The organism is Flagellimonas okinawensis (assembly GCF_029194005.1).
GTDB lineage: Bacteria > Bacteroidota > Bacteroidia > Flavobacteriales > Flavobacteriaceae > Flagellimonas > Flagellimonas okinawensis.
The window spans coordinates 403,701-460,923 of sequence record NZ_JARFVA010000001.1; the positions used below are offsets into that span (position 1 = coordinate 403,701).

Consider the following 57,223-nt stretch of genomic DNA (forward strand, 5'->3'; position numbering starts at 1 on the left):
AACTTAAAGAAAATGTTGGCCAAGCAAAATATTACTCTCGATGCCACACAAGAGGCCATTGCTTACTTGGCTGCAAAAGGATTCGACCCTCAATATGGAGCGCGACCCGTAAAAAGATTGATTCAGAAAGAGGTCTTGAACAACCTTTCCAAAGAATTGTTGTCTGGAAAAATAACTTCGGACAGTATAGTTCTCTTGGATGCTTTCGATGATCAATTAGTGTTCAGAAACCAAAGTGAATTGGTGAATTAACGCCAAATCACATGTAAAATAAGCCCTTACTGTGTTAAAGTAAGGGCTTTTACTTTAAAAAATACCATACAGTATGTGATTTTTTATATCTTAGTTTCCACCATCACCAACCCTTACTACAATGACCAAAAAAGCTGAAAGAACCACTGCTTATATCATTGAGACCGTTGCACCCTTATTTAATAAGCACGGCTACATCGGAACCAGTATGAGCGACCTTACGGAAGCAACCGGGCTTACCAAAGGTGCCATATATGGAAATTTCGAAAACAAGGAGGCATTGGCGCTTTCCGCATTCGAATATAACCGCAATTTACTTTTAAAAACTGTTGACAATAAATTAGAAATTGGCGTAAATGCCATGGATAAACTATCCTCGCTTCTAAGTTTTTACAAGCAATACGATGTGTTCACCCTTCCAATTGGTGGATGCCCCCTGTTAAATGTTGGTGTAGATGCCCAAGGAAACAACAAATTGTTGGCCGCCGCGGTAAAAGAAACCATCAAGGAAATCGAGGGTAAAATTGCTTTGGTTTTGGAAAATGGAGCCAAAAAACAAGAAATAAAACTTCCAGTGCCCCCGTTACAGTTTGCAAAACAATTGTTCACCATGATTCAAGGTGCTGTAGCCATGAGCACCATGACACAAGACCGAAAATATTTGATCAACACCATCACTTATATGGAGTATTTGGTGAAGCAAGAACTTAACAAGTAAGGCCAACCTTCCTTTTTTCTTCCTATAAATCGAGGTTATACGGAGAAGTTCACATAATCAAATTTGCCACAAGATTTCTTCTTTTGTTTGAAATGATATAACTCGGTAAACTCAATTAGCCTTTACACGGAAGATCCAAGTCTTGTCGTCGTATTTGCCAAAAAACTTGCTATCCCTAGCTTTCCTGGCTTCATCCATAGTATTGTAGCGCTCCAAATACACATAATTATATTTATTGAAGCTCCTGTAGAATGATTTTGGCTCAAGTCCTTTTTCCTGAAGTGTCTTCATAAAGTTTTCGAAGTACTTTTTGGTTCCGTATACATTGGCAATCAAATAGAAACCGGGTTCCAGTCCATCTTCACTTTCTACCTCCTCGTAGCGTTCGTTGGGCAAAACCTCTACTTTTTGATTCTGCACACGAGCAATACTATCGCTTTTTCGTTGCAGTTCCAACTGTTCCTTAATACGCTGTACTTCTGCCAAGGAATCCCTTTCGCGTTCTGCACGCCTTCTTGCCTCGAGCTCTCTTTGTTCCTGCTCTATTCTTTGCTGTTCAATTTCTTCTTCTAAAGCTTCGTCTTCTTCAGGCTCCACTTTTTGCTTTTGCTTCGTTTTACCAAAATGATAGGATGCAACAATTTCAATAGTGGAATCTGTTTCACTTAACGAGCTGTCCGTTCCAAACTCCATTAAACCACCTATTGAAAATACATTCGAAATTGTGACCCCCAGTCCACCGGAAGGACCATAAAAACTATTATATCCCCCTTGTACCCAAAATTTAGAAGTGGACAGCAAACCGTTCAATCCAAATTGAGTGTCACCATTAGGAACAGTTTTAACATAGGCCACGGGACGAACAAATGAGTTGCCAAAGTTTTTTGAAATGGAAACCGGAAAATCGTTGCTTACTGTCCCTGTTATACTTTGAAAACTGTCCATACTATCACCATTGCCCGAAATATTAAACCCAACGGCATTTTCAAAAGCCAATCCCGCACTAAATTCGTTGACCAATAATCGCAATCCTGGTGAAAATTGGACCTTGAAACCTTCAAAATCTTCCAAAATTATAGGATCGGGAGCATCTCCTTGGATAAATTGCTCGTCGGCCACCGTTTGTTGATAAACAAAAGTATTTATGCCCGCCATCAAGCGCACACCCTTATCTAGCTCAAAGGTCTGGGCAAAGGTCAAATTACCTCCTGTATAAAGAAATATACCCGTATTATGTTGCAGAAATCCGGCTGAAGCGACCGCTGTAGAATTAATTTGATGGGTATAGTTGGCAAAAATGGTCGTTGGATCGCCATCAATGGTTTGCCATTGCCAACGGGTCCAAACAGAAAGTGAATTGGGATTATTCCAATCCATTGCATATGTTGGATTCCATAAACTGGAATTGAATTGAGTCAATGAATGCTGTCTAAAATCTGAAGGCAAAACAGGTTCTTGTCCCCTACCTGCAAAACAAAATGCCAATACAAACAAATAAATCAAAAACTTGGGCATACGAGAAAATGAAAATTAAACGTTACTTTTAAGCTAAATAACAAAAAAACACACGGGAACTTTAAATAGTACTATGCGAACTATCAAACCTCTAATTGCCCTTGCAATTATACTCGTTGGAAGTATCGGCTGCAAAAAAGATACGAAAATTGCAGAAGACCCTGTTATCTCCACCTTTTATTTTATCAGACATGCGGAAAAAGACAGGACCGACCCTGAAAACCCAGATCCAGAACTCAACCAGGACGGACTGGACAGGGCTATTCGATGGGCAGAGGTATTCGACCCAATCCCTTTGGATATGGTTTATTCTACCAACTATGAGCGGACGTCAATGACTGCAGCACCAACATCCATCAAAAAAGACATTGATATTAAATACTATGATCCTCGAAATTTAGATGTAGAGTCCTTTAAATTGGAAAATGAAGGTAAAAATGTACTTGTTGTAGGTCACAGCAACACTACACCAATGCTCGTGAACAAAGTTATTGGCATGGAAAAATACGAGCAAATGGACGATACCGACAACAGCAGCCTTTTCATTGTTCAAATAATTGATGGGGTTCCCACCGATATTAGATTAAAAATGGACTAATTCTCTGTTACGGTAATATTTTCAAGCTCAATTTTGCTTAATAGTTCTAGTTCCCCTTTATCAAATAGCTGTCCTATTTCCAGAATGTCCAAACCATCCGTTTTAGGTTTATAATTCTCATAATCTACAAACCGGATACCGTTGATATAGCGTTCGTTGTAAGCCTTTCTAAACCGTTGACCACCCCCGTTTACATGAAAGTCATACGCTAGATAATCAGGTTTAAATGATTCTATATCAAACCAATACAAATAGGTATCCTCAAAATCGTCACCTCCGCCCTGTTGGTCAAACGTTACCTTTACTTTGTAATATTCTTTGTTCTTGATGGTTTCTTTGCCTAGAAGTTCCTTGTTCACTGCGGCATCGTTTAAACCATAGGGCAAGCGTACAAAATAATGCACCGAGTTTATGGAATTGGCATATTTGACCGCCATGGTATCATGCACCATTACCAAGGAATCGTTCATATAACGTTCAAAGTCATCAGCTCGCTTAACATCAACAATCTGGGTAGAGTCCAAATCGGAAATTCGTTTAAAAACACGCTGCCCCTCGACATTTTCAGATGTGTAAGATTTGTCCCGAAAATCAAAAGTCACTTTGTAATCGTTAAACATTTTTCCTCCGCTATCGGCTATGGAATTATCCACGATTTCTTGCACGGTCAGTTCTTTTTTCGGTTCCTGCTTACAGCCAATGGCAAAAACAAGCATTAGGGGGATAAAAATTCTTTTCATGTGGTTGTTTTGGTACTTATTCGTAAAATCTACTATAACATTACAATTTTCTTGGCAAAGAGTTTATATTTTTGTGCCCAATGCAGCAAAATATCAACATAAAAAATAAAAGAGCTCGATTTGATTACGAAATTTTGGACACCTATACCGCAGGTATTGTTCTGGGGGGTACCGAAATAAAATCACTTCGACAGGGTAAAGCTTCCATTTCCCAAAGCTTTTGTGAATTTAATGACAAAGGTGAACTGTTCGTCGTCAACATGCAGATTGATGAATACAGCCACGCAAGTCATTTTAACCATGCCCCCAAGGCCGTTCGTAAATTGTTGCTCAATAAACGGGAATTAAAGAAACTTCAAAAGGAAGTTGCAACTACTGGGCTCACTATTGTCCCGCTCAAAGTTTTTATCAACGATAGAGGTTTAGCCAAAATGAATATCGGTTTAGCAAAGGGTAAAAAGCTCTATGATAAACGGGAAACCATAAAGGATAGGGATAATAAGCGCAATCTATCCCGAATCAAAAAGAGTTTCAACAACTAGTTTTTATCCTCCAACAAGGGAACAAATCGGAACGAACCGAACTCTTTTTTCTCAAACTCCTTTTCGGATTTACGAACGAACAAGGTCATAATTTGTTCATCCACACCAACGGGAATTACCAGCCTACCCCCTACTTTCAACTGGGATAAAAGTGGTCGTGGTACCTCAGGCGCACCAGCAGTCACGATAATTCCATCAAAAGGAGCTTCTTCGGGCAATCCTTTATAGCCATCACCAAAAATCATTTTCTTGGGACGGTAATGCATTTTATTAAAGAACAAGCGCGTTGTCTTGAACAACTCCAACTGGCGCTCAATAGTGTAAACTTTGGCGCGTAGATGCAATAAAACCGCTGTTTGGTACCCACTACCAGTCCCTATTTCCAATATTTTGGCATTGGGCTTCACCTCCAACAATTGCGTTTGAAAAGCCACGGTATAAGGCTGTGAAATCGTCTGGTCCGCACCAATTGGAAACGCCTTGTCCTGGTATGCATGGTCTTCAAAGCTGCTATCCAAAAACAGGTGTCTTGGAACAGTTTTAATGGCTTCGAGTACTTTTTTATCCGTAATACCCTTGGCCTCAACAATTTCGGCCAAGTTCTTGCGCATTCCCCTATGTTTGAGCGTATCCTTCATGGTGTATGGTCTGGTGGCACGAATTTAAAAAGTTCCCCAAAATTATCCCCTTAGTTCCTTTCAAAAATTTATGGAAAATGGCATCATATCCGTATTTTTGACGAAAACAGGTAATATGCTTAAAGTTGGTGTCCTGGGTGCAGGACATTTAGGAAAAATACACCTAAGGCTCTTAAACCAATCGGACAAATATGAACTGATCGGATTTTATGACCCAGATGAGATCAATGCCAAAAAAGTAGCCGCCGAATTTGGTTATACCCATTACGACAACATCAATAATTTGATAGATGCCGTGGATGTTGTGGACATTGTAACCCCTACCTTATCCCATTTTGATTGCGCCAAAAAAGCCATTGAAAAAGGTAGGCATATTTTTATTGAAAAGCCTATTACCAATACGCTTGAAGAAGCCGAAGAATTGTTGGAGCTATCCAAAAAGCACGGTGTAAAAGGGCAAGTTGGACATGTGGAGCGTTTTAATCCTGCGTTTATAGCGGTAAAAGGCAAAATCGAGAACCCCATGTTCATCGAAACCCATCGGCTGGCGGAATTTAACCCACGCGGAACCGATGTGCCCGTGGTGCTGGATTTAATGATACACGACATTGATGCCATTTTGAGCGTTGTTCCGTCCGAAGTGGAAAAAATAAATGCCAGTGGTGTTTCTGTGATAAGTCAATCTCCAGACATTGCCAATGCGCGTATACAATTCAAGAACGGCTGTGTAGCCAACCTTACTTCTAGCCGAATCTCTTTGAAAAATATGCGCAAGTCACGCTTCTTTCAGCGCGACGCATATATTTCCGTAGACTTCTTGGAGAAGAAAGTGGAAGTGGTAAAAATGAAGGACGCTCCAGAAAACCCAGGGGATTTTGATATGATTCTTCAAAATGCGGAAGGTGACAAAAAACAAATCTATTTTGAAAACCCCGAAATAGACGTCAACAATGCCATTTTGGACGAGTTGGAAACATTTGCCGATGCCATTAATAACGACACTACCCCAATCGTTAGTTTGGAACAAGGGACCAATGCACTAAAAGTGGCCCTTCAAATAATTGAGTCTTTTGAAAATTAATCGTCGTCAATCTCGGCTTTGCCCGAACTGACAACAATTTAAACAATATACTATGCAACAAATCGCAGTAATAGGTGCTGGAACCATGGGTAACGGAATTGCCCATGTTTTTGCCCAAAACGGATATAAAGTCAACTTGGTGGATATTTCCCAAGCCTCTTTGGACAAAGGAATGGCTACCATTACCAAGAATTTGGACAGAATGATTGCCAAAGAAGTAATCGACGAAGCCAAAAAAGAGGCTACACTCAACAACATCACTACCTATACCAACCTAAAAGATGGTGTTTCTGATATGGACTTAGTGGTTGAAGCTGCCACAGAGAATTTGGATATCAAACTCAAGATTTTCAAGGACTTGGATGAAATCTGCAAAGCAGAGACCATTTTGGCTACCAACACCTCCTCTATTTCCATTACGCAAATTGGTGCTGCCACCAATCGTCCAGAGAAAGTAATCGGGATGCACTTTATGAACCCCGTGCCAATCATGAAGTTGGTAGAAATCATTCGTGGATACAGCACCTCTGATGAAATCACGGAAACCATCATGGATTTATCCAAAAAATTGGGCAAAATCCCGACCGAGGTAAACGATTACCCAGGGTTTGTGGCCAATCGCATTTTGATGCCCATGATCAACGAATCCATTGAAACCTTGTATAATGGCGTGGCTGGCGTTCAAGAAATCGATACCGTAATGAAATTGGGCATGGCGCACCCCATGGGTCCTCTTCAATTGGCGGATTTTATTGGTTTGGATGTATGCCTTTCCATTTTAAATGTGATGTACGATGGATTCAAAAATCCAAAATACGCTCCTTGCCCCCTGCTCGTCAACATGGTAATGGCCGGTAAATTGGGCGTGAAATCGGGTGAAGGTTTTTACGATTACTCCGAATCCAGAAAAGCAGAAAACGTTTCCGCACAATTCAAATAGGATTCAAAGAACTTAGTTGTCATTCCGACAGAGCAATGCAACGAGGAATCTCTTAACTTTTAACCTATAAAGAGATTTCTCACTATGTTCGAAATGACAAAGAGCACTGGGTATTTTTAAAATAAAGTAGCGATAATTAATCATAAGGGGAGTCCCTTTAAATAGAAAACGAATTTCATGGCCATTGTAAAACCTTTTAAGGCCATCCGCCCTACAAAGGACAAAGCTTTTTTTGTTGCATCCCGCTCCTACGAAGAATATTCCAAAGAGGAACTGAAAGCGGTATTGCAGTACAACCCTTTTTCGTTTTTGCATATCATCAACCCAGGGTTCAAGTTCGAAAAGAACATCAAGGGAAAAGAAAGGTTTGGGTTGGTTCACAATCGGTATTTGGAGTTTTTGGAGGAGAACATCTTTCAAAAAGATGAGGAGCCCAGCTTTTACCTGTATCAAATTGAAAAAGATGATTTTAAGAGCTTGGGATTCTTTTGTGCCTGTAGTGTGGATGACTACAGGAGCAACGTCATAAAAAAACACGAGGATACCATTCAGGACCGCGAAGAGCTTTTTGCCGATTACCTTCATACGGTAGGTTTTAATGCAGAACCGGTTTTAATGACCTATGAGGATAATGAGCTGGTCGATGAAATCTTTCAACGTAAAATTGAACGAAAGCCCAAATACGACTTCACAACAACAGACAGGGTAAACCATAAACTTTGGAAAATCTCGTATCCCGAAGGGATTGAGAAACTGGAAAAGGCTTTTGGAGACCTCAATGCACTCTATATTGCGGATGGACACCACCGTAGTGCCTCTTCTAGCCTATTAGCAGATGTAAAAAAATCGGAAAACGAGAATCATACAGGAGAAGAAGCCTACAATTATTTTATGGCTTACTTGATTCCAGAGTCCCAAATGAGAATCTCCGAGTTCAACCGAATGATCAAAGATTTGAACGGGTATTCGAAAAAAGAGTTTCTGATTCAGTTAGACGAGCATTTCAGAATAGAGAAAAGGGAAGATGGGCTTTGCAAACCATCCAAAAAACATGAGTTCAGCATGTATTTGGAAGGAGAATTCTACACACTGCATTTCAGAAAAACCAATCATGAGTTTACCGATGCCTTGAGCAAACTGGACACCCAAATCCTGTACAAGACTATTTTAGAGCCCATTTTAGGCATCACAGACCTGAGGAATGATAAGCGGATTTGCTATGGTTATGGCAAAAACAACCTTATCCAAATGAAGGATATGGTGGATTCGGGCAGCTATGCGGTGGGTTTTAGCCTAGTACCCACAACTGTTGAAGAAATCAAGGCAATTGCCGATGCTGGTTTGGTAATGCCACCAAAAAGCACGTATATTGAGCCTAAGCTCCGTAGCGGGCTGGCTATTTATGAATTATAGAAAACCATGTCCATAAAAGATAATCTCAATTCAATAAAATCCGACCTCCCCAAGGGAGTTACTTTGGTCGCTGTTTCCAAAACCAAGCCCAACGATGACATTCTGGAGGCGTATGAAGCTGGGCAACGCGTGTTTGGGGAAAACAAAGTGCAGGAGATGGTCCAAAAATGGCAAGACTTGCCCAAGGACATCGAATGGCATATGATAGGCCATGTACAGCGAAACAAGGTCAAATACATGGCTGAATTTGTCTCCTTGATTCATGGAGTGGACAGTCCTCGCTTGTTGAAGGAAATCAACAAGCAGGCAAAAAAGCACGACCGTGTGATTCCGTGCTTGCTACAAATCCATATTGCCGAAGAAGATACCAAATTTGGTCTGGACAAAACAGAGCTAAACGAGCTTATCAATTCTGATGCATTCAAGGCCATGGAGCATATCAAGATTGTTGGTTTGATGGGCATGGCGACTTTTACAGACGACAAAAAACAGGTACGTAGGGAGTTTGCCCAACTTAAATCCATGTTCGATGACCTTACGACAAAATTGAAGGATAACACCATCCTTTCCATGGGCATGAGTGGTGATTACCAGATTGCCATTGAGGAAGGTAGCACCATGGTACGGATAGGAAGCAGTATATTTGGGTCTAGAAACTATTCATAACCATTAATTTTCCATGTACGCAATACTCGACATTGAAAGCACGGGAGGAAAATACAATGAGGAAGGCATTACCGAAATTGCCATCCACAGGTTTGATGGGCATCAGGTAGTGGACAAATTCATTTGTTTGATCAACCCAGAAAAGGAAATACAACCTTTTGTGGTTAAACTTACCGGAATAAACAACAAAATGTTGCGTTCGGCCCCTAAGTTTCATGAAGTGGCCAAACGCATCGTAGAGATTACAGAAGGAGCTGTTTTGGTGGCACACAATGCCCAATTCGACTATCGAATCCTAAGGACCGAGTTTAGACGTTTGGGCTATGATTTTCAACGCAAGACACTTTGTACCGTTGACCTTTCCAAACAACTCATACCCGAAGCGGAGTCGCACAGCTTGGGGAAATTGGCGCGTTCGTTGGGTATTCCCATGAGCGATAGGCACCGAGCCAATGGAGATGCACTGGCTACCTTAAAACTCTTTAAGTTGTTGCTGGACAAAGACTCTGACAAAAGAATCATCACGGAGGTTATCCGAGAAGAAACGCATGGGGAACTTTCCCCCAATCAACTGGACATGGTGTACAACTTACCATCGGAAACCGGTGTTTATTATATGCACGACAAGGATGGGGACATTATCTTTCTGGGTAAGACAAAGGATATAAAAAAGCGTGTAAACCAACACTTTACCAATGTGGGGAAAATTGCCCGCAAACTTCAAAAAGAAACAAAAAGGGTTACTTTCGAAACCACTGGAAGTGAACTCATTGCCATTTTAAAGGCATATGAAGAGCAAAAGAAAAACAGACCTCGATATAATCATGTCTCCAAGAAAAAGCTGTTTACCCACACTATAGATTTCAACAAAAATGGTACCGAGCATATAATTTTGGAAGTGGAAAAAAATCGAATCTTGGAGCAGAAAAAAATGGCCTTCAACGGAACGCAGGCAGCCAAAAGTTTTTTGGAAAAATTATCTGAAGAATTTGAACTTTGCCCATCCTCATTTGGAATTGAAAACACCTGTGTTCACGATCAGGCCGAACTCATAACATCCGACTGCAACGAAAAAGTGCTTTCTGCCTTTGAAAAATATAGTATTCAAGACAAGAACATTGCCTTGACAGATCGCGGCAGGGCAACGGGCGAACGTAGTTTTATTTTAATAAAAAATGGTAGGCTCCAAGGGTTTGGCTATGTGGAACTCAACCATCAAATCAATAATATTCATATCTTAGAATCCATAATGACCCCGATGCGCAGTGATGAAAACACTACGTTTATTTTGGAAACCTATTTGAGAAAAAACAACAGGCTAAAAAAAATACCGTTAACTTCCTGATCATTGAAAGAACACAAACCACAACCCAAATGGAAGAATAAACTTCATGAAGTGATTTATGAAGCGGACACACCATCAGGTAAACTATTTGACATTGTTCTTTTTATTCTGATCATATTTAGTGTGGTTCTGGTAATGCTCGAGAGCATTGATGATTTCGACCAACACTATCACGGAATATTACTTACGCTTGAATGGATTGTTACCATATTTTTCACCTTGGAGTATATTGCCCGACTGGTCAGCATCAAGAAACCATTAAAGTATGTTTTTAGTTTTTACGGAGTCATAGATTTCTTATCGACCATCCCGCTTTATTTATCCTATATTTTAGCAGGGTCCCAGGTTTTATTGGCGGTTAGGGCATTCCGATTATTAAGAATTTTCAGAATATTAAAACTTGTAAAATTTATTGGTGAGGCATCGCAATTACAATCTGCACTAAAAGCCAGTCGTGCGAAAATTGCGGTTTTTATCTATGTTGTTTTGATATTATCCGTGATACTTGGCACCATCATGTACATTGTTGAAGGGGATGATTCAGGATTTACCAGTATTCCACGCAGTATTTATTGGACCATAGTTACCCTTACCACCGTAGGCTATGGGGACATTGCCCCACAGACCAACCTCGGACAATTTATTGCTACGGTCATTATGATCTTGGGTTACGGTATCATCGCAGTACCCACCGGAATTGTCACCGCAGAATTTGCAAAAAACAAAAGCAATGGTTCCGAAGATGGTGATGAGGAGTATTTGGTTCACGTAAATACCCAGGCGTGCCCCAGTTGTGGAATAGAAGGTCATAGAGACGATGCAACACATTGTTTTAATTGCGGACACCCTTTATGAGCACAAAAGTATTGCTGGCCGTAGTTGGCCCCACAGCCATTGGCAAAACCTCACTGGGCATACAATTGGCCAAACACTTTGATACAGAGATAATATCTGCCGACTCCCGACAGTTTTTTAAGGAAATGGAAATAGGTACTGCTGTGCCATCAGAAGAAGAATTGCAGCAGGCCACCCACCATTTTATTCAGCACAAAAGTATAAACGACCGGTATTCTGTCGGAGATTTTGAGAAAGATGCCATTTCCTTGTTGAGCGAACTGTTCCAAAATAAAGATATCGTTGTAATGGTCGGTGGTAGCGGACTTTACGTAGATGCTGTAATATCCGGACTTGATGAGTTTCCCGAAGTTAACCCAAAAATTAGGGAGGAACTCAATAATCAGCTAGATAGAGAAGGTATAAAAAATCTGCAAGATGAATTAATGCTCCTAGATCCCGAATATTATAACACGGTAGACCTTGAAAACCCCCACAGATTAATTCGAGCATTGGAAGTATGTAGGACTTCTGGAAAACCCTATACATCTTTCTTGAACCAACCTAAACCAAAAAGACCTTTTAAGTCACTTTACATTGGTATAGATGCCCCGAGGGAAGTTATTTATGATCGAATTAATGCCCGTGTAGACTTAATGATGGAAACCGGTCTTTTGGAAGAAGCGGAACAACTTTATGCCTATAGACACCTCAATGCTTTACAAACAGTTGGTTACAAAGAACTTTTTGAATATATTGGAGGGCATTGCTCGCTAGATTTCGCTGTTTCTGAAATTAAAAAAAATACGCGGCGCTTTGCCAAAAGGCAACTAACATGGTTGCGAAAAAACAATGACATTTTGTGGGTGCCTTTTGGCGCAAAGTCCGAAGATATACTGCAAATAGTCATGGACAGACTAAAAACCGACCTTTATGCCTAACGGTAAAACTGTGATTGTGGTAATGGGAGTCAGTGGCTCCGGTAAAACAGAAATTGGAAAATTACTTTCAGAAAAACTATCTCGCCCTTTCTACGATGGCGATGATTTTCATCCTGAGGCCAATATTCAAAAAATGAGCTCGGGCACTCCATTAAACGACGAAGACCGGAAAGAATGGTTGATTTCGTTAAACAAACTGGCATTGGAACATAGGCAAAAAGGAGCCATAATCGCTTGTTCGGCACTTAAAAAAAATTATCGCAGCCTTTTAAGGGCCGGAATGGGCAATTGTATTGCTTTTGTTTACCTGGATGGTTCTTTTGACCTTATAAAATCGAGATTGGAAAAAAGAAAAGGACACTTTATGCCCGTACACCTTTTACAATCCCAGTTTGATGCCTTGGAGCCTCCCTCAAAATCAATCTCTGTTTCCATTGATGAAACTCCCGCCAAAATCGTAAAGGAAATTCTAAAACAACTCTAACCATCCATGGAGGTCAATCTATTCCTAGCTGTTGCAATCGGAATCGCTATCCTTTTGTTTCTGATATTAAAACTGCGCATACACGCCTTTATAGCATTGCTTATTGGTAGTATTGCCGTGGGTCTTTTGGCAGGAATGGACGCGGCCCAAATCATTGGTACAATCCAAAAAGGAATGGGCGGCACCCTAGGGTTTGTGGCAACCGTTGTTGGTTTGGGGGCGATTTTCGGGGGAATTCTGGAAGCTTCGGGCGGAGCCAAGACCATAGCTAATTTTATGATATCCAAATTTGGACTTGACAGGGCTCCACTGGCCATGGTCATTTCTGGATTCTTAATTGCCATTCCCGTTTTCTTTGATGTGGCTTTCATTATTCTGGTTCCCATGATCTATGCTCTCCAGCGAAGAACTGGCAAATCCCTATTGTTGTACGCCATTCCACTTTTAGCGGGATTGGCCATAACCCACGCTTTTATCCCTCCTACTCCCGGTCCCATTGCCGTTGCTGATATTATAGGGGTTGACTTGGGCTGGGTAATACTCATGGGGTTCGTTGCGGGTGTTCCTACTGCTTTGATTGCAGGCCTTTGGTTCGGTAGGCGAATTGCAAAGAAGATTTTAGTATCCGCCCCTGAGGAGATTGAAGATGAAAACCACCCAGAGCTCCCTCCCATTGGACAAACACTTCTTATCATTGGATTACCTATCGTTTTGATTTTATTGAATACCATCGTTGCCGCAGGCACATTTGGTATTTCAAATCCTGCCCTATTAAATATCATTGCTTTGATAGGACATCCTTTTTCCGCACTTATATTGGCCAATCTATTGGCCTGGTATTTTTTTGGACTCAAAAAAGGGTTTACCAAAGATCAACTCTTGAAGATTTCCACTAAATCTTTGGCACCTGCAGGTACCATTATCCTCCTTACCGGTGCCGGTGGAGTGTTTAAACAGGTGCTAACGGATACGGGAGCCGGTGAATTATTGGCTACCTCGTTGAGCAATGTCGGTATTCCTGTTTTGGCCTTCGCTTTTATTAGTGCCGCTATTGTAAGAATCGTACAAGGATCCTCCACTGTTGCTATGATCACTGCAGCCGGACTTGTGTCCCCTTTATTGGCAAATACATCTCTTAGCCCAATCCAACTGGCCTGTATGGTAATTGCCATAGCTTCCGGTGCAAGTATTTTTTCACATGTGAACGATAGTGGTTTTTGGCTGGTAGGTCAATATTTAGGGATTACAGAGAAACAGACCTTTAGATCTTGGACGGTAATGACCACTATTTTGGCTTTTGTTGGTGTTATTACGGTATCAATCGTATATATGTTCGTATAAAAAAAGCCACCTTAACGGTGGCTTTGAAATTCTATATCTAATTGGATTATTGTTCGTTCTCGGCTTTTACCACAAGTCTGAACCCTTCTCCATGGATGTTCAATATCTCTACCAAATCATCCTTTTTCAGGTACTTTCTGAGTTTGGCAATGTAAACATCCATACTCCTTGAGGTAAAATAATTGTCGTCTCTCCAGATTTTGGTCAAAGCCAATTCACGCGGCATCAAGTCATTTTCATGCAATGCCAACAAGCGCAACAATTCGTTCTCTTTAGGAGATAGTTTAATTGGTTCTTCTTCTTTGTACTTAAGAAAACGAAGTTTTGAGTTTAAATGGAAGTTTCCAATCTGGAACTCGAATTGTTTGCTGTCCGCCAAGGAGCTTGATGCTTTTCTTTGAAGAATGGCCTTCAATTTCATCAACAGTACTTCTGAATCAAAAGGCTTGTTCAAATAGTCGTCTGCACCGGCTTTATATCCCTTTAAAACATCCTCCTTCATGGTTTTGGCAGTCAAGAAAATGATCGGAACGTTTTCATTTTTTTCACGGATTTCCTTAGCCAAGGTAAAACCATCTTTGTAAGGCATCATCACATCCAAAATACAGACATCATAGTTGTCCTTTTTGAATTTTTCAAAACCTTCCATTCCGTTTTTGGCCAGAACAACATCAAAGTCGTTCATATTTAAGTAATCCTTAAGGACAATCCCAAAATTGGGGTCATCCTCTACTAATAGTATCTTCTTTTTTTCTGTTTCCATAGTTCGTTTTTAAATTAAAGGGAGTTTTATAAAGAAAGTGCTTCCTTTTCCTTTTTCACTTTCCGCATAAACTTCACCCTGATGATCGTCTATAATTCGTTTTACGTAGGCCAAGCCTAATCCATGGCCTTTAACGTTATGTATGTCGCCGGTATGTTCCCGGTAAAATTTTTCAAATACTTTTTTGAGCACTACTTTGCTCATTCCCGCACCTTGATCTTGCACTTTAATAATGATGCTGTTTTTGACCACCTCGGTGAAAACATCAATTTTTGGTGTTTCGGGAGAATACTTCACGGCATTGTCCAAAATATTGACTATCACATTGGTCATGTGCATATCGTTGGCTAGGACATCGGAGCGTTCTGCATCCAAATGTGCGTTAACATAACCTCCCCTATCTTGCACTATCAGTTCAATGTGCGCAATGGCGTCGGTTATTATGTCATGCATATTCACCCTATCCTTACTAATGTCCAATTGGTTTTTCTCCAATTTGGATATCCGTAGCACATTCTCAACTTGTGCATGCATACGCTTATTCTCGTCTCGAATCATTCCCAAGTAGCGCAGAACCTTTTCCTTGTCCTCTATGGACTTTGGATTACGGATAGCTTCCACAGCTAAATTGATGGTTGCAATCGGAGTCTTGAACTCGTGCGTCATATTATTGATGAAATCCGATTTAATCTCGGAAATACGTTTTTGCTTGATCAATTGATAAATGGCACTGGAATAAGCCAGCATAATTACCAATGTAAAAACCAATGATAAAATGGCCATTCCCATCACAGAACTAAAAATGTACCGTTTCATGCTTGGGAATGTCAGCAATAAAGAAAAGTTGGATTGACCCTCACTGTCTTTAAAAATTGGTGCCTTATACATTTTGGAACCAGAGAACTTAAATTTTCTGGAACGAACTTTTGTGGGATAACCTTGACTGTACACCCCGTACTCATAATCAATATCGATGTTCCTGTTACTCAATTCCTGACTAAGGAGCAATTCCAATTCTTGCTTGGAAACCCTTTTATGGATGGGTTGCGTTTTGGAGTACTCCATAAACACATCCTCCCAGGCAGCTCTCTCAATCTTATCGAGCTTACCGATATTGGTCACCTTTTCTATTGGGGTCAAACTGTAACTTTTACCATCGAGCCCAAACTCTTCCTTAAAAACACTTTTTGTTCTAAGGCTGGTAAAATTTTTGAGCGTGGTGGTATCCGAACCGCCTAATTTATTATCAAAGAACGCCGAGGTTATATTGTAATCTTCTTCAAGAATTCCATGAGAATAAAAAAGGATTTCGTCGGAATTGAGATCCCTTTCCATAAACATAAACTTCTTATACTGGGCACCTTTAGGTTCGCCAATACTATCTGCAAGAGAAGCCAACTGGTCCGAGTATTCCTTCATCTCGCGCTTCTCCACCCTACTCGCAACTTTATCCAGTATGTCGGTAACTGTTCTCGAAAATTGTTCTTCCTTATCGTTTATGGATGTCTTGATCCAGTAAACCTGCACGAAAATTATCCCCAAAAGGGATAAGCTCATAAGAACAACCAGAAGAACGAATAGCTTCTTGTTCATTGGTGTAAAATTAAAAATTTAACATTTAGTAGTTTGGTCGTTTAACCAAAACTTAACATAAATGTTAAAATTTAGACGCTAATGCTAATAGTTTGAGGTGTAGCTCTTTAACCTTGTTCTTGGTTTTGTCCAAGTCCAAATTTTCCAGCAAATAATCTGCCATACCGAGTTTTTCTTCGTCTTTCAGCTGGTTTTCCAGACGATCAACAACGGCCTCTTTGTCCACACTGTCCCGCTCCACTACTCTTTGTATTCGAGTAGCAACAGGGGCAGTCACCAAAATTGTTCGATCGTATTTGTCCTGGGATCCATTTTCAAAAATCAAGGCGGATTCTTGAATTACATATGGTGTTTTCTGTTCTTTGGCCCATTGTATAAAATGATTTCCTACAGCGGGATGCACAATACCATTTAGTTTTTGTAGCAATTCTGGGTCTTTAAAAACCTTATTAGCAATGTAAGATCTGTTTAAATATCCATTTTCATAGGCTTCATTACCGAGCAGAGCAATTATAGCGGCAATCACCTCTTTGGAACTGGACATGAGTTTTTTGGCCTCTATATCCGAATCATAGACGGGAACGCCAAGCTCTCTGAACATTTTGGCCACAGTGCTTTTACCGCTTCCAATACCTCCTGTTAATCCTACCACCATCATTGCTGCTCCAATACAAAGTTTACCGTATTCTCTTCCAACCTTACATCATATACCTTTTGCGGGCTCTCCGTAACCTCCAAAAACAATGTGCGGCTATCGGAGCCTTGTAATTGACCATAATCGGCCACAATTTCAAAATCCGAAGCTGAAATCTCTTTTAACCGGTCAATAGTTGCCTTACACAGTATTGTAACTGCATTTGGAAAAGTTCGAACATGATAACCTTCCGGTATATTAATGACCTGTATCGGTACTTCGAACACTTTTTCGGAAAATTTGGAAACCTTGCCGGCTACAGTTGCTCTACTATTGGAAAATATGCTATTATCCAATCCCTTGGGGAATACCAAAGTAACCTCATTAGAAAAATCTGAATTTACATTGGCCAATTGTAGGGGTGCTGTTTTAATAGATTCCAGTGTGTCAATTTCATTTTTTGGTCCCTTCACCTCCACGGAATCCGGCGATATTTGGAGTTTTCCGTCCAAAATATAATTTTGCTGAAGCTGAAGGTCCAAAACCGCCTTTACCGGTATTTTTTTGGAATCCACTTGATAGAGGTCCACAACGTAAGTGTTCGAGTCCAATTCCAATAAAGATATATTCTGCGATAATTGTTGATCCATCTGCCTTTTAAAGGAGTCTTCGCTTAAAAAATACCTCCCACTATTAAATTCGACCTGTGATACATCAATATCTATTCGGCTCCTAAATATTTTATAGTACAAAAACTGAAAACCACTGGCTCTCAATTTGGCCTCGATTTGATTGTTCGCATTTTTTCCGAGCAACAAGGAGTCGGGCAGATTTCGGTAATTGACTGTAAAATATGCCCTAGACTCGTAGGTATCGGATAAATTACTGATGAACCATGCCAAAAAAGAGCAAAGCAAGAAAAGTGAAAATACTTTTACCTTTTTTTTGTTGAGGCCGTGCAATACCTTTTTAACCACCTTTACTTTTCTTAAAAAATAGTTTTGGAAACAGTTCTTCTGGCTCCTTTTTACTAAAGTTAAGCAACATTGTGGACTTGAAAAAACCAATTCCATATCCTGTAAACTGTACCAGGGCAGCATAAATGGCCAAGAAGGCGACCAACAGGTTCCTATTCTTGATAAATGCATCCAAAAACAGTACGGCAAAATAGAACACGTATAACACCAACGGAAGCCAAAGCCCGAAGATGGCAAAAACAACTGCAACACATAACCCGAACATGAACCAGGTAGGAAACCAATAGGTGGGCTTTGCGGTTCCAGGGTGCCATTTGTTGAGTATAGGGCGCACCATCCCAAATTTGTTTACTTGAATGTAGAATTTATTCCAATCGATACGGCGTTTGTGGTAAACATAAGCTTCAGGAAACAACCTTGTTTCAAAACCAGCTTTCCATATGCGAAAAGTCAAATCCGGATCTTCTCCCGGATGAATTCTACCAAAACCGCCCGCTCTTTCAAATGCTTGTTTGGAAATACCCATATTAAAGCTTCGTGGTTGAAACTTTCCAACTGCTTTTTTACCCCCACGTATTCCACCTGTGGTAAAAAAAGAGGTCATCACGTAGTTAATTGCCTTTTGTACGATGGTGAAAGATGCATCGGCGGCATCTGGTCCACCAAAACAATGGACAAAATCCTTTTCCAGTTCCTTGTTAACTTCGGACAAGTATTGTTTTGGCAGTATACAATCTGAATCCAAAATGATATAGTAATTCCCTTTGGCATTTTGCATTCCAAAATTTCTGGAATCGCCGGGTCCCGAGTTTTCCTTAAAATAATAGGATATGTTTAGCTTGTCCCGGAATTTCTCCACAATACCCTCCGAAGATTCCGAAGAACCATCTTCTACGATAACCACTTCAAAATCTTTCTGGAAATCCTGTCTTTCAAGACTTTCCAAGAGCTCCCGAACCTCTTCCGGCCTGTTGTAAACCGGAACTATTATGGATAAAACAGTATTCATATCAAATAGAAAAGCCATCCCAAAAAAGGATGGCTTCCCTCAATTTTTTTTAGGGTTTATTCCGAAAATTCATCGATTACCTCTTGGCTTACCCCGGTATTGGAGAAACCACCGTCGTGGAACAGATTCTGCATGGTAACCTTTTTGGTCAAATCAGAGAATAAGGACACCGTATAATTAGCACAGTCGTCTGCGGTGGCATTACCCAACGGAGACATTTTTTCTGCATAATTGATAAAACCATCAAAACCTTTCACACCTTGTCCAGCCGTGGTTGGGGTTGGTGATTGTGAAATAGTATTAACCCTTACTTTATGCTCTTTTCCAAAGAAGTAGCCAAAACTCCTGGCAACTGACTCCAAATAAGCCTTGTTGTCAGCCATATCGTTATAGTCTGGGAATGTTCTCTGGGCCGCCATATAGGTCAAGGCAACAATACTTCCCCATTCGTTCATGGCCTCTGCCTTGTAAAGCGACTGCATTACTTTATGGAAAGAAAGTGCGGACACATCCCATCCTTTTTCGGTAAAGCTATAATTCTCGTCTGTATAATGTCTTCCTTTTCTAACGTTAACGGACATTCCTATGGAATGTAGCACAAAATCCAACTTACCACCTAAAATCTCCATGGATTTCTCCACCAAGTTTTTCAAGTCCTCTTCGTTAGTGGCATCTGCAGGAATTATTTGTGAATTGGTTTTTTCCGCTAGTTCATTGATTTGCCCCATTCGCATAGCGATAGGTGCGTTGGTCAAAACAAACTCACCACCTTCTTCGTGAACACGTTCAGCGGTTTTCCAAGCAATGGAGTTAGGGTCCAATGCGCCAAAAATGATTCCTTTTTTACCTTTTAAAAGATTGTATGCCATAGTTTCTTGCAATTGTTGATTGTGTGACAAAGATATTTAAACTAATTGAAGTTTGGGAAGCAGCTCGATTGTTTTATTGCAACAACTCCTTGGCGTGCGCCAAAGCGGATTCCGACAACGTTTTACCTCCTAACATTTCAGCTAGCTCCCGCACACGTTCATCTGTGCTTAACTGCTTAATGTGTGTACTTGTACCTTCTGCCCCTTCTTCCTTGTATACCTTGAATTGGTAGCGTCCTTTTGATGCGACCTGAGGCAAGTGTGTAATGGAAAACACCTGCATGGTATTGCTCATTTGCTGCATAATCTCTCCCATTCGGTTTGATATTTCACCGGAAACCCCTGTATCTATTTCATCAAACATCATAGTGGGCAGGTTTTCATACTCGGCCAATATTGATTTTATGGTGAGCATAATACGCGATAGTTCACCGCCCGATGCAACCTTTTTCAATTCACCATAACTGGAGCCCTTGTTTGCTGAAAACAAGAACACTAAATCATCTTTTCCGTTGGTTTTGAATGTTTTGGACAGGTTTACCTCAATTTTAAAAGTAGCCGATGGCATACCTAAGGATGATAGGTTTTTTTGAAGCCTTTCGTTTAATGTAGGGATTACGGCCTGTCTGCCCTCACTTATTTTCTTGGCCCAAGTATCTACTTTTTTAGTGATGGTCTCAACTTCTTCCTGTTTTTCCTTGATTTTTGATTCGATATTGGCTACTTCATCCACTTTTTGTGACAACCCTTCACGAATATCGATTAATTCTTTCACCGAATCGGTTTGGTGCTTTTTCTGAAGATCGTACAGTTGTTGTAATTGGCCATTGACCACTTCCAAACGTTCTGGATTGGCTTCAACACCTTCCTCCAATTGCTCCAATTCGGAAGCGATGTCATCAGTTTCAATCAAAACCGATTGAATCCTTTCATATAAAGACTTGTATTCAGCTCCAAAATCCGATAAACCTTGCAATGCACGTTTTAAATCTGTCAGTCTGCCCACAATACCCAATTGCTCATCATTCAACAATTGGTGCCCTGCGGACAATTGTCCCATAATCTGCTCCACATTGCTCAACTGCTCATACTCTTCCTCCAGCTCCTCCTGCATGCCTTCTTTTAGCTTGGCATCTTCCAATTCCTTCAATAAAAAACTATTGTAGTCGTGCTCCTTATCCGCATTGGACTGAAAATCTTCCAACTTTTGCAGCTCTTTAGAGGCTATCCTTAACTTTTGGAGTTCGTGCGCGTACCCCGAAAGGTTCCCTGAGTTATCTGCCAAAGCATCGAGCACTTTCATCTGGAAATCATTGTCGGTAAGCTGCATGGTCTGGTGCTGTGAGTGCACATCCACCAATTGATCGCCCAAAGCACGCATTACATCCAAAGTAACCGGAGAGTCATTTACAAACGCCCTGGATTTGCCGCTGGGCAAAATTTCCCTTCGAAGAATCGTGGTTTTCTCGTAATCCAAGTCGTTTTCCTCAAAAAATGGCTTGAGTTGGTATTTGGATACATCAAATTCAGCTTCGATCACACATTTTTGCTCCTTGTTCTTGAGGGACGATAAATCGGCACGCTTTCCCAAAACAAGGGAAAGACCTCCCAATAGTATGGATTTTCCTGCACCGGTTTCTCCTGTTATGGTGGTGAAGCCGTTGGAAAAAGACACACTTACATCATCAATGAGTGCATAATTTTGGATGGATAGATTAACTAGCAATATCGAAGAATTTACCCGTAAAGATAAATTTCTTTATAGAACTGCACTAACCCATTTTGGATTTTGAAAAAATTCGTCATTTCGAGTGGATTTCACGACAATATGAGTGAAATTTGTATCGAGAAAAAGAATTTTTATCCACAAAAGTTCTCGATACGATTTTTCGTCCCTTAAAATCACTCGAACTGACGCTTAAAACTGCGCTAGTAATTTATTTCATTCCATGTGCCGGAATAAAATGGAGCAACTTTGTTAAGGGTTTCCTTTAGCTTTACGATGTCTATCTTGGGACCATCGGAGAAGATATTCTGAATTTCCTCGGATTTGGCATCAAAAAAGGTCTGAATCAAGAAAGCATTGGGCCTACGACTGATAAGCGTTTCGAACAATCGAAGGCTTCCCGCAATAATTTGCTTGCCCGTACTGTTATTGTCCGCCAATATATCGAGTCCCTTTCTGTGGTAATTGTACATGGCAATCCTGTATTCCCTAAACGAATTACTCAAAAGATTGTCCACCAGTTCAAAACGGCTACGATCGCCAGTTTCCTGACTCCAACCGCTGTAACTTGAGCTTTGCGCTTGGGTTACTATATTTTGGGCCCTACGATAAAAGTCATTCCCTCCTTCCAAGGAAAAAGTATCGGCATCCAATCCTAAAATCACATAAACGTAGTACGATATCACCCCTACTAAATTTGAATCGAAGTTATTTGGATTAAAAACCAATGGTTGAAATTCCTGATATTGAAAATTAAAGGCGTTATCCTTATAGTTGAATACCGGACTTTCGTAGGTAGTACTAAAAACGGGCCTAGTGGACTGAATTTGAATATTGGCCTCGAAACGGTCCGATTCGTATTGGGTTACGGTGATGAACATCCGCGCATTGACCCGTTCATTTTCTCGGTATGTCCTGTTCGTCCATTTGGTCTTATTCACAAAATCGTTGAGCGAACGCTCCAAAGTTCTAAATATCTGCTGGTTGGTCTGCCCCACTTGGTCAGAGTTTACGGTGACCTGGCAATTCAATTCCTGTGCATGCGTGCCTAGTGCAGCAAATAAAAGAAAAACGGAAAAAAGTATGTTACGCATGGATTCTGGAGATGATTTCTTCCCAAATATCGGAAGCCACTTCGGACTTCGTCTTCAAATCAAACGTTTTTATCTCCGAATTCTTATCTATGAAAGTAATTTTATTTGTGCTTCTACCAAACCCTGCACCATCATCTTTAAGGGAGTTGAGCACAATGCCATCCAAATGCTTTCTTTTTAGTTTGCCTTTGGCATTTTCCAACTCGTTTTGGGTTTCCAATGCAAACCCTACCAAAAATTGATTCTTTTTGGCTTCACCAAGTGACCTCAAAATGTCTGGTGTTCGTTCCAGTTCAATCTTCATGTCCCCTTCTTGCTTCTTCAATTTTTCTGAAGCAATGGTCTTAGGTCGATAATCTGCAACGGCAGCTGCGCATATGGCAATATCGATATTGGAATAATGTTCATGACAAGCTTCGTACATGTCCTGTGCAGAGGTTACACGAACCAATTGAATATTATTATGTTCGATATTTAAATGCGTAGGACCCGACACCAAAATTACGTTTGCGCCAAGGTCAGCAGCTTTTTTGGCCAGTTCGAACCCCATTGTACCCGTGGAACGATTTCCCAGAAAACGCACTGGGTCAATAGCTTCGTGGGTGGGACCTGCCGTGATGAGCACTTTTTTTCCCGATAACGGAAGACCCTTGGCCAAATCCTCTTGTATAAATGTAACAATGTTCTCCGGTTCTGCCATACGCCCTTCGCCGTGCAATCCGCTGGCCAATTCGCCTGATTCAGCAGGAATCATGATGTTGCCAAAAGATTGAAGTTTCTCCAAAGAGCTTTTTGTGGAAGGATGCTTGTACATATCCAAATCCATGGCTGGGGCAAAATACACGGGGCATTTTGCTGACAAATAAGTCGCTAAAAGTAGATTGTCGCATGTCCCGTTTGCCATTTTGGACAGGGTATTGGCCGTAGCAGGAGCAATCAACATTACATCGGCCCAAAGTCCGAGTTCTACGTGATTGTTCCATGAAAGACTGCCATCTTCCTCATTCACAAAATCCAATAAAACTGGATTTTTAGAGAGTGTGGAAAGTGTTAGTGGAGAAACAAAAGAGCTGGCGCTCTGGGTCATAACAACTTTGACCTGAGCGCCAGCTTTGATCAGTAAACGAACAAGAAATGTAGTCTTGTACGCGGCAATTCCCCCGGAAACTCCCAAAAGAATATTTTTACCGCTAAGCATTTCTTAAGCGTCTTTCTCTGTATTCCTGTAGTAGATTTTATCTTCCAACCACTCTTGTACCGCCAAAGCGTGTGGTTTTGGCAATTTTTCGTAGAACTTGGAAACTTCGATTTGTTCCTTGTTCTCGAAAACCTCTTCCAAACTGTCGCTATAGGTAGCGAACTCTTCTAGCTTCTCCAACAATTCTTTTTTGATTTCAGAATTGATTTGGATGGCTCTTTTGGCCGTAATGGAAATGGCTTCGTAAATGTTGCCGGTTTTTTCATCGAACTCATTTCTGTTTAGAGTTACTGTGGAAACCGGAGCCTTTGTGTTTTTCAAATCTTGCATATGCAGTTGTTTAAAAACTATTTTCTATTTGGATAAAGTAGTGTATGCGCTTAATTCCTCCCTCACTGTTTCGGCAAGTTTATCCGCATCCTTCTTAAACTTGGTCTCAGGGAAATATCGCATTAAATTGTTATATGAGTCAAGCGCGTCCTGTAAACGCTCTTGTTTCTTGTCCTCGGTACTGTTGAGTGCCAAATGTGTTGCCGCCTCAATTCGATAATATAAAGCTTCCTCTCTGTAGATGGAACCTGGATTATCTGTGATAAAATTATCAAAAGCTGTTAAAGCAGATACCAAAATTGGCAGGTTGAACTCTCCCAATTTATTGAACTGTTTGGCTATTTCAATTTGTTTCTTCTCCTTTTTACTGGTCAACTCCATGGCCATTTTGTTCGCCTCTTCAAAATATTCCGACTCGGAATAATTATTGATGAAAGTTTGCAGCTTTAAAAGAGCTTTGTCCGTTTCGGTTTGATCCAAGGAATATCTTGGAGAAAGCATGTAGTAGCTTTTCGCTCCCAAAAAACTCGCTTCTTGGATTTTATCGCTTCGGGGATAAGATTTTATAAAACGTTCGAACTGATAGCCTGCCAGGTAATAATCTTCATTTTTAAAATAGCTATCTGCAAAAAAGAACATTACACGCTCTCCTTGTGGTTTACCCACATATTTAGGGGCTATTTGCTCGTATAACCTCACAGCTCTTTTAAAATCGCCCTCGTTATACAGCTTTTCGGCCATATCGTATTTTGGCTTCACATCGGTTTCCTTGAGCACTTTTTGGTACTCACTACAGGAAGCGAAAAGAATTGCCATTAGGCATGTAAGAAGTATTGGCCTCATTTTCAAAAACATTTTGCAAAATTAGTGATATTGAATGGATATAAAAAAAGATTTTTCACCACTCAAATGTAACGGGTTAACGTGCCAATACACAAGAATATGTGCAAGTTTTAACTAATTTTAAACATGTGCCCTATCCAATACCTTTAGTGATGCCCCGATTTTTTCTTTCAATGTACCGGTAGCCTCCACCAATGGTAATCGCACCAAAGCGTTGGATAGACCTTTGTTTTCAAATATACTTTTTATTCCTGCGGGATTGCCTTCGGCAAAAATAAGAGACATTAATTCGGACAACTGGTGATGAATGGTATACGCCTGTTTAACATTTCCGTTCAAACCCAATTTTATCATTTCTGAAAATTGAACCGGCAAACCTTGGCCCAAAACCGAAATAACCCCCGCTCCTCCTGCTAAAACGGTAGCAAGAGCTGTTGCATCATCTCCGGAAATCACCAAAAAGCCCTCCGGTTTGTTTTTGATAATGGCATCTAACTGGATTAAATCCCCACATGCTTCTTTAATCCCAATAATATTGGAATAGTCTTTTGCCAGACGCAAAGTGGTTTCCGGTGACATATTACTCCCTGTTCTGGACGGGACATTATATAATATAATAGGCAACGGTGACGCCTGGGACACTACTTTAAAATGCTGGTAAATGCCCTCTTGGGTAGGCTTATTGTAATAAGGGGAAACGGATAAAATGGCATCGAACTCAGAAAGGTCCAATACTTTTAACTCATTGGCAACTGCCATGGTATTGTTCCCGCCAACGCCAAGCACCAAAGGAAGTCTGCCTGCATTGGTCTTTACTACGGTATCCATGACAAGCTGTTTTTCCTCTTTGGAAAGCGTAGCACTTTCTGCGGTTGTTCCCAAGACAACCAAATAATCCACACCACCTTGAATATTGTACTCGACAATTCTTTCAAGAGCATCTATATCTACCGATAAATCTTCTCTGAACGGAGTAACCAATGCCACACCAGTTCCGATAAATTGTTCCATTGCCTATATTTCTTTTAAGACCTTTAAATATTTTTTCAACTCACTCTTGAACAATTTAAAATCGTTCATGGGTGTATTTAAAATCAAATCGTTTACCAGGGGGTCTTGTGGGCCTAACCCAACTTTAATACGAGCAGGTGTTTTTACGGATAGCAACTTCATCAACAAATTATCGTCTTCGTAATAATTGATCAGCATGTCGTACTCCCTGCCCAAAAATTCAAGAACATAACCATTTTCGATTTGTCCCTTCCAACCAAGGTCCCTATCAGAGAACATTTGTATGGCATAGGGTGAATTTTTATCGTATTCGCGTTTATAGCCAATGATCTTTATTGCATTTGGCCTTAGACCAAATTCATCAATAAGTTCATAAAAGGCTTCCGCTTTTTGAAAATTATCCACGTCAACAATACAGCCGACACTGGTTATTCCTTTACCCCTGGCTACGGACTTTGGAGGTTTTTCCATTTCCTCCTTTAAATATTTAAGCCCGGATTTAACCTTAAATTTGTCTTGGAGTCCTTTCAAAAACATATTTTTGATGATTTTTACAAAGGTAAATAATCTACCAAGACGACTTAACAAAGATACGCACGTGAACAATTTAAAATTTAAACAATTTGTTGTATTTACAACTTTTTGTTTTTTAATTGCCTGTAAGGACGAAACAGGGAAACTTACCGAAATCAATGGCAAGCAGATTCCTATAGATTCTACGATTGCTGAAACGGACTCGATAGAGGCATTTGTAGAACCCTTCAGAAACCGAATAAACGAGGTGTTGGACAGCGCTTTGGCCTATGCACCAAAGCCATTATTGCTAGATGATGGCGAGCGAAATACATCCATGGGCAATTTAATGGCCGACATGGTTTTTGAAGAAACCGCTCCCCTATTTAAAACCCGTACCGGCAAGGATCTGGATTTTGTAGTTCTTAACTACGGAGGCGTACGTTCCATAATTTCAGAAGGCAATGTGAGCGCTCGAACCGCCTATGAGGTTATGCCTTTTGAAAATTATATCGAAGTGGTAGAGCTAAGTGGCTCGGCAACAAGACAGTTGCTGAATTTTGTCGCTAAAGCATCCCGAAGGCACCCCATTTCCGGAATACAAATAGTAACCGATAAAAATCGCTCCTTGGAATCAGTGAATATACAAGGACAACCCTTCGATGAGAGTAGAAATTATTTTGTGGCCACCTCGGATTATTTGGTAAATGGCGGTCCCAGCGTAGGCTTTTTTGACGAGATCATATCAACAACCGAAACGGATTACCTATTACGAAATGCCATTATTGACCATTTTAAAAAAATGGATACATTAACAGCAGTGGTGGACGATCGTTTTATACAATTGAAATAAATGAAAAGGAGAGATTTTATAACCCACACCACAGCAGCTTCCACTTTAATAGGTCTTGGAGGTCTAAGTTTAAGTTCTTGCTCAAGTTTGGGCAAAAAGCAGATAACCATATTGCACACCAATGACGTGCATAGCCATATCGACACCTTCCCTTCCTCACACTCCAGGTACCCGAATTTGGGAGGAGTTGCACGTAGGGCCACATTGGTGGAGCAGATTCGTAACGAGAACCCCAACACTTTACTTTTCGATGCCGGAGATATTTTTCAGGGCACACCGTATTTCAACTTTTATGGAGGTGAATTGGAGTTTAAGTTAATGAGCAAGCTAAAATATGATGCCTCCACTATCGGTAATCATGATTTTGACAATGGTATCGAAGGCTTATTGGCGCAAATGCCAAATGCCACTTTCGAAATGATCAATGCCAACTATGATTTCTCAAACACCGTAATGGATGGTTATGTAAAACCGTTTAAAACTTATATGGTTGATGGCGTTAAAATCGGCGTTTATGGTCTTGGGATAGAATTGGATGGCCTGGTAACACAAAAACTATACAAAGAAACCGTCTACCTCAACCCCTATGAGATTGCACTGGATATGGAAAAAAGGTTGAAGGAAGAAGAAAAGTGTGATTTGATCGTTTGTCTCTCCCATTTAGGGTACGATTATAAAAACCCAGAGAGACCATGCGATACTCGTTTGGCACAACAAACCTATTTTACCGATTTGATTATTGGTGGACACACCCATACCTTTTTGGACAAACCAGATGTGCGAACCAACCAAAACGGGAATTCTGTTTTGGTCAATCAGGTTGGGTGCTATGGAATTAATTTAGGTAGAATCGACTTTTATTTTGATGCCGATAAAAATGCGTCGGCAAAAGGAGTTAGTATAGCGGTTTAGTCTAAGGGTTCGAAAGTCGGATTGTTAGATTCTCAGAGATTGGATAAGCTGTTTTCTAAAATAATAATATCCGCTCCTGTCATTTCGAGCGCAGTCGAGAAATATTTCCCTTAAATGAAATACAGACTATCTAATATTATTAGACCATCGGGGATTGAACTTGAGACTTAGTTATAGATCATTGTAAATTAATCAAAGGTTAGCCTCTACCAGCACTTTCAACTCCTCTTCCAAGCTATATTGAGGAAAAGGCTTGTTGGCGCGATTATACCAATACCCAGCATTCCATTCATCACCTTCTTTTCGGTGAAGGTAGGCATGTATCCAGCCACCCATTGTAGAATGGATATCTTGGGCAATGTCGTGTGATGCTTGCCAGTCACCGTTCGCATCAAACCAAAGGGATCGCAAAGGTTCGGACCACTCCTTCGGCGGTGTATTCTGACTCAAAGTAGATTCAAATTCTTCAAAGGTTTTGGGTATCATGCTTCCAATTTTTGCAAAAACTCCTGTTCAGTTATGATAGGCACACCCAAATTCTCCGCTTTGGTACGTTTACTTGGACCCATTTTATCACCAGCGACCAAAAAGCTTGTTTTGGACGATATGGAGGAGGACACTTTTCCCCCATTGTCTTCAATCAGTTTTTTTAAATCGTTTCTGCTGATAGTTTCAAATACCCCGGAAACAACAAATGTCTGCCCTTTGAGCAACTCTGTTTGATTTTCCAGCTGCTGCTCTGAAAGCGAGAATTGCAATCCGTAGGATTTTAATCGGTCAATGATTTCGATATTGGCGGGCTCTGAGAAAAAGCTAACAACACTTTCGGCGATTCGCTCCCCTATTTCATCAACAGCGACCAATTGCTCTTGTGAGGCGGTCATCAAAGCATCAATATTTTTGAAGGCTTTTGCCAGTTTTTTAGCTACCGTTTCCCCAACATATCTGATTCCCAAAGCAAAAAGGACCCGTTCAAACGGAATGGCTTTTGAAGCCTGCACGCCATTCACCAAATTTTCGGCAGATTTATCCGCCATACGCTCCAAAGGCAATATTTGTTCCTTGGTCAAGGTGTACAAATCAGCATAATTACCAATTAGCCCTTCCTTAAAAAGAAGCTCCACTGTTTCACCGCCCAAACCTTCAATATCCATTGCTTTTCTGGAAATAAAATGCTGAATACGACCTGTAATCTGTGGTGGACACCCAATATCATTTGGACAAAAATGTTGAGCCTCTCCTTCTTTCCGAATCAATTCCGTTCCACATTCCGGACATTCGGCAATGTATTCCGTGGGGCTGGAGTCAGCATCTCGTTTGGTGAAATCAACCTTTACAATCTTTGGGATGATTTCACCTCCCTTTTCCACAAAAACCGTATCGCCTTCGCGCACGTCAAGTTTTGCAATTTGGTCTGCATTGTGCAAAGAAGCTCTTTTTACCGTAGTACCGGCCAATAATACAGGTTCCAAATTGGCTACGGGCGTTATGGCACCAGTACGGCCAACTTGATACGTTATTTTGTTCAATGTGGTAATGGCTTGTTCCGCCTTAAACTTATAGGCCATGGCCCAACGTGGAGATTTTGCCGTATACCCTAGTTCATCTTGATGCTGGATACTGTTTACTTTAACCACTACCCCGTCTGTTTCGTAGGGCAAATCGTGACGGTGTACCTCCCAATAATCCGCAAACTGCATAACCTCCGTGGTGGACTTGCAAAGTTTAGCAACGGTTGGCACCTTGAACCCCCAAGACCTTGCTTTCTCCAAGACCTCAAACTGTGATGAAACTCCTAAATTTTCGCCTGCTATGCTGTACAATAAGCACTCCAATGGTCTTTGGGCCACCAAAGCGCTATCCTGTAATTTTAAACTGCCCGATGCCGTGTTCCTTGGATTCATATAGGGGTCCTCTCCTGCTTCCACACGCTCAGCGTTCATTTTGGCAAATCCTTCGAGTGTTAAGATAATTTCTCCCCGAATATCAAATTTTGGCGGATAATCCCCTTTCAACTTAAGAGGGACTGACTTAATCGTTTTAATGTTATTGGTCACATCATCTCCCTGAAAACCATCACCACGGGTAACCGCTTTTACCAAAAGTCCGTTTTCGTAAGTAAGACTAATGGAAGCTCCATCATACTTTAATTCGCATGTAAATTCCACCTCAACATCTCCCAAAATCCGCTGGATGCGCTTTTCCCAATCCTCCAAATCTTCTTTAGAGTACGAATTGTCCAAGGAATACATGCGATGCTCATGCACCACCGTCTGAAAATTCTTGGTCACCATTCCCCCTACTCGCAAGGTTGGGGATGTTGGGTCTTGAAATTCGGGATGCTCCTCCTCCAATTTCTGAAGTTCTTTGAGTTTCATATCAAACTCGTAATCGGAAATGGAAGGCTCATCGAGCACGTAATATTTATAATTGTGTTCCCTTAGCTCATCTCGAAGGGAGGTGATTTTTTCTTGGATGTTCATTTTTTAATTGCTTTTAGCATTCTATCGTTGCCGAACATATCTTTTCGCAGTTCAATTTCTGAAAAATTACGGGCATCGAAAAGTGCTTTGGTTTCCTCACCCAAATATTGGTTGATTTCAAAATACAACGTTCCCTTTTCGGATAGATGTTTTTCAGCGAAATCAATAATCGCCCGATAAAACACCAATGGGTCTTCGTCCGGTACAAACAATGCCGTTTCCGGCTCAAATTCCTTTACGTTTTTTTGAATCTCACTTTTTTCCAACTCCCTGACATAAGGAGGGTTGGAAACGATGATATCAAAATTATGTTCAAGTTGGGTGTTTAGAATATCTTCATGGAAAAACGTGATATCCACTCCGTTTGATACTGCATTTTTCCGAGCCATGTTCAATGCACCTTCGGATACATCCAAAGCAAATACTTTTGCATTGGGAAGATGCTTTGCCAAAGCAATCGCTATGCAACCGCTTCCTGTTCCGATGTCGAGAATCTGCAAAGAAAGGTCATTGAGCGAAGTTGAAATGACGCTTCGGCTCCGCTCAGCGTCCAACAAAATCCATTGCACCAATTCTTCCGTTTCAGGGCGAGGAATCAACACGTTTTTATCGACCTGAAGCTCCAAATCCATAAAATAGGCCGTTCCCAGAATATACTGAAGGGGTTTTTCCAACTTCAACTCGGACAATGCTTTAAAAAGGGGCTGCTCTTCTTCTTTGGTCAAAGTAATTCCCGGTTGAATAGCCAGAATGAACCGTTCCAGTTTTAAATAGTGTTCGATACACGAGTAGAAAAAAGAATCAATTTCCTCTTTGGGGTAGATCTCACCCAATTCTTTATGAAAAATATCCTTTATCTCTTTAAGGAGCATTACAACTTTTTAAGCATCCAGACCGGGCAGGAATAATGTCCCGTGTTTCCCATTGGGGCATCTATATATTCGAAACCGTTCTTTTTATACAATTTTTGGGCGGCTTCCATGTAGGGCATGGTTTCGAGGTAGCATGCTTCAAAACCAAATTCCTTTGCCTTTTGCAAACAAGCCTCGATCATTTTAGCACCAAGTCCTTTGCCCCGGGCCTCTTCCAAAAAATACATTTTTTGAAGCTCGCAGACATTGCCTTCGTAATTATCCAATTGTGCCACTCCTGCACAACCGATAACTTTACCTTCATGTTCCACTACAAAATAAGCTGCTTTGGGCACATTGTAATTAGAATACATATCATCCAAAGCCTTATCCGCATAAGCGGTGCCCACTTTGGGAACGCCCATATCCTCAAAAACCTTTCGTATAACTTGGGCCACCTGTGCGTTGTCTTCGGGGGTTATTTCACGAATCACCGTATCTCCCATTATTGTGTTTTTATTGTTCTATTTTTGCGGGGTGAATATACATCAAAAATACATCCTTCGCTGCATAGAACTGGCCAAAAAGGGATTGGGGACAACTGCCCCGAATCCTATGGTGGGATGTGTGATTGTACATGACAATAAAATTATTGGTGAAGGATTTACAAGTCCTTATGGTGGTCCACATGCAGAAGTGAATGCCATTAACGCAGTCAAGGATAAAGACTTGCTTAAAGAAGCATCCCTGTATGTTACTTTGGAACCATGCTCCCATTATGGCAAAACCCCTCCGTGCGCTGATTTAATTGCCAAACACCAACTCAAAGAGGTTTTTATTGGGCTACAAGATCCACATGATAAAGTAGCCGGAAAAGGCATCAAAAAATTGGAGGATGCTGGCTGTAAGGTGACGGTGGGCATTCTTGAAGATGAATGCAGGAATCATCACAAACGGTTTTTGACATTCCAAGAAAAGAAACGCCCCTACATTATATTAAAATGGGCGGAGTCCGATGATGGATTTTTAGCTCCCGATGCTACCAAGCGAAGTGACAACCCCGAGCCATTTTGGATTACCAATGCCCATTCCAAACAGTTGGTGCATCAATGGCGAAGCCAAGAACAGGCCATTTTGGTCGGCACCAACACGGTTTTGGATGACAACCCCAAGTTGACGACACGTAACTGGGCCGGCAAAGACCCTATCCGTGTGGTTTTGGACAGGAGTTTAAAGATTGAATCGAACTATCATGTTTTAGATACATCCGTTCGGACCATTGTTCTTACAGAGGTCGAAGATGCATCAAAATATATGGAAGGTGTTGATTATGTCATCATCGATTTTTCAGCAAACTTGGCAAAGGAAATTTGTGCGGCGCTCCATCAACAAAATATCACAAGCGTAATTATTGAAGGTGGTGCGAAAACGCTTCAAACTTTTATTGATGAAAACTTGTGGGACGAAGCCCGTGTTTTTAAAGGTGCTGTATGTTTTAAAAATGGTTTGCCCGCTCCCAAATTACAGGGAACTTTACAGCATCAAAACAAGATATTGACCGACACTTTATCCGTTTATTTAAATGATTAAAAACATTATTCTCGATTTTGGCGATGTGCTCATCAACCTGGATAAACCTGCTACGGCAAAAGCCATGGTGCAGCATGGTTTTACCAAAGTGACCCCAAATTTGGAGCGTTTGTTTCAGGAATACGAGAAGGGACTTATCACATCTACAAACTTTTTGGACGAAGTATCCGCCCACTTTCCAAAAGCGTCCAGAGAATATTTAACACAAGCTTGGAACTCCATTTTATTGGATTTTCCAGAACACCGGCTAAATTTTATTGAACAACTGGCAGCTGAGAATCAATATAAAATGATATTGTTGAGCAATACCAACGACTTGCACATTGAGCAGGTAAAAGAGCAAATGGGCATGCAGCGCTTCAATAGGTTCAAAAATGCATTTGATGTGTTCTACCTTAGCTACGAAATGGGCATGCGAAAACCAGATACCGAGATTTTTGACTTTGTCTTACAAGAAAACCAACTTACAGCGGAAGAAACCTTTTTTGTGGACGATGTTAAGGAGAATACAGATGCTGCAGCCACCTTGGGCATTAAAGTATGGAACCTGCGAGTAGGCAAAGAAGAGGTGACCCAACTAAAATCTAAATTATAAATGGTATACCTGATTCTGAGCGTTTTGAGCTCCACGTTAATTTTTGTGGTTTTTAAATTGTTCGATGTTTTTAAAATACAGACCCTTTACGCCATTATCACCAATTATGTGGTGGCCTGCACGGTAGGCTTCTTTTTATATGATGGTCCTGTTGGCATTAGCGACTTTACCAATAAACCTTGGTTCATCGGTCCTATATTATTGGGTATACTTTTTATTGTGATTTTTAATTTAATGGCCCGCACAGCACAGGTCTCGGGTGTTTCTGTAGCATCGGTGGCCACCAAAATGTCGTTGGCCATTCCTGTTATAATGGGTGTACTCTTGTATGGAGAACATTTAAGTGCTATTCAAATTATCGGTATTGTTTTGGCTTTGGCAGCCGTTTACCTGGCTTCAATTAAAGAAAATAGCATTCGCATAAACAGAAAAGCACTTATTCTTCCTTTACTGGTATTTTTAGGATCCGGTGTTATCGATACCAGTATCCAATATTTTGAAGAAATCCATTTGACCGATCAGGAGATTCCGGTGTTCTCTTCCATGATATTTGGATTTGCTGCATTGAGCGGGTTTATATTTATAGGTATAAAAGCGGTTAACACACCGTTAAAAATAAACCTAAAAAATATTGTGGGAGGCATTGCCCTTGGAGTGCCCAATTATTTCTCCATCTATTTTTTGATTCGCGCCCTACGGGCTGACATTTTGAGCAGTGCAGCTATCTTTACTTTAAACAATGTCGCCATTGTAATGTTCTCCACGCTTTTTGGAATAGTACTGTTCAAGGAGAAACTCAGCCTTAAAAACTGGAGCGGTGTTGCCTTGGCCGTTTTGAGCATAATATTGGTAGCTTTGTTCTAATGGAGAAAAAAGAAGATGTTTATAGGGCCGTTACCAAAACCTCACCCGAGATTTTATATAAGGACCGAAAAAGCAAATTCTATGCTCAAGTTCACCCAATTTCTTCGGAAGATGATGTAAAACCCATTGTTGAGGAGCTCCGAAAAAAATATCACACGGCCAATCATGTTTGTTATGCTTGGCAATTGGGTACAGAAAATCCTATGTACAGGGCAAATGATGACGGTGAGCCAAACAACTCGGCAGGAATGCCCATCTATGGACAAATACAATCCTTTGATGTGACCAATGTACTGATTACCGTAACCCGAATCTTTGGAGGTACCAAACTTGGGGTCGGCGGATTGATTCAGGCTTATAAAACAGCCGCACAATTAGCGTTGGAAAGTGCCAAAATCGTTAAAAAAACAATCAAAGCTCAATTAAGCTTACAATTTGAGTATCCGGTGATGGATATTGTGATGCGAACCATCAAACAAAAAAACTTGGACATTGTTTCCCAAAAAATGGAATTGGATTGTGAGCTGGTTATTTCGGTTCGATTAAGTGAATCGGAAGAAGTTTTCCAACTTTTCGATGAAATGCATGGTGTGGATGCAGCGATGGTAGAATGATTGAATAAAGACAGCTTGCTAATAGATGTATAACCGCTTCTCTAAAAGATATAAGAAAAAAGACTCCTGACTCCTAATTCCTAACTCCTAATTCCTAACTCCTAACTCCTAACTCCTAACTCCTAAAATATCAATCATCCAGTTTTTCCAAGATATAATCTGGACATTTTATGGGTCTTCCCGTTTTTTTATCCATAAAGGCCAAAACGGTATTTGCCGTGGCTAATAACTCCCCTGCTTCGTTTATTAAATCGTAATCAAACTCGATCTTAACCATCGGCTTGGATTTTAATCGTGTCCTTACGGTTAAAAGATCATCGTACAACGCAGACTTTTTATAATCAATACGTAAGGAAATTACGGGCAGCATTATACCATTATCCTCCATGCTCTTGTAGGTTATCCCCATGGACCTTAACCACTCCACGCGACCCATTTCAAAATACTGTGCATAGTTTCCGTGGTAAACAACCCCCATTTGGTCGGTTTCTGCATATCGAACCCGAAAAGAATATGAATTTAGACCCATTTTTAACTGAAAAATTATATATTTAGAGGCTTGCTTATTTTAAGGGTAACATGCGAAAAAAAAACAAAACTTTCAATGACAAATTGATTTTTTTTTTAAAAGATTTGTTCACATATTTGTCGCATCCAATAAGCATCTTGTAACCCTTTAGATGTTTACTCTTAAATATTAAAGCTAACCATTAAAACAAGGAAAAACTTCTATGAGTGCTACTGCTAATTCCGTATGGAACAACTGTTTGGCTTTTATCCAAGATAACATCCAACCGCAGGCATTCAAAACTTGGTTTGAGCCTATCAAGCCTATTAAGTTGACCGATAAAGCATTGAGCATTCAGGTTCCAAGTAAGTTTTTCTACGAATGGCTGGAGGAACACTATGTGAAGCTTTTAAAAGTTGCCCTAACTCGTGAGTTGGGAACCAATGCCAAGCTGATCTATGTAATAAAAATGGAAAACAAGTACGGCAACAAGGAACCCTTTACGGAGCAGATTCCAAGTTCTAACCGTACCGCTGTGGGTCCACAAGAATTGGATGTGCCGATTACCTCCAAAAGTCCCGAACTAAAAAATCCATTTGTGATTCCGGGAATTCGAAACATTAAAATCGAGTCCCAGTTAAATCCCAACTATAATTTTGATAATTTCTTAGAAGGAGATTCCAACCGATTGGCAAGATCGGCCGGTATGGCGGTTGCCAACAAACCTGGAGGTACATCCTTTAACCCATTATTGGTTTTTGGTGGAGTTGGTCTAGGAAAAACACATTTGGCCCATGCCATTGGTGTAGAAATAAAAGATAAATACCCAGAAAAGACCGTACTCTATATTTCGGCAGAGAAATTTACCCAACAATATATAGAGTCGGTTAAGAAGAATACCCGAAACGATTTTATCCATTTTTACCAATTGATAGATGTTCTTATCATCGATGATGTTCAGTTCCTATCCGGTAAATCAGGAACCCAAGATGTATTCTTCCATATTTTCAACCACTTGCACCAGAATGGCAAGCAGGTGATATTGACATCGGACAAAGCACCTGTAGACATGCAGGACATTGAGCAGCGTTTGCTCTCCCGTTTCAAATGGGGTCTATCCGCAGAATTGCAAAGTCCGGATTATGAAACCCGTGTTTCCATTTTAAAGAACAAATTATATAGGGACGGTGTTGAAATGCCCGAGGACATCATTGACCATGTGGCCAAAAACATTAAAACCAATATCCGCGAATTGGAAGGTGCCATTATTTCTTTAATCGCACAATCTTCTTTCAACAAACGTGAGGTAACCTTAGAGCTTGCCCAACAAGTGGTGGAGAAGTTTGTTAAAAATACCAAGCGCGAGGTTTCTATCGACTACATTCAAAAAGTGGTTTCCGATTACTTTGAAATGGATGTGGCCACGCTTCAATCGAAAACCAGAAAACGCCATATTGTACAAGCTAGGCAATTGGCCATGTTCTTTGCAAAGAAATTTACAAAGGCTTCTTTGGCCAGTATCGGTTCCCAAATTGGTAAACGTGATCACGCCACCGTACTGCACGCATGCAAAACAGTGGATAACCTTGCTGAGACCGATAAGCAATTCAGAAAATACATCGAAGATCTGAACAAGAAGTTCTCCTAATAACTTCACAACATTTATGAAAATCAAAGTTTTGATGGTCTGCTTAGGAAACATTTGCAGATCGCCATTGGCCGAAGGCATTTTAAAATCCAAAGTGGACTCGGATTCCGTTTTTGTAGATTCTGCCGGTACTGCAGGGTATCACGTAGGCAATCCACCGGATAAACGCTCTATTGCCGTTGCCCGAAAATATGGAATCAATATTAGTGAACAAAAGTGCCGAAAATTTTCGAGTCTGGATTTTTTAGAGTTTGACCATATTTACGTGATGGACCGCAGTAATTTTTCTGATGTTGCCAGTTTGGCCAAAAACAAGGAAGAGGCAGCGAAAGTGAAATTACTATTGAGCGAAACAGAACTCGGTATAAAAGAAGTCCCAGACCCCTATTACGGTGGAGATGATGGCTTTGAAAATGTTTACCAAATGATCGACAGGGCTTGTGAGGCAATTGCGAATAAACTAAATTAAGCCCATGGAAGAGGAAAAACCTGGTTTGGTCATAGGCAAAGTTTACCTTATTCCCACTACATTAGGGGATAATGCACCTTTGGAAGTAATGCCCATTTCTGTAAAAGGGACCATAGAACGTATTGACCATTATATTGTAGAAAACGAGAAAACAGCAAGACGTTTTATAAAACGGGTAAGCCCCAGCAAATCGCAACCAGACCTCCATTTGCAATCCCTGAACAAATACACCAATCCTGAGGAAATCCCATCATTTTTGGACCCTTGTATCCACGGACACGATATTGGGATCTTATCAGAAGCCGGATGTCCAGGAATTGCTGATCCTGGTGCCGATGTAGTTCGCGTTGCACACGAAAGAAGGGTTAAAGTAGTTCCCTTGGTGGGACCATCATCCATATTAATGGCCATGATGAGCAGTGGCATGAACGGACAAAATTTTGCCTTTAACGGTTATTTGCCCATTGACAATGCCGAGCGTAAAAAAATGATAAAAAGTTTGGAACGATTGTCTCGCGATAAAGGGCAATCCCAAATTTTTATGGAGACCCCCTACCGAAACAATAAATTGGTAAAAGAACTTATTAGAACACTACAAAAGTCTACACGACTGTGTATTGCTTGCGATATTACCCTGCCCACTGAATTTATATCTACCAAAAGCGTGCACGAATGGAGTGAAATTGAAGTGGACCTCGATAAAAGACCGACAATCTATATTATCCACGCATAAAAAAAGCCCCGAATTTTCGGGGCTTTTTAGTTTACAATCCTTGCCAATTATACTTTGGCATTTTTCTGTTGCTTGATATCGGAAATATCGTAGCCCGCAAATTTTCTCATATAGTACGAGATACTACTTCCATAAGCATCGGTTACATCGTTTTGTCCGTATGATCGTAGATATTTCTTCACGTTACCTGCCCCGGCCAAATGCGCCGCAGCCAAGATTCCTGATTCCGTAACCTTAATTCCTCCAATGGTTTTTCCGTTAAAGCGCTTAATGTCCCTTCTTAAAATCCATTTATTACGGGCAATATTGGCCTCGAAGGCCTTTTCCTGAAGTTCGGCATTGGCCAAAAACTCATCCATATCATAAACACCCATCAAATGCAAGGTGCTGCTACCAAACTGGTATTTACCCAAATAACCTAATGTGTTTACTCTATGATATTTACCCTGGGACTCTTTAAAAGCGAGTGCTTCTTTAAAGCCATTAAAAGCTTTTCCCAGAAAAGGAGGGGTTACCTCGTCCTCGTCAAGAAGTGCAATGGAATCTTGCGGTGCAAAGATTTCCATGTTGGTTGTTACCTTCAATGAATCTGGAATTTCAACATTCCTTTTTTTCATTACGGTATAAGAACCAAAACTTGTCAAAACTACAATCATGGCAAGATGTAGAATAAAACCTATCCATCTTTTCATAATGTTCATATTTGTGATCTCGATACATATACGTATCAAAAATCAATTTGGCCGGCAAATATAGGTGGAGTTCTTAGAATGGGTACCCTAAAGCTCATAAAGATTTCTTAAATCAGCCTTAAAATCCGTTAAAGTGATGAATATCAACGATAAAGAACCTTATCGAAGAACTTTTTGCTGATTTAACCAACGGGTATACTGCACTTTATTCCGGTTATGTTGCGCTAAGGATTTGGCAAACATATGGTATCCGAAGTTTGAAACGTCGGCTACAAAATAGAGATAATCGTGCTTTTCTGGATTTAAAACAGCATCTATGGAAGTGATGTCGGGCATGGTTATCGGACCTGGTGGAACACCTGCATATTTATAGGTATTATAGGGTGAATCCATCTCCAAATCGCGAAAGAGCACTCTTTTTATTATTGTATCGTAATTACCTGTTTCCTTTTTTATGGCATAAATTACCGTAGGGTCTGCCTGCAACAACATACCCCTTCTAATTCGATTTAAGTAAACACCGGCTACACGAGGACGTTCGTCCACCTTGGCCGTTTCTTTTTGGACAATCGCCGCAAGGGCGGTCACCTCATTTGGGGTCAACCCCAGCTTTTTGGCTTTTTGAAGTCGCTCCTCGTTCCAAAATCGGTCATATTCCGTTTTCATCCTGTCCCTAAAACTTTCTGCATTGGTGTTCCAGAAAAACTCGTAGGTGTTGGGAATATACATGGCCAACTTGGTATCTTCATCAAAATTGGACTCCTTTAAAAAGCTGGAATCGTTGAATGTTTGTAGCAAAGACAAACTATCCGCTTCTATTTGTTCGGATATTCTTCCTGCCAATAACGCAAGTGATTCTTGGTTGTTAAAAGATACTTGCACCGGAATGTTCGCACTGCGCAACGTATTGATGATCTCGTTGTTGTTCATCCCTTGTTTTAGGGCGTACTTACCTGCCTTAATGTTGGTTATGTAGCCTTTGCGCTTAGCGACAGCTTCAAAAGTGGACAGATCCTTCAACAATGGTTCCAATGAGTTTTTTACATCTGAAAATGTGGCGTCCGATGCAATGTAAACATAAGCTTCATTGTTATTGAACTGGGTGTTGGGACTAAAAATGGCACTATAAATTTGATAGACGATAAATCCGCAAATCAACAATCCAAGGATAGCAGTTGCCCACAGTACTTTTTTAAGATTCATTTGTATTGATCTTTTGATACATTATTTCGTTCTTGAACCCTTGACTGGTTCTTATCCACTCTTTTTTGACACCGATTTCCTCAAAACCCATTTTTTGAAACAGATGCTTACTGGCCTTGTTGTCCTCCAAAATGTTTGCGTAAAGTTGATGAAGGTCCAAAGTTGAAAAAGCGTAATCACACAAAAGTGATAGTGCTTCCGCTCCGGCACCTTTGTTTCGGTCCCCTGGTTCAACAATGATGATTCCAATACCCGCTCGGCGGTGTTTGGGGTCAAAATCAAATAAATCGATCAACCCAATACACTCATCTTGAAGATTACTGATGCAAAGCCTCAATTGTTTTACATCGTATATGTCCCTATGGGCATTGTCCAAATACAATTGCAATACCTTTTTAGAGTAAGGTTTTAAAGTACCACTTACCTCCCAGACCGATGTATCGTTTTCCAATTTGTACAAAAAGTCCAAATCTGTCGGCTCCAAGGCCCGCAAATAAACTTGTTCTCCTTTTAGACTGAGCATTCGATGGTTCCTTTAAATACCTGTATCGCAGGTCCTTTTAAAAAGATGTTGTTGTATTTATCGTCCTTTTTCTCGAAAGAAATGGTAAGGTCGCCCCCTATGGTATGAATATGTACTTCGTTGGCTGCAGTTTTTCCCGACTCGAACATGGCCAAGGCCACAGCCGTAACCCCCGTACCACAAGAAAATGTTTCGCCTTCCACTCCCCTTTCGTAAGTACGCACATCAAAAGCATTGTCGCTGGTTTGCTCCACAAAGTTGATATTGCTTCCTGGTTGGCCATACAATCCATAACGAAGCTTTTTTCCTTCCTTTTGCACATCGAACTTCTCCAATTCCTTAACCAACTGCACGTGGTGAGGGGAACCTGTATCCAAAAAACTATGGTTTTGCTTCTCATGGATTTTATCGACATCGATCATTTTTAAATTCACGATATCGCCTTCAACAGTGGCTTGGTGCAAACCATCTACGGCATTAAAAGTCGCATGCTTTTCTATAACGCCCAAATAATGGGCAAAGGCCACCAAACAACGGCCACCATTCCCGCACATGGTACTCTCTGCTCCATCTGCATTGTAGTAGACCATCTTAAAATCCGACACATTGTCATTTTCGAGGAGTATCAAACCATCCGCACCTATGCCAAATCTTCGGTCGCAAAGTTCTGCAACCAACTTGGTATTATTTTTGGGAAATATAAGCTGACGATTGTCGATAATTACAAAATCGTTGCCCGTTCCTTGATATTTAAAAAACTGTAGTTCCATATCTATCTACAAAGGAACAAATATATGGGATTCTTTAAGGTTTTTTTTGTAGTTAAAACAGCGTTAAACCGACCTGATCAAAATTGAATTATTTTAATTTTGATACAGCTAAATGTTAAATAATTATAGAATTATGAAGAAAATAGCGAGTTTACTCCTAGTATCGGTATTTGCAGGCGCAATTACACTAGGATCTTACAAATTATTTTTTGAGAAAGAAAACTACACATGGGTCACTTCGCAGCAAGAGACTCCTTTCATTACCACAAGTAATTTGGATACTTCCGCAAGAGGTGCCGGAATCAATGAAGTTGACTTTACCCTAGCAGCCGAAAAAACGGTCAATTCCGTGGTGCACGTAAAAAACATGACCATTAGTAGAGGCCCCTCCAGTATAGCGGAATTCTTTTATGGCTACGAACGCCAACAAACCCCTCAAGTTGGAACAGGATCTGGGGTAATTATTTCTCCAGACGGATATATTGTGACCAATAATCATGTTATCGCCAATTCCAGTCAGTTGCAAGTAACCTTGAACAATAATAAAACCTATGAAGCGGAAATTATTGGAACCGATCCAGAGTCTGATATTGCTCTTTTAAAAATTGAAGCTGAAGATGCTCTTCCTTACTTGGCATTCGGAGATTCCGACAACGCTAAAATTGGCGAATGGGTTTTGGCTGTTGGCAATCCTTTTAATCTCACTTCTACCGTTACAGCGGGTATTGTAAGTGCAAAGGCGAGATCACTTTCACCAAGGAGAGCACAATCCTTTATTCAGACGGATGCTGCCGTAAACCCCGGAAACAGTGGTGGTGCTTTGGTGAATACAAACGGCGACCTAATTGGAATAAATACCGCCATTACATCACAAACAGGGTCTTATGTTGGTTATGCCTTCGCAGTGCCCAGTAATATTGCCAAAAAAGTGGTCGAGGATATCATGGAGTTTGGGAATGTTCAAAAAGGATTATTGGGAATCAAAGGCGGAGACCTGAACCCTACAGCTGCCACCGAATTGGGCATAGATGATTTAGAAGGAGTGTATGTTTCCAGTATTGAGGAAGAATCTGGTGCCGAAGAGGCTGGTTTAAAAGAAGGTGACATTATAAAGCAAGTGGACAATATCCAGATCAGCAAGTTTTCTGAACTTTCAGGCTATTTAAATTCCAAAAGACCTGGCGATAAAGTTGAAGTTACCTTAAATAGAGATGGAAAAAATTTGGTAAGAAACGTAACCTTGAAAAAGCGCCTTAGTGTTGAATTACCCGGAACAGGATTTACAGTGAAGAATCTATCCAAATCCGATATTAAAAAGTTTGGGGTGTCAAAAGGAGTAAAAATCACCAATGTACCTGCTCCTTATGCCCGATATGGATTGGAAAATAAAGTAATCATTGAATTGGATGGTGAGCCAATCAACAATATCGACGATGCAAAAGAGCGATTTAGTCAACTTTCCAAGTATGGCCGAACCAGTTTTACCATGATTAATGAAAATGGTGAGAAAGAACACATGATTCTTCAATAAAGTGCCAAAAAAACACTTCAAAGCGCCTTAATAAAGGCGCTTTTTTTATTCCGATTATGTTTTACGAAAACGTTTGAAATATATAATTTAGCCGCAAATTAAAAGATACAACGGCAACCATAACCCATGAGTGACAATTCTTCTTACGAAAAAGAGCTTGCCTTTCAGGCAGATAGGCGAAAAGCAACCACGGAATTTATTAAAATCATCAGTGACCTTTGGTACGACAAGGCCATTGAAGTGGTACTGTTTAAAAATCAAATTATAGATAAAAATGTTAGCGACATCATCAACCTGCACGAGTATGCAGGTGAATTTGTACAAAAACCGATGTCCATTTTTGATTCTGTGGAAATTCTAAGGGCAATCAACGATATCAACCTACCTCCAGCCAAACTGGATATTGGAAAGTTAACCTACGAGTACAACACCAATCAAAATGCCCACCTTAATGTAAAGGCTTTTGTAATTGACAAACTAAAAGGTGCTCAAAAATCGAAGGCCATAAAACCAAAAGATGTTATCCTGTATGGTTTTGGGCGTATCGGACGTTTAGTGGCTCGGGAACTTATGGCCAAAACAGGACGTGGCAGCCAATTGCGATTAAGGGCAATCGTGGTAAGGGGAGAATTAAACCGTGAAGTACTTGAAAAAAGGGCCGCCTTATTAAAAACCGATTCTGTTCACGGACCTTTTACGGGAACGGTCGATGTGGATGAGTCGAAAAACGCGTTGGTTATCAATGGGACCACTGTAAAGTTTATAAGTGCAAATCAACCAGAGGACATCGATTACACAAAATACGGTATCCAAGATGCCCTGATTATTGACAATACCGGTGCGTTTAGGGACAACACCGCACTATCCAGACATTTGAAATCGAAAGGTGCGAACAAAGTACTTTTAACAGCTCCAGGAAAAGAAGTTCCCAATATTGTGCATGGGGTAAACCACAAGGATTTTAACCCCGACAAAACCCATATTTATTCAGCTGCATCGTGCACCACAAATGCCATTACCCCTATTCTAAAAGTAATAGAGGATTCTCTTGGAATTAAAAAAGGGCACTTGGAAACGATACATGCCTATACCAACGATCAAAATTTAGTGGATAATATGCACAAAAAGTATCGACGTGGTCGTGCCGCAGCATTAAATATGGTTATAACCGAAACCGGGGCGGGTTCTGCGGTGGCGAAGGCCCTACCCTCCCTTAAAGGCAAGCTTACATCCAATGCCATAAGGGTACCTGTACCCAATGGTTCGCTGGCCATCCTCAACTTGGAAGTAAAAAACAAGACATCCAAAGAGAGTTTGGATACCATTATAAAAAAGTATGCCCTTGAAGGTGATTTGGTAGAGCAGATAAAATATGCGCTGAGCAATGAGTTGGTTTCCTCCGATATCGTAGGGACCACTGCCCCATCCATTTATGATAGTAAAGCGACCATAGTGTCGCCCGGGGGCAAAAACATTGTACTTTATATTTGGTACGATAACGAATATGGATACTCGCATCAAGTAATTAGATTGGCGAAATATATCGCAAAGGTTAGACGTTATACGTATTATTAGTGGATGACAATTTGTTCAAAGAACCAATTATCTTTTTTTGAAATTTGGTATATTGATGTAATTTCGTCCCGCCCTTAATCTAAATTTAATACGAGAACATTATTGAACATGAAGCATTTACGCATTTTATTCATCTTAGCCTTACTAATTCCAACCTTAGCCATACAGGCACAAGAAGAGGAGTCCCCAGAAGAAACAGATAATACCCTAAGAGGACAATTTGAAGAACTGGAAAGGAAATCGACTAATTATAGGTCGGGAAATGGTGTAGCCTATGAAGTGATGAAGCTTTCAAGCATCAACGATTTGAAAGCCAACATTTTTGATACGATCAATACGGCTAATAAGAATATCAAGGATTTAACCTCTACAATTGAGGCAAACAATGCCGAAATAGAGGATCTGAACAGTAAATTACAGGAAACAACAAATAAACTGAACTCGGTTACCGAAGAAAAAGACAGTATTTCGTTTTTTGGTGCCCTGATCAGCAAAGGAACCTACAACTTTATATTATGGTCCATTATTTTTGGGCTCCTTTTATTGTTACTGTTCTTTATTTACAGGTTCAGAAACAGTAATTTCTTGACTCAACAAGCCAAATCGGCCCTAGCCGACCTAGAAGAGGAGTATCAAAACCACAGGCGTAGAGCTTTAGAGCGCGAGCAAAAAATTAGCCGACAGCTACAAGATGAACTCAATAAACAAAAGAAATAAAAAAGAAAGGCTTCCAAAATGGAGGCCTTTCTTTTTGAACAGTTGTTGTAATTGGTTTCATTACTTTTGCCGCAAATAAATACAGTAAAATGTCCATGCGAATTGACATCATCACGGTACTTCCCGAACTCTTAAAGAGCCCCTTTGAGGCATCTATACTTAAACGTGCCATAGAAAAAGGGTTGGTAGAGGTACATCTTCACAATCTGAGGGATTATGCCACGGGCAATTATAAACAAATAGACGATTATCAGTTTGGTGGTGGTGCTGGCATGGTCATGATGATCGAGCCCATAGACAAATGCATCTCTCAACTTAAATCGGAAAGGGAATACGACGAGGTAGTTTACATGACCCCGGACGGAAATACTCTCAACCAGGGTATGGCCAATGAAATTTCCATGAAAAAAAACATAATTATCCTTTGTGGCCATTATAAAGGTGTGGACCAGCGGGTAAGGGACATGTTCGTTACCAAAGAAATTTCGATTGGAGATTATGTGCTCTCTGGTGGCGAATTGGCAGCTGCGATTCTTTGCGATGCCGTTATCCGATTATTGCCAGGTGTACTTAACGATGAGACATCCGCACTCACCGATACGTTTCAAGATAATTTATTGGCCCCACCGGTTTATACCAGACCTGCTGAATACAAAGGAATGGAAGTCCCCAAAATATTGTTGAGCGGTAACTTTCCTGAGATTGAAAAATGGCGGGAGAACCAAGCATTTGAACGTACCAAAGAAAGAAGACCAGATCTTTTGGAAAAATAACATTCCTTAAAAGTCAAAAACACAAAAAAACAACTTGCTATTTCTAAATATTGCATTACTTTTGCAATCTCAAAATCAACCTCTGACGAAATCCGTGAAAGTTGATCTTGTAAAAAACACTAAAAAAAACAAAAATGGAATCCTTAATAAAATTTGTTGAAGACGAATTTGTTCCAAAAAAAGAATTTCCAAAATTTTCAGCTGGTGATACCATCACTGTTTATTACGAAATTAAGGAAGGCGAAAAAACACGTACCCAGTTCTTTAAAGGTGTAGTTATACAGCGTAGAGGAAGTGGAGCTACAGAAACTTTTACTATTCGCAAAATGTCCGGGACTGTTGGTGTGGAAAGAATTTTCCCAGTAAACATGCCGGCTTTGCAAAGAGTTGAAGTAAACAAAAAAGGTAAAGTACGTAGATCTAGAATCTTCTACTTTAGAGGTCTTACCGGTAAAAAGGCTCGTATTAAAGAAGTTAAGGGATAATCCATATTCCATACGACAAAAAAGAGCACCCTTTATGGGTGCTTTTTTTATGAACAATTGTTAATAACAACGGTTCATATCGTGTTGATTTTTAATACCTTAAAAAGTTGCGGAATTTAATGTTACGTTCTACTTTAGTGACAGATATGATAGTGATACCATCACAATCAAATCGATTTAAAGTTGACGTTCTTTAAAACTGTGAATTCCCTTATAATTGGTAACACTACTGATCACAAAAGGAATTTCGAATCAGGAAACGTTTCGACAGGACCCGATGAGAAATAATAAATTTTATGTGCGAATGGAAGAGCAATTTTCCATTTTGATAAAGTTTAGGAAAACCACAGTATACTTTGCAAAATGTGGATTAGTTGAAAAATTAAGAGCATAGCAGAGAAAACGTCGAAAGGGCAAAAGAAGTAATCAAATAGATTGCAGTTTGGTACCACCAAGCAATTCTTGAGTCCTATCTGAAAGCCATATCTTTCGTAAAAAAAAGATATGGCTTTTGTTATTTTCACAATTTATAGGTAAATCCACCTACTTTTAGGCACTTCCTTTCGTACTTCACCGTCCATAAATCGTATATTTGCAACCGCTCAAACAAATACATTTAAATGGCTAAACTTTATTATACCAAAACAGATGAGGCTCCTGCCTTAGCAACGTTATCATTCTTACCCATTGTAAAATCATTTACCGAAACAGCAAACATCGCCGTTGAGACCAAAGACATCTCTTTGGCCGGGAGAATCGCCGCCATGTTTCCTGAATTGTTGACCGAGGAACAGCAAGTTTCCGATGACCTATCCATTTTGGGCGAACTTGCCAAAACACCTGAAGCCAACATAATCAAACTTCCTAATATCAGTGCTTCCATACCACAACTTAAAGAAGCCATTGAGGAACTTCAGGAAAAGGGTTACAAGCTTCCAGATTATCCGGATGAACCCAAAAACGACGAAGAAAAAGCCATTAAGGCCAAATACGACAAAGTAAAAGGAAGTGCGGTCAACCCTGTACTCCGTGAAGGAAATTCGGACAGACGTGCCCCTAAAGCCGTAAAAAACTATGCCAAGGCACATCCACACTCCATGGGAGAATGGTCTTCTGACTCCAAAACCCATGTGGCCACCATGTCTCATGGTGATTTTAAATCGAACGAAAAATCACTGACCATGCCCAACGCGGATGAAATCCGTATAGAATTGGTCGATGCAAATGGCAATACCACAGTTTTAAAAGATAAACTTTCATTGCTAAAAGGAGAGGTTATCGACGCTACGGTAATGAGCAAAAAAGCTTTGGTGGAATTCTTGACCAAAGAAATCGCAGACGCCCGTAAAAACAATATTTTGCTTTCACTGCACTTTAAGGCCACTATGATGAAGGTTTCCGACCCTATCATTTTCGGACATGCATTGGAAGTATATTTCTCCGAACTGTTCAAAAACTATGGAGATACTTTCGAAAAATTGGGCATTAACCCAAATGATGGTCTCGAAACACTATTGGACAAAATAGGTAAGTTGCCAGAAGATCAGCACAAAGAAATCGAAGGTGCCATTATGGGCAGTATCGAGAATGGACCCGACCTTGCCATGGTAAACTCCGATAAGGGAATTACCAACCTTCATGTTCCCAGTGATGTGATCATCGATGCATCCATGCCGGCCATGATTCGTAATTCTGGTAAAATGTGGGACAAAAACGGTGAGCTTCAGGACACTAAAGCCATCATCCCGGATAGTAGCTATTCAGGAGTGTACCAAGCAACCATTGATTTCTGCAAAGAAAATGGTGCTTTTGATCCTACCACGATGGGTACTGTTCCCAATGTTGGACTAATGGCCCAAAAAGCGGAGGAATACGGATCTCACGACAAAACTTTCGAAATCGAGAAGGCAGGAACCGTAAAAGTAGTCAACGCAGCGGGTGAAACCTTGATCGAACATGCCGTGGAAGAAGGAGATATCTGGAGAATGTGCCAGGTAAAAGATGCCCCTGTTCAAGACTGGGTTAAATTGGCAGTATCACGAGCAAGAGCTACAGGAACTCCTGCCGTTTTCTGGTTGGATGAAGAAAGAGCCCACGATGCTGAGCTAATCAAAAAAGTAAATCTTTACCTAAAAGACCACGATACATCTGGATTGGACATCAGAATTCTATCCCCTATCGAAGCTACCAAGTTCACCTTGAAACGCATGAAGGAAGGAAAAGATACCATTTCTGTATCCGGAAACGTATTGAGGGATTACTTAACTGACCTCTTCCCTATTTTGGAAGTGGGAACAAGTGCCAAAATGCTTTCCATTGTTCCTCTGATGAACGGTGGTGGTTTGTTTGAAACAGGTGCCGGAGGTTCTGCTCCAAAACACGTTGAGCAATTCTTGGAAGAAGGTCACTTAAGATGGGATTCCCTCGGTGAATTCTTGGCTTTGGCCGTTTCTTTGGAGTTCTTTGGTGAAAAGAACAACAATCCTAAGGCCCAAGTACTTGCCGATGCTTTGGACAAAGCAACCGAAGAGTTCTTGAACCAGGATAGATCACCTTCCAGAAAAGTAAACGAAATAGATACACGAGGAAGCCACTTTTACCTTTCCCTTTATTGGGCCGAACAATTGGCCAAACAAGATAAGGACGAGGAGCTAAAAGCCATATTTGGAAAAGTATATGATGCCATGTCTGCCAACGAAGAGAAAATTGCCCAAGAGTTGATAGATGCTCAAGGCTCTCCAGTAGACATAGGAGGATACTATCTTCCAAATCCAGAATTGGCATCAAAAGCAATGAGACCAAGTGAGACCTTGAACAATATTTTGAGTTCCATAGGATAATCAAAAACAAGTAAATTCTTAGAATATAAAAGGCAACCGTTATAATGGTTGCCTTTTTACTTTTCTAACAAAATGTTAAAAATAACCACTGGTCACCAATTTCATTTTCCCTATAATCCATAATTGCGTACTTTTAAAAAAACCAATCGAATGCCCAGACATTATCTCGCAGTATTGCTAGCCCTGTTTGGGCATTTTTTTGTGTTGCACTCCCAAGAAAGATATACCCTTAGTGGCACAATTTCGGAAGATTCCAGTAACGAGACCTTAATAGGAGTAACGGTTGCTGTAGCCGAATTAAAAACAGGAACCACCACTAACGAGTATGGCTTTTATTCCATAACCATGCCCGAAGGCGAATACCAAATTGTTGTTAGCTACCTTGGGTTTCAGGATGTGATTAAAACCATAACCTTAGACCAAAACTTAAAGCTTGATTTTAGCTTGGTGGAAAAAACCGAGGAACTTCAGGAAGTTGTGGTTACCGATAATGTGGAAAAATTGGATATTCGAAAACCTCAGATGAGCGTCACCTCGCTAGCTTCGAATACCATTAAGGAGATTCCCGTGGTGCTGGGTGAATCCGATGTTATAAAATCTTTACTGCTCCTGCCCGGGGTCACCAGTGCTGGTGAGGCATCATCAGGATTCAACGTTAGAGGCGGGGCCGCGGACCAAAACTTAATTCTATTGGATGAAGCCACTGTCTTTAACTCCTCCCACCTGTTCGGTTTCTTTTCCGTTTTCAATCCTGATGCCATCAAAGATGTAAAACTCTTTAAAGGTGGAATCCCTGCACGTTATGGCGGAAGGGTTTCATCCGTTCTCGACATTTTTCAAAAAGAAGGTAACAGTAAAGATTTTAAAGTCAACGGAGGGATTGGTGCAGTGGCAAGCCGATTACTTATAGAAGGTCCTATCCAAAAGGATAAAACTGCATTTTTAGCTGGCGGAAGAGCTTCGTATGCACACCTATTCCTACCGTTGTTCGATGTGGACAACAAGGCATATTTCTATGACCTTAACACTAAAATCAACCATAAAATCAATGAAAACAATAGTGTTTTCCTATCGGGATATTTTGGAAGGGACTTGTTCAACGTTAGCGACCGGTTTGTAAATGTCTATGGGAATGCGGTTGGAAATCTTAGATGGAACCACCTGTTCTCAGATAAGCTGTTCTCCAATCTATCCCTAATCTACTCTGATTATTATTATGGCTTAGAGCTTGATTTTGTGGGCTTTGAATGGAATTCTGGAATTCAAAACTTTAACGTTAAGTACGACTTAAAACATTACCTGAGCAACAAACTCCAACTGAATTATGGAATAAACAGCATTTATTATGTATTCAATCCGGGCAAAATTGTGCCCAACAGCCCAGAGTCTGGAATTGTGGAAGATCAGCTCACTAAAAAATACGCCAACGAAAATGCAGCTTATATCGATATTGAACACGAGATTACTGAGAACCTTAGCATTGAATATGGTATAAGAGCAAGTCAGTTCAACAGATTGGGCCAAGATGAATTCTTTGTTTATGCCAATGATAATCCAGTGGAGTTCGACCCTTTTACCCTTACATATCGTGAAGCAGAGCCAATCGACACGATCAGCCCAGGACGAGGTGGCTCTATGAAAAGCTTCCTCAATCTGGAACCAAGAGTTTCCATGTCCTACACCTTTAAGGAGAACAATTCAATAAAGGCCAGTTATACAAGATTGGCACAATACCTACACTTGATTTCCAATACCAGCTCCCCTACTCCGTTGGATGTTTGGACACCTAGTGGTCCCTTTGTAGAACCACAATTGTTAGACCAGTATGCGTTGGGATATTTTAGAAATATTAAAGAGGGGGCATATAGTTTGGAGGTGGAATCTTTTTACAAGACCATTCAAAATAGGATAGATTACATTGATGGAGCCAACCTTATCGCCAATGATGCTATTGAACAAATTGTACTCAACGGTGAGGCACGTGCTTATGGATTGGAACTTTTATTGCGCAAAAATGATGGGCGCTTTACAGGATGGTTGGCCTACACCCTATCCAAGTCCGAACAACGAACCCCAGGACGGGATTTAGGCCTGGAAACAGGAAGGTCCAATCAAGAAACAGGAATAAATCAAGGAGAGTGGTACAACACCCCTTACGATAAAACCCATGACCTCTCGCTCTATGGAAGTTTTGAGTTAAACGAAAAATGGAGTTTCAATGCCAACTTTATCTATCAAACAGGGCAACCTACTAACTATCCTATCGGTCAATTTGAGTTTGAAGATATCACGGTTCCCTATTACGGCTTGCGAAACAAAGAAAGGTTACCCGATTACCATAGATTGGATTTCTCGGCAATTTTAACCCCAAAAAGAAACAAGCGTAAAAAGATACAATCAGAATGGGTATTCAGTATTTATAACGTTTACAGTCGTAAAAATGCAGCTTCAATAAATTTCAGGGAGAACGAGGACACCGGGAGAAACGAAGCCGTACGTACTTCCATTTTTGGCATCATCCCATCAGTAACCTATAATTTTAAATTTTAATGCTATGAAAAAGCTCATGTCTTTGATTTTTATATTTACGGTACTGGTTTCTTGTGAAGATGTAGTGGATGTGGACCTACCGGATGTAGATACAAAATTGGTGGTGGATGGCCTTATTCGAGTAGATAAGGACCAAGAGTTTGTTGATGTGCGAATCGCCCTCAGGGAAACCAGCATATTTTTTGAAGAAAATGAACCCGTGCAGGCTGAAAGTGTGGTCATAAGCTATGGGCAACTAAACAATAGCGGCAACTTTGACAATCTTTCCTCCTCCTCTTTGGCGGAAGAATCACCCGGATCGGGAATATATGTGCCGGACCCAAACTTTTCCTCCGACCAACGTATTCGAACTACATCGGCAGAGCCGGGGACCACATTTATTTTGGAAATAACATACCAAGGCAAATATTACTTTGCCCAAACAGAATATGCCCCTACAGTGCCATTGGATGGTGTTAGACAAGGGGATGAAGTATTTTTTGGTGAAGATCAAACCGAAGTCATTGTAAGCTTTACGGACAATGGAGATGAAGACAACTATTATGTATTTGATTTTATGTTCGGTGAATTCCTAACCGTTGAAGATGAGTTTTTTCAAGGTCAGCAATTTGAGTTCTCTTATTTTTATGATGATAAGACCAATCCCGGCGACGAAGTAACCATAAGTATACTTGGAGCTACGGAAGAATTCTATAATTATATGGATTTGGTGATTGAGCAAACGGGGAATGGTGGTAGTCCGTTCCAAACACCAGTAGCCACTGCAAGAGGAAATATTTTTGATATTACCGGGCTCGACAATGTTACGGTTCTGGACAACGTTGACCGCCCAAACGATTATGCACTAGGTTATTTTGGGGTGGTCCAGGAATATTCGCAAACACTCACCATCGAATAAGTCCAATTACACCAAGGCATAAAGAAGTAAAATTACCGAAATTCCTACCAGGCCTTGAAATAGGGTGCCTAAAGTATGTCCCCTGAGAGCTGTTTTAACGTTGATGTTCGAAAACTGCGAAACAACCCAAAAATAGCTATCGTTGATATGTGAAACCGTCATTGCCCCAGCTCCAATGGCCAAAACGGCCAACGCCTTGTCCGTAATAGAAATCAACCCAAATGTCTCCAAAAGGGGCGCTATTATGGCCGAAGTAGTGATGATGGCAACTGTGGAAGACCCTTGAGCTGTTTTTAAAACAGCAGAAATCACAAAAGCGATCAGTAATCCCCCAACCCCTGTACTAGATTCCAAATTAATGATGGAAGCAATATCCATGGTTCTCAAAATAGCACCAAAAGCCCCTCCGGCACCAGTAATAAGAACAATGGCTCCTGCTTGTCTAAAAGCTTCTGGCACCCATCCTTTTTTTTCTTCGTTTGGCACCTTTCTCCCTAAAGCAAAAGCAAAAAACACTCCAATCAGCAACGCTATAACAGGACTGCCCAAAAACCCGAAAATGCTGAATAGCACACCTTCACCCAAAGGGTGCGTTGGGTAGTCAGTGACAGATTTCATTGCTATTAAAATTATAGGGACCAATAAAGGAAGAAAGGCTTGCAAAGGTTTTACCTTAGACTTTACAGCACTGGATTCAGCAACAGGTTCTGTATCCTGTTCTTCTTCTTTCAGGGATTTGCCGATAAATCGTGCCCAAAAATATCCCGAAATGGAAACGGGTATGGCTACCAATAGACCAAAAATCAAAACCATTCCCAAATCTGCGTCCAATATGGCAGCTGCTGCCAATGGTCCCGGTGTAGGCGGCACAAATACATGGGCCGAGTACAAACCAGTGGCGAGCGCAATTGCAAAAACCAAGGCCGGTATACCTGTTTTTTTACTTATGGCCTTGTTCAATGAAGAAAGGATAATATATCCTGAATCACAATAGACAGGAATAGAGATTACGAAACCTGCCAAATTCATGGCCAATGGAGAGCGTTTTAATCCAATAACCTTTAAAATACTATTGGCCAAAACTTGAGTACTGCCTGTTTTTTCCAAGTAAATACCGATAACGGTTCCAAATGCTATCACCTGACCTATTCCAGAAAGCGTATTCCCAAAACCCTCTGCCATGGTAGACATTATATTTTTGGGTGCTATCCCCAGCAAAAAACCCGAGGCAACCGCTGCAATGGTCAGCGAAAAAATAGGGTGCATCTTAAATTTTACTGTGGCAATGATGATGAAAAGGACAACAGCCCCAAGAACTAGTATTTCCATGGTTAATTTTTAGTGCAATATCCCCTAAATATAAGCTAATATTCCTACTTTGGTCGTATGAGGAGAACGAACAAGGAACTTCTGGTAAAGGGCATAAAATCGTTTGGCTATACTGTGCTTGCCATGTTTATGGGGCCATTTTTAATCTATGAAGCATTTAAGAATGAAGGGCATCCCTTTTATTGGCCAGTATTGATTTTGGGCCTTATCTGTGCCATTTTGGCCATTTACATGGGTTTTAGGTCTGTAAAAATTGTTATGAATGCCATTTTTGGAGAGAAACCCAAAAATTAGTTGCCCGTGCTTGTTGTTTTATTTTTCCACTTGTTCGAAAGTTGGGCATAATCATAATCCAAAACCGATTTCTGCCGTTCCAATCTACTGGCCGCAAAAGCGCGTTGTAAAATATCCTCAATAAGGTAATCTTCGTGGACTTCTACTGGATGGAATTCTTCCTTTAAACTTATTTTGAACAGGCTTGCCGTAGTATTGTACCAAAAGGCTCGCCATCCATTTCGCAAATCTTTCACCAAATCAAACGCTGTTGTACCGGTCTGCCTGTGAATCAGCTTCACCAAAATTTGCCCTTCTGTTCGGGTCAACTTTTTTAATTCTTCGGAGAACTCCCCTTCTATATATTTTTGAACCTTTCTGGTGTATCTCCTCTGGTGCCTTCTTTTTTTAATATGCTTTAGACTATCGTTTAATTCTACCAAACGCTCGGCCGCGAGCTTGGCGTAGGGATACACTTTTAATGTTTTTCTTCGTAAAATATAATATCGCAGCTTGTCCTCACGGCTGGCAAAATCCAACTTTCCAAAAATATAAACCTCGTCCAGCTCAATGGAGCTCATTAGAATCGAGTCTCCCTCAAAACGAACATAATAATCCTCCAAGGTATCGTTGACAACGGAATCCCTTTGGATCTTCAACGAATCCTGCTTTGAATCCTGAGCAAAACCTAGTATGGTAAATGTCAGATAAACAATAAGAAAACAGTTACGCAGCATAACAATTCTTCCTCAATAGTCTTGCCAAAAGTAAGTATAAAGGTATGATTTGGCTATTAAATAAAAGTGAATATTCTTATGTTTGTGTATTAAATCAGATACATGGCAAAAGAGAAAATCATCAACGAAAAATCCCTTGAGTTTTTAGAAAAATATTTAAATAATCCCTCCCCCACAGGTTATGAGTGGGAAGGTCAAAAAATCTGGATGGATTATGTAAAACCTTATGTGGATGAATTTATTACCGACACTTACGGTACTGCCGTAGGAGTAATAAATCCAAAAGCAAAATACAAGGTGGTGATCGAAGGGCACTCCGATGAAATTTCTTGGTACGTGAACTACATCACCGACGAAGGATTGCTTTATGTAATCAGAAATGGCGGTAGTGATCATCAAATCGCTCCATCTAAATGGGTGGACATACATACAAAAAATGGTATTGTGAAAGGTGTATTCGGATGGCCAGCCATTCACACTAGAAACAAAGCCAAAGAAGAACCACCTAAACTGGATAATATCTTTATTGATATAGGTGCCAAGGATAAAGAAGAAGTCGAGAAAATGGGTGTTCACGTAGGGTGCGTGATTACCTATCCCGACCAATTCCAAATCTTGAACAAGGACAAATTTGTATGTAGGGCCTTGGATAACCGCATGGGTGGTTTCATGATTGCAGAAGTGGCACGATTGCTTAAAGAAAATAAAAAAGAGCTGCCGTTCGGACTATATATTACCAATTCCGTACAAGAAGAAATCGGGTTGCGTGGTGCTGAAATGATCACGCAGACCATTAAGCCCAATGTGGCCATTGTTACCGATGTGTGCCACGACACTACTACCCCAATGATCAATAAAAAGACGGAGGGCGAGACCAAAATCGGAGACGGACCTGTGATTTCTTATGCACCTGCAGTGCAAAACAAGTTACGCGAGCGTATTTTGGAAACTGCCGATTCCAAGAAAATACCTTTCCAGCGTAATGCATCATCAAGATACACGGGCACTGATACAGATGCTTTTGCCTACAGTAATGGCGGTGTTGCTTCCGCTTTAATTTCTTTGCCATTGCGCTATATGCATACTACGGTAGAAACTGTTCATAAAGACGATGTGGAGAACGTTATCCGTTTGATCTACGAAACATTATTGAACATTAAGGAAGGTGAAACCTTCAGTTATTTTGATTAACTGAGCAACGACCATCCTTTTGGATAATAAAATTATGTCACCCTGAAACATCTTCGGGGTGACTTTTTTTTATCTTTATGTGATATGGATGAACGCGTTGACATATTGGACGACCACGGAAAACCAACAGGAGAGTCTTGTTTAAAATCTGAAGCACACCGTAAAGGTTTATTACATCCAACCATTCATGTTTGGCTCTACACACCAGATGGACGGGTTTTGATTCAACAACGGGGCGAAAACAAAGCTACCCAACCGTTACTTTGGGATGTTTCGGTGGCCGGACATGTTTCCGCCGGAGAAGAAATTCTTTCCGCAGCCGTTCGAGAAGTAAAAGAAGAAGTGGGCCTTGCTATTTCGGAATCCGATTTGGAACCATTGGGCACTTACAAGGCCATCCATAAAATA

Annotated in this window: 60 protein-coding genes (2 of these 60 only partly in view); 33 read left to right on the forward strand and 27 right to left on the reverse strand. The window is 40.6% G+C overall.

The annotated features are described in order from the left end of the window. Positions 1-252: the 3' portion of an ATP-dependent chaperone ClpB gene (gene clpB, locus PY091_RS01925; protein ID WP_275648067.1), read on the forward strand. Its footprint begins 2,349 nt before the window's first position; only the last 252 of its 2,601 coding nucleotides appear in the window; its start codon lies beyond the left edge, outside the window; its stop codon occupies positions 250-252. A gap of 121 nt (positions 253-373) precedes the next feature. Continuing rightward, positions 374-970: a TetR/AcrR family transcriptional regulator gene (locus PY091_RS01930; RefSeq protein ID WP_275648068.1), complete on the forward strand. Its 597-nt coding sequence runs from the start codon at positions 374-376 to the stop codon at positions 968-970. A 111-nt stretch (positions 971-1,081) separates the two neighbouring features. Here the strand turns inward: PY091_RS01930 and PY091_RS01935 are convergent, their stop codons facing one another. Beyond that, a complete protein-coding gene (locus PY091_RS01935) occupies positions 1,082-2,485 on the reverse strand; it encodes a PorP/SprF family type IX secretion system membrane protein (protein WP_275648069.1) in 1,404 nt (467 codons plus the stop codon). Between the two features lie 73 nt (positions 2,486-2,558). On the opposite strand from PY091_RS01935, the gene PY091_RS01940 reads away from it, so the two are divergent. After that, positions 2,559-3,083 carry a histidine phosphatase family protein gene (locus PY091_RS01940; RefSeq protein ID WP_275648070.1) on the forward strand — a complete coding sequence of 175 codons (525 nt, stop codon included), beginning with the start codon at positions 2,559-2,561 and terminating at the stop codon, positions 3,081-3,083. Here PY091_RS01940 and PY091_RS01945 read toward each other — a convergent pair. After that, entirely contained in the window at positions 3,080-3,823 is a 744-nt protein-coding gene (locus tag PY091_RS01945) for a DUF6503 family protein (RefSeq protein ID WP_275648071.1), read from the reverse strand. The two genes, PY091_RS01940 and PY091_RS01945, sit on opposite strands and share 4 nt — an antisense overlap. An 80-nt stretch (positions 3,824-3,903) precedes the next feature. Here PY091_RS01945 and smpB point away from each other — a divergent pair, with 80 nt between their 5' ends. Beyond that, positions 3,904-4,365 carry an SsrA-binding protein SmpB gene (gene smpB, locus PY091_RS01950; RefSeq protein WP_275648072.1) on the forward strand — a complete coding sequence of 154 codons (462 nt, stop codon included), beginning with the start codon at positions 3,904-3,906 and terminating at the stop codon, positions 4,363-4,365. Here the strand turns inward: smpB and PY091_RS01955 are convergent. Further along, positions 4,362-5,003 carry a protein-L-isoaspartate(D-aspartate) O-methyltransferase gene (locus tag PY091_RS01955; RefSeq protein WP_275648073.1) on the reverse strand — a complete coding sequence of 214 codons (642 nt, stop codon included), beginning with the start codon at positions 5,001-5,003 and terminating at the stop codon, positions 4,362-4,364. The genes smpB and PY091_RS01955 overlap by 4 nt on opposite strands. A 115-nt stretch (positions 5,004-5,118) precedes the next feature. Here PY091_RS01955 and PY091_RS01960 point away from each other — a divergent pair, with 115 nt between their 5' ends. The 9 genes from PY091_RS01960 to PY091_RS02000 all read left to right on the forward strand — a co-directional run bounded on the left by PY091_RS01960 (position 5,119) and on the right by PY091_RS02000 (position 14,048). Further along, a complete protein-coding gene (locus PY091_RS01960) occupies positions 5,119-6,084 on the forward strand; it encodes a Gfo/Idh/MocA family protein (RefSeq protein WP_275648760.1) in 966 nt (321 codons plus the stop codon). Positions 6,085-6,136: 52 nt separating this feature from the next. After that, complete coding sequence (locus PY091_RS01965; RefSeq protein ID WP_275648074.1) at positions 6,137-7,024, forward strand: 3-hydroxybutyryl-CoA dehydrogenase; 888 nt, start codon at positions 6,137-6,139, stop codon at positions 7,022-7,024. A 177-nt stretch (positions 7,025-7,201) separates the two neighbouring features. After that, entirely contained in the window at positions 7,202-8,437 is a 1,236-nt protein-coding gene (locus PY091_RS01970) for a DUF1015 domain-containing protein (RefSeq protein WP_275648075.1), read from the forward strand. 6 nt (positions 8,438-8,443) lie between these two features. Next, positions 8,444-9,103, forward strand: a complete 660-nt coding sequence (locus PY091_RS01975; RefSeq protein ID WP_275648076.1) for a YggS family pyridoxal phosphate-dependent enzyme — start codon at positions 8,444-8,446, stop codon at positions 9,101-9,103. Between the two features lie 13 nt (positions 9,104-9,116). Further along, positions 9,117-10,448 (forward strand): exonuclease domain-containing protein, encoded by a 1,332-nt coding sequence (locus PY091_RS01980; protein WP_275648077.1) that lies wholly within the window; start codon positions 9,117-9,119, stop codon positions 10,446-10,448. Positions 10,449-10,451: 3 nt separating this feature from the next. After that, on the forward strand, positions 10,452-11,303 hold the full coding sequence (locus PY091_RS01985) for an ion transporter (RefSeq protein ID WP_275648078.1): 852 nt from the start codon (positions 10,452-10,454) through the stop codon (positions 11,301-11,303). Then, a complete protein-coding gene (gene miaA, locus PY091_RS01990) occupies positions 11,300-12,223 on the forward strand; it encodes a tRNA (adenosine(37)-N6)-dimethylallyltransferase MiaA (protein WP_275648079.1) in 924 nt (307 codons plus the stop codon). Before PY091_RS01985 ends, miaA begins: the two co-directional genes overlap by 4 nt. Next, a complete protein-coding gene (locus PY091_RS01995) occupies positions 12,216-12,707 on the forward strand; it encodes a gluconokinase (protein ID WP_275648080.1) in 492 nt (163 codons plus the stop codon). The genes miaA and PY091_RS01995 overlap by 8 nt, the downstream gene beginning before the upstream one ends. A 6-nt stretch (positions 12,708-12,713) precedes the next feature. Then, complete coding sequence (locus PY091_RS02000; RefSeq protein WP_275648081.1) at positions 12,714-14,048, forward strand: GntP family permease; 1,335 nt, start codon at positions 12,714-12,716, stop codon at positions 14,046-14,048. 46 nt (positions 14,049-14,094) lie between these two features. On the opposite strand, the gene PY091_RS02005 is transcribed toward PY091_RS02000, so the two are convergent. The 13 genes from PY091_RS02005 to PY091_RS02065 form a co-directional block, all read right to left on the reverse strand. Next, positions 14,095-14,811, reverse strand: a complete 717-nt coding sequence (locus PY091_RS02005; protein WP_275648082.1) for a response regulator transcription factor — start codon at positions 14,809-14,811, stop codon at positions 14,095-14,097. A 9-nt stretch (positions 14,812-14,820) separates the two neighbouring features. Continuing rightward, on the reverse strand, positions 14,821-16,404 hold the full coding sequence (locus PY091_RS02010; protein ID WP_275648083.1) for a sensor histidine kinase: 1,584 nt from the start codon (positions 16,402-16,404) through the stop codon (positions 14,821-14,823). Positions 16,405-16,468: 64 nt separating this feature from the next. Next, positions 16,469-17,062, reverse strand: a complete 594-nt coding sequence (gene coaE / locus PY091_RS02015; protein ID WP_275648084.1) for a dephospho-CoA kinase — start codon at positions 17,060-17,062, stop codon at positions 16,469-16,471. Further along, positions 17,059-18,015, reverse strand: coding sequence for a CdaR family protein (locus tag PY091_RS02020; protein WP_275648085.1), 957 nt, complete (start codon positions 18,013-18,015; stop codon positions 17,059-17,061). The genes coaE and PY091_RS02020 overlap by 4 nt, the downstream gene beginning before the upstream one ends. Further along, on the reverse strand, positions 18,008-19,024 hold the full coding sequence (locus PY091_RS02025; RefSeq protein ID WP_275648086.1) for a glycosyltransferase family 2 protein: 1,017 nt from the start codon (positions 19,022-19,024) through the stop codon (positions 18,008-18,010). The genes PY091_RS02020 and PY091_RS02025 overlap by 8 nt, the downstream gene beginning before the upstream one ends. 56 nt (positions 19,025-19,080) lie before the next feature. Further along, complete coding sequence (locus PY091_RS02030; RefSeq protein ID WP_275648087.1) at positions 19,081-19,893, reverse strand: enoyl-ACP reductase FabI; 813 nt, start codon at positions 19,891-19,893, stop codon at positions 19,081-19,083. Positions 19,894-19,966: 73 nt separating this feature from the next. After that, a complete protein-coding gene (gene recN, locus PY091_RS02035; protein WP_275648088.1) occupies positions 19,967-21,619 on the reverse strand; it encodes a DNA repair protein RecN in 1,653 nt (550 codons plus the stop codon). Positions 21,620-21,822: 203 nt separating this feature from the next. Beyond that, a complete protein-coding gene (gene porD, locus PY091_RS02040; protein WP_275648089.1) occupies positions 21,823-22,713 on the reverse strand; it encodes a type IX secretion system protein PorD in 891 nt (296 codons plus the stop codon). Next, positions 22,706-23,911, reverse strand: coding sequence for a bifunctional phosphopantothenoylcysteine decarboxylase/phosphopantothenate--cysteine ligase CoaBC (gene coaBC, locus PY091_RS02045; protein ID WP_275648090.1), 1,206 nt, complete (start codon positions 23,909-23,911; stop codon positions 22,706-22,708). Before coaBC ends, porD begins: the two co-directional genes overlap by 8 nt. A 3-nt stretch (positions 23,912-23,914) precedes the next feature. Further along, complete coding sequence (locus PY091_RS02050) at positions 23,915-24,241, reverse strand: DNA-directed RNA polymerase subunit omega (protein ID WP_275648091.1); 327 nt, start codon at positions 24,239-24,241, stop codon at positions 23,915-23,917. A 24-nt stretch (positions 24,242-24,265) separates the two neighbouring features. Further along, entirely contained in the window at positions 24,266-25,096 is an 831-nt protein-coding gene (locus PY091_RS02055) for an outer membrane protein assembly factor BamD (protein ID WP_275648092.1), read from the reverse strand. Positions 25,097-25,204: 108 nt separating this feature from the next. Beyond that, a complete protein-coding gene (gene dapA / locus PY091_RS02060) occupies positions 25,205-26,095 on the reverse strand; it encodes a 4-hydroxy-tetrahydrodipicolinate synthase (protein ID WP_275648093.1) in 891 nt (296 codons plus the stop codon). 3 nt (positions 26,096-26,098) lie between these two features. Beyond that, positions 26,099-26,632: a DUF6913 domain-containing protein gene (locus tag PY091_RS02065; RefSeq protein ID WP_275648094.1), complete on the reverse strand. Its 534-nt coding sequence runs from the start codon at positions 26,630-26,632 to the stop codon at positions 26,099-26,101. A 7-nt stretch (positions 26,633-26,639) separates the two neighbouring features. Between PY091_RS02065 and PY091_RS02070 the strand changes: the two genes are divergently transcribed. Together PY091_RS02070 and PY091_RS02075 are read left to right on the forward strand one after the other, a co-directional pair. Next, on the forward strand, positions 26,640-27,461 hold the full coding sequence (locus PY091_RS02070; RefSeq protein ID WP_275648095.1) for a 5'-nucleotidase C-terminal domain-containing protein: 822 nt from the start codon (positions 26,640-26,642) through the stop codon (positions 27,459-27,461). Continuing rightward, positions 27,462-28,373, forward strand: coding sequence for a metallophosphatase (locus tag PY091_RS02075; RefSeq protein WP_275648096.1), 912 nt, complete (start codon positions 27,462-27,464; stop codon positions 28,371-28,373). A gap of 192 nt (positions 28,374-28,565) precedes the next feature. Here the strand turns inward: PY091_RS02075 and PY091_RS02080 are convergent, their stop codons facing one another. The 4 genes from PY091_RS02080 to PY091_RS02095 are packed head-to-tail and all read right to left on the reverse strand — an operon-like array spanning position 28,566 to position 32,213. Next, on the reverse strand, positions 28,566-28,859 hold the full coding sequence (locus PY091_RS02080) for a hypothetical protein (protein WP_275648097.1): 294 nt from the start codon (positions 28,857-28,859) through the stop codon (positions 28,566-28,568). Further along, positions 28,856-30,856, reverse strand: a complete 2,001-nt coding sequence (gene ligA, locus PY091_RS02085; protein WP_275648098.1) for an NAD-dependent DNA ligase LigA — start codon at positions 30,854-30,856, stop codon at positions 28,856-28,858. The genes PY091_RS02080 and ligA overlap by 4 nt, the downstream gene beginning before the upstream one ends. Then, a complete protein-coding gene (gene prmC / locus PY091_RS02090) occupies positions 30,853-31,728 on the reverse strand; it encodes a peptide chain release factor N(5)-glutamine methyltransferase (RefSeq protein ID WP_275648099.1) in 876 nt (291 codons plus the stop codon). The genes ligA and prmC overlap by 4 nt, the downstream gene beginning before the upstream one ends. After that, positions 31,728-32,213 carry a GNAT family N-acetyltransferase gene (locus PY091_RS02095; RefSeq protein ID WP_275648100.1) on the reverse strand — a complete coding sequence of 162 codons (486 nt, stop codon included), beginning with the start codon at positions 32,211-32,213 and terminating at the stop codon, positions 31,728-31,730. The genes prmC and PY091_RS02095 overlap by 1 nt, the downstream gene beginning before the upstream one ends. Positions 32,214-32,244: 31 nt before the next feature. On the opposite strand from PY091_RS02095, the gene ribD reads away from it, so the two are divergent. From ribD to PY091_RS02115, 4 genes are read left to right on the forward strand one after another with little or no spacing between them, the layout of a single operon-like run. Beyond that, the gene (gene ribD / locus PY091_RS02100; RefSeq protein ID WP_275648101.1) at positions 32,245-33,297 is read left to right on the forward strand and encodes a bifunctional diaminohydroxyphosphoribosylaminopyrimidine deaminase/5-amino-6-(5-phosphoribosylamino)uracil reductase RibD; all 1,053 of its coding nucleotides are present in this window, start codon (positions 32,245-32,247) and stop codon (positions 33,295-33,297) included. Further along, positions 33,290-33,892, forward strand: a complete 603-nt coding sequence (locus tag PY091_RS02105; protein WP_275648102.1) for an HAD family hydrolase — start codon at positions 33,290-33,292, stop codon at positions 33,890-33,892. Before ribD ends, PY091_RS02105 begins: the two co-directional genes overlap by 8 nt. Continuing rightward, the gene (locus tag PY091_RS02110) at positions 33,893-34,756 is read left to right on the forward strand and encodes a DMT family transporter (RefSeq protein WP_275648103.1); all 864 of its coding nucleotides are present in this window, start codon (positions 33,893-33,895) and stop codon (positions 34,754-34,756) included. It begins immediately after the preceding gene. Next, entirely contained in the window at positions 34,756-35,370 is a 615-nt protein-coding gene (locus tag PY091_RS02115) for an IMPACT family protein (protein ID WP_275648104.1), read from the forward strand. Before PY091_RS02110 ends, PY091_RS02115 begins: the two co-directional genes overlap by 1 nt. 130 nt (positions 35,371-35,500) lie before the next feature. Here the strand turns inward: PY091_RS02115 and PY091_RS02120 are convergent, their stop codons facing one another. Next, on the reverse strand, positions 35,501-35,899 hold the full coding sequence (locus tag PY091_RS02120; RefSeq protein ID WP_275648105.1) for an acyl-CoA thioesterase: 399 nt from the start codon (positions 35,897-35,899) through the stop codon (positions 35,501-35,503). A 202-nt stretch (positions 35,900-36,101) separates the two neighbouring features. On the opposite strand from PY091_RS02120, the gene dnaA reads away from it, so the two are divergent. The 3 genes from dnaA to PY091_RS02135 are packed head-to-tail and all read left to right on the forward strand — an operon-like array spanning position 36,102 to position 38,728. Further along, positions 36,102-37,526: a chromosomal replication initiator protein DnaA gene (dnaA, locus tag PY091_RS02125; protein WP_275648106.1), complete on the forward strand. Its 1,425-nt coding sequence runs from the start codon at positions 36,102-36,104 to the stop codon at positions 37,524-37,526. 16 nt (positions 37,527-37,542) lie between these two features. Continuing rightward, positions 37,543-37,995 (forward strand): low molecular weight protein-tyrosine-phosphatase, encoded by a 453-nt coding sequence (locus PY091_RS02130; protein WP_275648107.1) that lies wholly within the window; start codon positions 37,543-37,545, stop codon positions 37,993-37,995. Between the two features lie 4 nt (positions 37,996-37,999). After that, entirely contained in the window at positions 38,000-38,728 is a 729-nt protein-coding gene (locus PY091_RS02135) for an SAM-dependent methyltransferase (protein WP_275648108.1), read from the forward strand. Between the two features lie 47 nt (positions 38,729-38,775). Here the strand turns inward: PY091_RS02135 and PY091_RS02140 are convergent, their stop codons facing one another. The 4 genes from PY091_RS02140 to dapF form a co-directional block, all read right to left on the reverse strand. Beyond that, on the reverse strand, positions 38,776-39,420 hold the full coding sequence (locus PY091_RS02140) for a lysozyme family protein (RefSeq protein WP_275648109.1): 645 nt from the start codon (positions 39,418-39,420) through the stop codon (positions 38,776-38,778). Between the two features lie 159 nt (positions 39,421-39,579). Next, a complete protein-coding gene (gene mltG, locus PY091_RS02145; protein ID WP_275648110.1) occupies positions 39,580-40,623 on the reverse strand; it encodes an endolytic transglycosylase MltG in 1,044 nt (347 codons plus the stop codon). Further along, the gene (locus PY091_RS02150) at positions 40,613-41,146 is read right to left on the reverse strand and encodes a GNAT family N-acetyltransferase (RefSeq protein ID WP_275648111.1); all 534 of its coding nucleotides are present in this window, start codon (positions 41,144-41,146) and stop codon (positions 40,613-40,615) included. Before PY091_RS02150 ends, mltG begins: the two co-directional genes overlap by 11 nt. Beyond that, positions 41,134-41,916 (reverse strand): diaminopimelate epimerase, encoded by a 783-nt coding sequence (gene dapF, locus PY091_RS02155; protein WP_275648112.1) that lies wholly within the window; start codon positions 41,914-41,916, stop codon positions 41,134-41,136. The genes PY091_RS02150 and dapF overlap by 13 nt, the downstream gene beginning before the upstream one ends. A gap of 133 nt (positions 41,917-42,049) precedes the next feature. Here dapF and PY091_RS02160 point away from each other — a divergent pair, with 133 nt between their 5' ends. From PY091_RS02160 to PY091_RS02195, 8 genes are all read left to right on the forward strand, one after another. Beyond that, positions 42,050-43,447 carry a trypsin-like peptidase domain-containing protein gene (locus PY091_RS02160; RefSeq protein ID WP_275648113.1) on the forward strand — a complete coding sequence of 466 codons (1,398 nt, stop codon included), beginning with the start codon at positions 42,050-42,052 and terminating at the stop codon, positions 43,445-43,447. Positions 43,448-43,573: 126 nt separating this feature from the next. After that, entirely contained in the window at positions 43,574-45,022 is a 1,449-nt protein-coding gene (locus tag PY091_RS02165; protein ID WP_275648114.1) for a glyceraldehyde-3-phosphate dehydrogenase, read from the forward strand. A 108-nt stretch (positions 45,023-45,130) separates the two neighbouring features. Next, a complete protein-coding gene (locus PY091_RS02170; protein ID WP_275648115.1) occupies positions 45,131-45,739 on the forward strand; it encodes a tRNA (guanine-N1)-methyltransferase in 609 nt (202 codons plus the stop codon). Between the two features lie 95 nt (positions 45,740-45,834). Beyond that, positions 45,835-46,512 (forward strand): tRNA (guanosine(37)-N1)-methyltransferase TrmD, encoded by a 678-nt coding sequence (gene trmD, locus PY091_RS02175; RefSeq protein ID WP_275648761.1) that lies wholly within the window; start codon positions 45,835-45,837, stop codon positions 46,510-46,512. A gap of 134 nt (positions 46,513-46,646) precedes the next feature. Next, positions 46,647-46,997, forward strand: coding sequence for a 50S ribosomal protein L19 (gene rplS, locus PY091_RS02180; protein ID WP_014031354.1), 351 nt, complete (start codon positions 46,647-46,649; stop codon positions 46,995-46,997). A gap of 620 nt (positions 46,998-47,617) precedes the next feature. Continuing rightward, positions 47,618-49,837, forward strand: coding sequence for an NADP-dependent isocitrate dehydrogenase (locus tag PY091_RS02185; protein ID WP_275648116.1), 2,220 nt, complete (start codon positions 47,618-47,620; stop codon positions 49,835-49,837). 150 nt (positions 49,838-49,987) lie between these two features. Then, a complete protein-coding gene (locus PY091_RS02190) occupies positions 49,988-52,387 on the forward strand; it encodes a TonB-dependent receptor (RefSeq protein WP_275648117.1) in 2,400 nt (799 codons plus the stop codon). Positions 52,388-52,391: 4 nt separating this feature from the next. Beyond that, entirely contained in the window at positions 52,392-53,285 is an 894-nt protein-coding gene (locus PY091_RS02195; protein WP_275648118.1) for a DUF4249 family protein, read from the forward strand. 6 nt (positions 53,286-53,291) lie between these two features. Here PY091_RS02195 and PY091_RS02200 read toward each other — a convergent pair whose 3' ends face one another. Next, positions 53,292-54,614 carry a GntP family permease gene (locus PY091_RS02200; RefSeq protein ID WP_275648119.1) on the reverse strand — a complete coding sequence of 441 codons (1,323 nt, stop codon included), beginning with the start codon at positions 54,612-54,614 and terminating at the stop codon, positions 53,292-53,294. Positions 54,615-54,671: 57 nt separating this feature from the next. Here PY091_RS02200 and PY091_RS02205 point away from each other — a divergent pair, with 57 nt between their 5' ends. Next, a complete protein-coding gene (locus PY091_RS02205) occupies positions 54,672-54,908 on the forward strand; it encodes a DUF6095 family protein (RefSeq protein WP_275648120.1) in 237 nt (78 codons plus the stop codon). On the opposite strand, the gene PY091_RS02210 is transcribed toward PY091_RS02205, so the two are convergent. Continuing rightward, complete coding sequence (locus tag PY091_RS02210; RefSeq protein ID WP_417956490.1) at positions 54,905-55,624, reverse strand: DUF4294 domain-containing protein; 720 nt, start codon at positions 55,622-55,624, stop codon at positions 54,905-54,907. The genes PY091_RS02205 and PY091_RS02210 overlap by 4 nt on opposite strands. Before the next feature lie 102 nt (positions 55,625-55,726). Between PY091_RS02210 and PY091_RS02215 the strand changes: the two genes are divergently transcribed. Both PY091_RS02215 and PY091_RS02220 read left to right on the forward strand, forming a co-directional pair. Beyond that, positions 55,727-56,815, forward strand: coding sequence for a M42 family metallopeptidase (locus tag PY091_RS02215; protein ID WP_275648121.1), 1,089 nt, complete (start codon positions 55,727-55,729; stop codon positions 56,813-56,815). An 84-nt stretch (positions 56,816-56,899) separates the two neighbouring features. Further along, positions 56,900-57,223, forward strand: the 5' portion of a protein-coding gene (locus PY091_RS02220; protein ID WP_275648122.1) for an NUDIX hydrolase. 225 nt of this gene lie beyond the right edge of the window; only the first 324 of its 549 coding nucleotides appear in the window; its start codon is at positions 56,900-56,902; its stop codon lies off the right edge, out of view.

What these genes read in the sequence shown, in the direction of transcription:
- PY091_RS02095 (WP_275648100.1), bottom strand. Translation starts at nt 32,213, where the DNA reads ATGGGAGATACGGTGATTCGTGAAATAACCCCCGAAGACAACGCACAG.
- rplS (WP_014031354.1), top strand. Translation starts at nt 46,647, where the DNA reads ATGGAATCCTTAATAAAATTTGTTGAAGACGAATTTGTTCCAAAAAAA.
- coaE (WP_275648084.1), bottom strand. Translation starts at nt 17,062, where the DNA reads ATGATGGTGGTAGGATTAACAGGAGGTATTGGAAGCGGTAAAAGCACT.
- mltG (WP_275648110.1), bottom strand. Translation starts at nt 40,623, where the DNA reads ATGAATCTTAAAAAAGTACTGTGGGCAACTGCTATCCTTGGATTGTTG.
- PY091_RS02010 (WP_275648083.1), bottom strand. Translation starts at nt 16,404, where the DNA reads ATGAACAAGAAGCTATTCGTTCTTCTGGTTGTTCTTATGAGCTTATCC.
- PY091_RS02210 (WP_417956490.1), bottom strand. Translation starts at nt 55,624, where the DNA reads ATGCTGCGTAACTGTTTTCTTATTGTTTATCTGACATTTACCATACTA.
- dnaA (WP_275648106.1), top strand. Translation starts at nt 36,102, where the DNA reads ATGAGTGCTACTGCTAATTCCGTATGGAACAACTGTTTGGCTTTTATC.
- PY091_RS02005 (WP_275648082.1), bottom strand. Translation starts at nt 14,811, where the DNA reads ATGGAAACAGAAAAAAAGAAGATACTATTAGTAGAGGATGACCCCAAT.
- PY091_RS02105 (WP_275648102.1), top strand. Translation starts at nt 33,290, where the DNA reads ATGATTAAAAACATTATTCTCGATTTTGGCGATGTGCTCATCAACCTG.
- PY091_RS01945 (WP_275648071.1), bottom strand. Translation starts at nt 3,823, where the DNA reads ATGAAAAGAATTTTTATCCCCCTAATGCTTGTTTTTGCCATTGGCTGT.
- PY091_RS01930 (WP_275648068.1), top strand. Translation starts at nt 374, where the DNA reads ATGACCAAAAAAGCTGAAAGAACCACTGCTTATATCATTGAGACCGTT.
- PY091_RS02070 (WP_275648095.1), top strand. Translation starts at nt 26,640, where the DNA reads ATGATTTTTACAAAGGTAAATAATCTACCAAGACGACTTAACAAAGAT.
- PY091_RS02000 (WP_275648081.1), top strand. Translation starts at nt 12,714, where the DNA reads ATGGAGGTCAATCTATTCCTAGCTGTTGCAATCGGAATCGCTATCCTT.
- PY091_RS02195 (WP_275648118.1), top strand. Translation starts at nt 52,392, where the DNA reads ATGAAAAAGCTCATGTCTTTGATTTTTATATTTACGGTACTGGTTTCT.
- PY091_RS02150 (WP_275648111.1), bottom strand. Translation starts at nt 41,146, where the DNA reads ATGCTCAGTCTAAAAGGAGAACAAGTTTATTTGCGGGCCTTGGAGCCG.
- PY091_RS02110 (WP_275648103.1), top strand. Translation starts at nt 33,893, where the DNA reads ATGGTATACCTGATTCTGAGCGTTTTGAGCTCCACGTTAATTTTTGTG.
- PY091_RS02165 (WP_275648114.1), top strand. Translation starts at nt 43,574, where the DNA reads ATGAGTGACAATTCTTCTTACGAAAAAGAGCTTGCCTTTCAGGCAGAT.
- PY091_RS01970 (WP_275648075.1), top strand. Translation starts at nt 7,202, where the DNA reads ATGGCCATTGTAAAACCTTTTAAGGCCATCCGCCCTACAAAGGACAAA.
- coaBC (WP_275648090.1), bottom strand. Translation starts at nt 23,911, where the DNA reads ATGCTTAGCGGTAAAAATATTCTTTTGGGAGTTTCCGGGGGAATTGCC.
- PY091_RS02130 (WP_275648107.1), top strand. Translation starts at nt 37,543, where the DNA reads ATGAAAATCAAAGTTTTGATGGTCTGCTTAGGAAACATTTGCAGATCG.
- PY091_RS01960 (WP_275648760.1), top strand. Translation starts at nt 5,119, where the DNA reads ATGCTTAAAGTTGGTGTCCTGGGTGCAGGACATTTAGGAAAAATACAC.
- dapF (WP_275648112.1), bottom strand. Translation starts at nt 41,916, where the DNA reads ATGGAACTACAGTTTTTTAAATATCAAGGAACGGGCAACGATTTTGTA.
- PY091_RS01995 (WP_275648080.1), top strand. Translation starts at nt 12,216, where the DNA reads ATGCCTAACGGTAAAACTGTGATTGTGGTAATGGGAGTCAGTGGCTCC.
- trmD (WP_275648761.1), top strand. Translation starts at nt 45,835, where the DNA reads ATGCGAATTGACATCATCACGGTACTTCCCGAACTCTTAAAGAGCCCC.
- PY091_RS02050 (WP_275648091.1), bottom strand. Translation starts at nt 24,241, where the DNA reads ATGCAAGATTTGAAAAACACAAAGGCTCCGGTTTCCACAGTAACTCTA.
- PY091_RS02205 (WP_275648120.1), top strand. Translation starts at nt 54,672, where the DNA reads ATGAGGAGAACGAACAAGGAACTTCTGGTAAAGGGCATAAAATCGTTT.
- PY091_RS01980 (WP_275648077.1), top strand. Translation starts at nt 9,117, where the DNA reads ATGTACGCAATACTCGACATTGAAAGCACGGGAGGAAAATACAATGAG.
- PY091_RS02200 (WP_275648119.1), bottom strand. Translation starts at nt 54,614, where the DNA reads ATGGAAATACTAGTTCTTGGGGCTGTTGTCCTTTTCATCATCATTGCC.
- PY091_RS01965 (WP_275648074.1), top strand. Translation starts at nt 6,137, where the DNA reads ATGCAACAAATCGCAGTAATAGGTGCTGGAACCATGGGTAACGGAATT.
- dapA (WP_275648093.1), bottom strand. Translation starts at nt 26,095, where the DNA reads ATGGAACAATTTATCGGAACTGGTGTGGCATTGGTTACTCCGTTCAGA.
- PY091_RS02140 (WP_275648109.1), bottom strand. Translation starts at nt 39,420, where the DNA reads ATGAAAAGATGGATAGGTTTTATTCTACATCTTGCCATGATTGTAGTT.
- PY091_RS02025 (WP_275648086.1), bottom strand. Translation starts at nt 19,024, where the DNA reads ATGAATACTGTTTTATCCATAATAGTTCCGGTTTACAACAGGCCGGAA.
- PY091_RS02170 (WP_275648115.1), top strand. Translation starts at nt 45,131, where the DNA reads ATGAAGCATTTACGCATTTTATTCATCTTAGCCTTACTAATTCCAACC.
- PY091_RS01955 (WP_275648073.1), bottom strand. Translation starts at nt 5,003, where the DNA reads ATGAAGGATACGCTCAAACATAGGGGAATGCGCAAGAACTTGGCCGAA.
- PY091_RS02185 (WP_275648116.1), top strand. Translation starts at nt 47,618, where the DNA reads ATGGCTAAACTTTATTATACCAAAACAGATGAGGCTCCTGCCTTAGCA.
- PY091_RS02160 (WP_275648113.1), top strand. Translation starts at nt 42,050, where the DNA reads ATGAAGAAAATAGCGAGTTTACTCCTAGTATCGGTATTTGCAGGCGCA.
- miaA (WP_275648079.1), top strand. Translation starts at nt 11,300, where the DNA reads ATGAGCACAAAAGTATTGCTGGCCGTAGTTGGCCCCACAGCCATTGGC.
- PY091_RS02120 (WP_275648105.1), bottom strand. Translation starts at nt 35,899, where the DNA reads ATGGGTCTAAATTCATATTCTTTTCGGGTTCGATATGCAGAAACCGAC.
- ligA (WP_275648098.1), bottom strand. Translation starts at nt 30,856, where the DNA reads ATGAACATCCAAGAAAAAATCACCTCCCTTCGAGATGAGCTAAGGGAA.
- PY091_RS02115 (WP_275648104.1), top strand. Translation starts at nt 34,756, where the DNA reads ATGGAGAAAAAAGAAGATGTTTATAGGGCCGTTACCAAAACCTCACCC.
- PY091_RS02215 (WP_275648121.1), top strand. Translation starts at nt 55,727, where the DNA reads ATGGCAAAAGAGAAAATCATCAACGAAAAATCCCTTGAGTTTTTAGAA.
- PY091_RS02055 (WP_275648092.1), bottom strand. Translation starts at nt 25,096, where the DNA reads ATGTTTTTGAAAATGAGGCCAATACTTCTTACATGCCTAATGGCAATT.
- PY091_RS01935 (WP_275648069.1), bottom strand. Translation starts at nt 2,485, where the DNA reads ATGCCCAAGTTTTTGATTTATTTGTTTGTATTGGCATTTTGTTTTGCA.
- PY091_RS02080 (WP_275648097.1), bottom strand. Translation starts at nt 28,859, where the DNA reads ATGATACCCAAAACCTTTGAAGAATTTGAATCTACTTTGAGTCAGAAT.
- smpB (WP_275648072.1), top strand. Translation starts at nt 3,904, where the DNA reads ATGCAGCAAAATATCAACATAAAAAATAAAAGAGCTCGATTTGATTAC.
- PY091_RS02135 (WP_275648108.1), top strand. Translation starts at nt 38,000, where the DNA reads ATGGAAGAGGAAAAACCTGGTTTGGTCATAGGCAAAGTTTACCTTATT.
- prmC (WP_275648099.1), bottom strand. Translation starts at nt 31,728, where the DNA reads ATGCTCCTTAAAGAGATAAAGGATATTTTTCATAAAGAATTGGGTGAG.
- porD (WP_275648089.1), bottom strand. Translation starts at nt 22,713, where the DNA reads ATGCGTAACATACTTTTTTCCGTTTTTCTTTTATTTGCTGCACTAGGC.
- PY091_RS02065 (WP_275648094.1), bottom strand. Translation starts at nt 26,632, where the DNA reads ATGTTTTTGAAAGGACTCCAAGACAAATTTAAGGTTAAATCCGGGCTT.
- PY091_RS01975 (WP_275648076.1), top strand. Translation starts at nt 8,444, where the DNA reads ATGTCCATAAAAGATAATCTCAATTCAATAAAATCCGACCTCCCCAAG.
- PY091_RS01940 (WP_275648070.1), top strand. Translation starts at nt 2,559, where the DNA reads ATGCGAACTATCAAACCTCTAATTGCCCTTGCAATTATACTCGTTGGA.
- PY091_RS02030 (WP_275648087.1), bottom strand. Translation starts at nt 19,893, where the DNA reads ATGGCATACAATCTTTTAAAAGGTAAAAAAGGAATCATTTTTGGCGCA.
- PY091_RS02075 (WP_275648096.1), top strand. Translation starts at nt 27,462, where the DNA reads ATGAAAAGGAGAGATTTTATAACCCACACCACAGCAGCTTCCACTTTA.
- PY091_RS02190 (WP_275648117.1), top strand. Translation starts at nt 49,988, where the DNA reads ATGCCCAGACATTATCTCGCAGTATTGCTAGCCCTGTTTGGGCATTTT.